This window comes from Clostridium sp. CM041, from assembly GCF_055081035.1.
Genome location: NZ_CM143648.1, coordinates 57,672 through 115,342 on the forward strand (window position 1 = coordinate 57,672; position 57,671 = coordinate 115,342).

Sequence of the window (57,671 nt, forward strand, 5' to 3'; positions counted from 1 at the left end):
TGGGACGCTTATTAAACCACCACCACCTGCTATGGAATCTACAAAGGATGCTAAAAAACCAGCTATGCATAGAAGAATAATTTTAGTAATCATATGGCACCTACCTAATTTTTATTATTTAAGAGTGAATACAAAGTCCTACTATTAATATATATGATTTCTAAGATGTTGTAAAGGAATACAGTGATGATTTAAGTCAAGTAATAATCAAAATAGACTAGCATACTAATTTGTAATTTATTGAATACTCCTTAATAGCCTATTGATTTATATGTAATATATACGTATTATATATAGATGGGATTAAAAAATTATAAATATTTCTCTAATGTGAAATTAACAAAATAAACTTTATGAAAATAATATTATATGGGGAGGATTTAAAATGGTAGAACAAAATGAAAAAACAATTGAAGCGGATAGTAACAAACAGGGTATTAGATGTGGAAATTCAAATGAGGTCAAAGCTATTAAACCTACTTTTGTAGATGCTTTTACAGCTAGCCTTATAGATTTGATAGTTATAGGGGCAATATCAACAGTAGGAGTATTTGTGATAGATGCGGTGATTAAATTAGCAGGATATGCTGTAGCTCAAAAGTTCCAAATGTCATTTATAATCTTTATGGTTGTTATGGTACTATACATGAGCATTATGGAAAGTGGAAAAACGTCTGCTACATTTGGTAACAAAGTATCTGGACTAATTATTACAAAAAGATAGGAGTTTGAGAAAACAATATGCAAAAAAGAAAAGAATATGAATTTTATATAGAAAACTTAGAATTTCCAGCACAGGGCATAGCATTTTACGAAGGTGAAAAAGTTTTGATAAAAAATACATTGCCAGGGCAAAAGGTAATTGCTAAAGTAGCAAAAAAGAAACACGATGTAGTAGAAGCAAAGCTTGTAAAAATACTTGAAGATGTAGACTACAAAATTGAGCCTCTTTGCAAGATTACAGATTTATGTGGAGGATGTAGCCATCAATTTCTTTCTTATGAAAAACAATTAGAATTTAAAAAGCAACAGGTATTAAAGTTGTTTGAACAAGCAGAAATAAAAGATTTTGAGTTTCTAGGTATAGAAAAGAGTCCTGAACAGTTCGAATATAGAAATAAGATGGAATTTACATTTGGTGACTTTCGAAAGGGTGAAGAATTAACTCTAGGAATGCATACCAAAGGAAGAAGCTTTAGTATAGTTACTGTTGATGATTGTAGAATAGTAGATGTGGATTTTAGAGAAATTCTGAAATTAGTATTAAATTATTTTAAAGAGTTAAAATTTACACACTATAATGTAATGGAGCGCGAGGGATATTTAAGAAACTTAGTTATTCGAAAGGCCCAAAATACTGGTGAAATATTAGTAAACATAGTAACTACATCTCAAGTAGATTTTGATTTTAGTGAAATAACTAATATGCTTAAGGACTTAAAATGTGAGGGAGTCATTACAGGAATAATACATACATTTAATGACTCATTATCAGATATAGTTCAAGCAGATAAAACTGAAACATTATATGGAAGAGAATATATTATGGAAGAATTATTAGATCTTAAGTTCAAAATTAATCCTTTTGCTTTTTTTCAAACAAATACAAAAGGAGCGGAAAAGCTTTATAGCATGGTTAGAGATTTTTTAGGCGAATCAGAATCAAAGGTAGTTTTTGATTTATATTGTGGAACGGGAACTATAGGACAAATTGTTGCAGCTAAAGCAAAAAAAGTTTTGGGAATTGAATTAATAGAAGAAGCAGTTGCTGCTGCAAATGAAAATGCAAAAATTAACAAATTAGACAATTGTGAGTTTATAGCAGGGGACATAGCGAAGGTTATTAAAGAGGTAAAAGATAAACCAGATAGCATTATTCTAGACCCTCCAAGAGCTGGAGTACATCCTACAGCATTAGATTATGTAATAAAATTTGATGCCAGGCACATAGTTTATGTTTCTTGTAACCCTAAAAGTCTAGTAGTTGATCTTAAGGAAATGATCAACAGAGGATATAAGGTGCAAAAGGTAATACTAATGGATATGTTCCCACACACTCCTCATATAGAGACTATTGTTGATATAGTAAAAGTTGTGTAGCCATATATATCAAAGGCTAAGATAGAACTATGGAGTGAATTTCCTTAGTTCTATTTTTTTTGTTTTTTTCAGGGGAGAAGCCAGATATAACGAGGAGAGAATTAAGTGAGTATAGTATGTATTGGAGATAGTTTAACCTTTGGCTATGGAGTTAATAAATCGGAAAATTGGGTTAGCCTTATAGCTAAAAGAATAAAAGAAAAAATTATTAATAAAGGGATACCGGGAGACACAACGTACGAAATGAAAGAAAGGTTCAGAAAAGATGTTGTTAATTACAATCCATCAAGGGTTTTAATTATGGGAGGAACAAATGATATATTTTCAGAAGTAGGTATTGATACTATTTTTAATAATATAAAAAGCATGGTAGAAATGTCTGAAACAAATAATATAGTTCCGATAATACTAATACCATTACCGGTTAAAAAAGATATTTTAATAAAATTAATGTTTGAGGATATGGATTATACAAAGGTTAATAAGCAGTTAGTTGAGCTGCGGAATTTATTAATTAAGTATGGGAATGAAAAAAGTATTATATCTATAGATTTAGGAAATATTATACCAAAGACCATAAATATAGAAGAATATTTTTTAGCTGATGGAATACATGTATCAAAAGAAATTCATAAAGAAATGGCTGAAACAATATATAAAAAATTTTACCAATTAAAGAGAGAAAAATAAAAACTATCACTATAAATAATTAGATTGCAAAATAATATATTTAATATGAGCACAATTATATCTGTAATTCAATTAAAACATGTACCCTTTTTTATTTGAATGGCATATTAAAGTAGTATAAACTCAAATAAGGAGGGTACATGATGGTAGAGATAATTACACAATATGTATTAATAGTACTTTTAGTAATGGGACTTGGGTATTTAGCTTATTTGTTAAAAGAAAAAGGTGTAAATATTAAGGATGACTATTTTGGTCTTGCTTATATAATACTTGATTCTTTAACACCAGAAGAATCTACACCTGAAAATGCTAAGAAAATTATTAGAATTGTTTCAAAAGCAGTGCAATATGTAGAAACTAACTATAGAAACAGCAAAAATACCCTTAAAGAAGAAGAAGCTCTTAAAATTGTAAAAGAAGGCACTAATTTATTGGATTTTCATAGTAATGTAGATGATGAAAGCGTAAAATATTTAATAAGATTAGCTGCGGCATTATTGCCACCAACTAATAAAAAAATAGATTGACCATATTGGTGACTAAAATTAGAGCGAATTACAGTATTGGCCAGTAGAAAAATCTTATTCTGCAGGTCAATATTTTTATATAAAATTGGGTAGAAATCATATAAAAGAATAAAAACCTCTCTGAAAACAGAAACTAATGTTCTGATTTTTTATATAAATCCCTTTACCTTTTGCTAATAAACATATAAAATAACAAATGTATGATAAAATTTTATTGGAGGATTTTTATGAGTTTTGATAAAGAAGAAATTCAAACATATGATGTAACAGACTTAACTTCTCTAGAAAAACTTGAGCCTGTGAGAATAAGACCTGGTATGTACATAGGGTCTACAGGGAGCAAAGGTCTACATCATTGTATATGGGAGATTTTGGATAATTCTATAGATGAGATAGCTAATGGCTACGGCGATAGAGCTGAAATTATATTAAATAAAGATAAAAGTGTCACTATTATTGATAATGGTAGGGGTATTCCAACAGGAATACATCCTATAAAAAATAAATCTGGTGTAGAAATGGTATTTACTGAGCTTCATACTGGCGGAAAGTTTAATAATAAAAATTATAAAACTTCTGGTGGACTTCATGGTGTTGGAGCAGCAGTTGTAAATGCATTATCAGAATGGTTACTAGTTGAAATAAAGCAAAAGGGGAAAATTTTCACTCAAAGATTTGAATATGCTTATGATGCTGAGTTAAAAAGACTTATGCCAGGTACACCGGTGGGTAAGCTTGAAATCATAGGAGAAACAAAAAAAACAGGCAGTAAGATTACTTTTATGCCGGATAAAAATATATTCACTACTTTGGAATTCAGTTATGATTTTATTGATGAAAGATTACAAGAATTGGCGTTCCAAAATAAAGGAATTACATTAGTGTTTAAAGATAAGAGAAAAGACGGAAACGTCATGAAGGAATATTACTCTGACAGGGGCCTTCTAGATTTTATTGATTATTTAAATGAAAGCAAAACGCTTCTTCACAAGGACCCTATATTCTTTCAAGGTGAAAAGGAGATAAATGGGATGCAATTATATGGAGAAATATGTATTCAATTTACCGATTCTACTACAGAATACATTGCGAGCTATGTCAATAACATACCAACTACAGAATCTGGAACTCATGAAACTGGATTTAAAACAGGGATGACAAGGGCTTTTAAAGAAGGAGCTAAAAAGCTTAATCTTTTAAAAGAGAAAGATAAGGAATTTGAAGGTGACGATTTAAGAGAAGGCATGACAGCAATAGTTAGAATTAAAATAAGTAACCCAATCTTTGAAGGTCAAACTAAAAGCAAGCTAGGAAATAATGAGGCATACAGCATGATGAATGAATTGTGTTATGTTAAAATTTTAGAATGGATAGAAGACAATAAAGATATGGCTACTAACATAATAAATAATGCACTTTCTGCCGCATCTAGACGGGATAAAATAAAAAAGATTAATGAAGCGGAAAGAAAAAAAGTAGGTAAGGGAGCAGCTCCTCTTGCAGGGAAGATTGCAGTATGTACAATAAAAGATTCAAATGTTACAGAATTTATAGTAGTTGAAGGAGATTCAGCTGGTGGAAGTGCTAAGCAAGCTAGAGATAGAAGGTTTCAATCTATAATGCCATCAAAAGGTAAAATTATGAATACAGAAAAGCAAAAGCTAGAAAATGTACTAGCTAGCGAAGAGTTAAAAATATTTAATACTGCCATTGGAACAGGAGTTTTAGATAATTACCATGAAAAAGATTTAAAATATGATAAAATAATTATTTTAAGTGATGCAGATGTTGATGGCTATCATATTAGAACATTATGGATGACGTTTATTTATAGGTATATGAGGCCACTAATTGCAAAAGGTCATCTTTATATGGGAATGCCTCCACTTTATAAGGTTTATAGGAATACGAAAAATGGTGAAGTGGCTAAGTATGCATATAGTGATGAGCAATTAGCTGAGACGAAAAAAGAAATTGGGAAAGGGGCTTTTATCCAAAGATATAAGGGGCTTGGAGAAATGAATCCAGATCAACTTTGGGAAACTACACTAAACCCAGCTACAAGGACGCTTCAACAGGTTACTATAGAGGATGCAGCAAAGGCTGAGAAGATGGTTTCACTTCTAATGGGCGATGTTGTTGCACCTAGAAAAAATTATATGTATAAATATGCTGAGTTCTAACGACGCTTTTGAAAGTCGTTAGCATCACATTGTGTGACGAACAGCACCGTAGGTGATGATTAATGGGGGGATTTGCTAAATGGCAAAAAAAATTGATGTACCTAAAGATAATAATATAGTAATGATTCCAATTGAAGAAGCTATGCCAGATAACTATCTACCATATGCCGTGGAAGTTGCAAGAGAAAGAGCACTGCCAGATGTACGCGATGGTTTAAAACCAGTGCATAGGAGGATTCTTTATGGAGCATATATGCTAAAGGCATTTCCAGATAAGCCTTATTATAAATCAGCAAGAATAGTTGGAGATATTCTTGGTAAATACCACCCGCATGGAGATAGCTCTGTTTATGGTGCCATGGTAATACTAGCGCAATCTTTTGCCACAAGAAAACCATTGATAGATGGTCATGGAAATTGGGGAAGTCAAGATGGGGATAATGCAGCTGCAATGCGTTATACAGAGGCAAGACTTTCTCCTATTGCTCTTGAGATGATAAGAGATATTGATAAAGGCGTTGTGGATATGGTAGATAATTATTCTGATACAGAGAAGGAACCATCGGTACTGCCATCAAGATATCCGAATCTATTAGTAAATGGAACTTTTGGTATAGCGGTAGGAATAGCAACAAATATACCACCTCACAATTTAGGAGAGGTAATTGATGGGTTACTGGCTTATGCGGATAATAAAGAGATTACAACAAAAGAGCTTATGCAGTATATTAAAGGACCTGACTTACCAACAGGAGGAGTAATAATTGGCAAAAATGCTATGGAATCTGCTTACGAGACTGGGGAAGGTAAGGTAACGTTACGTTCCAAAATGAAAATTGAAGCTTTAGAAAGTGGACGACTTGGCATAGTTATTACGGAGTTTCCATATAGAAAAAACAAGGCGAAATTACTTCAATCTATATCTGATATGACAGCAGATAAAAAGCATTTAAAATCTTTAGAGTCTATTGTAGACATTAGAGATGAATCTGATAGAAGCGGACTTAGATCAGTAATTGAATTTAAAAAGTCAACAAATAAGGAAACTGCCACCAAAGTACTTAAATATTTAATGATGAAAACAGAACTTCAGTGCAATATATCTTTTAACATGGTGGCTTTAGCCAATGGTAAACCCCAAACTATGGGGCTTAAAACCATATTAATGCATTACTTAAATCACCAAAAGGATGTTGTTACTAAAAGAACCCAAAGAGAACTAGAAGTTGCAGAAAGTAGATTCCATATTGTAGAAGGATTTATTAAGGCTGTAGATGTAATGGATGAAATAATTGCAACAATTAGAAGCTCAAAATCTAAAAAAGATGCTGGACAGAACCTGATAGTTAAGTTTAATTTTACTGCGATTCAAACCGAAGCAATACTTGAACTGATGTTATATAAGCTCACAGGACTTGAAATAAAGATATTTTTAAAGGAATATAAAAAATTAGAAATACTAATTAAGGGGTATAAAAAAATTCTTGAAAATGAGAATGAACTTCTTAAAGTAATAAAAGCAGAAATCTCAGAAATTAAAGAAAAATATAATGATCCGAGAAGAACGGAAATTATTGAGGATGATAGCCAGGCTAAAATAGAAGTAGAAGATATACTAGTAGTAGAGGATGTTATGATAACTTTATCTAACGAGGGTTATATAAAGCGAGTGCCTATGAAATCCTATAATAGATCAAATATTAATATAGAAGATATAGAGTATAGAGAGGGAGATTTTAATACATATTTACTACAGACCAATACTAAAGATACATTAATTATCTTTACTGATCTAGGCAATATGTATCAACTAAGAGGAGATTTAGTGCCGGAATATAAGTGGAAGGAAAAGGGCGAAAGAATTGATACTCTTATTCGCGGGATAGATTTAACAAAAGAAAAAATGGTTTCTTGTTTTTTATTGGAAAACTTATCAGCAAATAAGGAATTTATGTTCTTTACTAACAAAGGAAACATAAAGAAAACAGGGTTAGATAAATTCGTTACGAGTTATACTAAATTATCAGCTTTAAAACTAAGAGAAAATGAAAAGCTTCTTGAAGTTAAGTTAATCCCTGTGGAAAGACAGGAAAGGTTTATAAAGATAGTAACTAAAGAAGGCCTGGAATTTACTGTAGAAGAACCTATACTTGGAGATGTTCCTAGAAATATATTGGGCACTCAGTTATTTAATTTAACGCAAGGAGACGTTGTGATAAAATTAGAATTTACAGAGGGTTATGATTATAAAGAATTTAATTTTAGTATAAATGCAAAAGGTTCAATAAAAATATCTAGTAAAAAAACTAATACTCAATTAAGTACTTATACCAAATCATCGGCTACATTACTTATATTTACTCAAAAAGGATTAGTACATAAACTACCGAGTTATATGGTTCAGAATCTTAATAAGAAAGGCATATGTATTAATACTTTGCTGGATAATTTTAATATTGATGATAAAATAATAGGGATTATGTCTGTTGATGATTTCAACGAAGAAAGAAGTATATATCTTTTTACAAAGAAAGGATTTACAAAAAGAACTAAGATTTGTGAATTAGATGGGGAGTTCTTCTCTACTTTGGTGTGCAAACTTAAAACAGAAGAAGATAAATTAATCTTTGTAAAAATTAACTCAGATAATGTAGATAAAGATGTGTTAATGGTGACAAAAAAGGCAATGTGTATAAGATTTAACGTAAATAACATTAGTTTTATGGGGAAAGTTGCATCTGGGGTAACGGGCATAAGCTTAAAAGATGATGATGAAGTTATATTTGTAGATTTGGTAAATTCAGTAACGGAAAAGGTAGATGGCTGTAATGAAATAGTTGTGACGCTTGACGAGAATTTAAGTTTAACAGTTAATTCATTTAAAGGGGAAAAAAAGATTATAAGACTTGAGGATATAAATGTTCAAAATAGAGCAGGTAGAGGTAAAAATTTAACCAGTGCTCTCATAGACGATTATGTAGAGGAGGTTATCTTAGGTATCTGAAAAAATATAAAAAAGACATGCAATAAAAGTTAAATAAAACTTAATTTTAGCATGTCTTCTTTTTATTAAAAACAAAAAACTTGTTAATTAAAAAACCAAGTAGGCCTATAATTGTAGAATCTATTAGGATACATATGTTAAACCACAAGTGGTTTAAGCGGACTATATTTTTATGGTGATGCAGAATAGGAATTAAAGGATTCCTACTTGTTAATAGGACTAACATAAAGCTATTTAAAATCATACTAAAAAATAGTACAAATGCATATCGAAGGTAACCTTTTGGGGGGGGAGTTTCTTTAAAGGTGAACTTCTTGTTCAATTTATAACTAGAAATTGAATAAACTGAAAATGAAATTATGTTAAAAACAAATAACATTTTCCCATGAGTTATGCCTGTGGTAAATGAAAGAATATTTAGTATTATGATTTCTATTATAATGTTAGTAGCACCAACTAAAGAATAGTTAATAAATTGAGATAAGGACTGTAGTGTTTTATTTTTATCATTCATAGAACTTTATTCTTAAATAAAATATGTTTAAGAAAATAGTCACCACCCTTTTATGAAAAGAATATTATGATGCACTCATACACACTAGTGTACAACAAAAAAAAACAAAATAAAAGAAAAATATTTCAAAACAAATAAAACAAATAAAACAAAAATGAAGGTGATTGTATGGAAAAAATAATATTTGAAAATGGAATAAAGTTATTGTACAAGAAAGCGGAAAATAATTTAACTTCATTTACAATAGGATTTAATGCAGGTGCAAATCAAGAGAAAAGCGAACAGTTAGGAATTGCTCACGTGGTAGAGCATATGCTTTTTAAGGGGACGGCTTCTCGAACGGAATATGAAATAAATAAATTATGTGATGAAACCTTTGGGTTTTGTAATGCGATGACTAATTATCCCTATGCAGTATATTACGGAACCACATTAGATGAAGATTTTGAAAAGGGGTTTGAAGTTTACTCTGATATTCTTTTGAATCCTTCGTTCAAAGTGCATGGTTTCAAAGAAGAAATAGAAGTGATCAGCGCTGAACTAAAAGAATGGAAAGATGATTCGTACCAGTTTTGCGAAGATTCCATGCTCTATAATGGATTTGAAAAGCGAAGAATAAAGAATTTGATTATAGGCACAGAGGGAAGCATCCGTGATATAACCATTAAGCAAATCAAAGATTTTTATAAGAAGCATTACACCTCGGATAATTGCGTAGTAAGTGTAATATCTTCCATGAGCCTTGACAAGGTTTCAGAGATTGTGGAGAAGTATTTGGGTAATTTAAATCCTAAATTATCTAGTGAGAATGACCATTTGGAAAGAGAAAAAGGGTGTCTATATGAAATTAATAAGCCAGGCACCTATTTTCAATATAGAGATGACTTGCAAGGTGCAAAAATCCAGTATTGTTTTCCAATACATGATCTAAACCTAAGAGAAATTAGTGCTTTAAAGCTATTTAGCTTAGTTTTTGGAGAAGGTACAAGCAGTATTTTGTATGATGAAATTAGAACTAAAAGAGGGCTTGTATATGATATAAGTAGCAAAATAAAAAATGAAACAGGAATAAAACTTTTCACAATAACCCTTGGAACTTCATTTGAAAATGTTAAAAAGACCATAGGAATTATTAATGATGAAATTAATAAAGCTAAAGATCTTAGGAATTTTTTTGATAAGCAGTGTATTTTAAAACTATGCAAAAGTTACAAACTGAGAAGAATGATAGCCCTTGAAAAATCTATTCAAACTAGCGTAAATTTATGTGTATATGAAATTATGTATGGGGACAGTTCACAACTTTTCTCGGAATTTGATGGGATGAGAAACATTGTGGATGAAGAAATAATGAGAGTAATTAACAAAGTTTTAGTGAATGCTACTATACAGGTTTTAACGACATTTTAGAAAGAAAGTGGGAAAAAATATGGGAAAAAAGTGGTTGATAAGGAATACTTCTAAAGACATTAGTTCAATAGCTAAAAGTTCAGGTGTAAGTGAGGTTATAGCTAAAATTCTAATTAACAGGGGATTTAATAATGAAATAGATATAAAAAAATTTATGAGAGCAAGTATAGAGGATTTGTATGACCCATTTTTAATGAAAGATATGGGAAAAGCTACAGATTTAATTAAATTAGCAATTGAAAACAATGAAAAAATTGTAGTATATGGTGATTATGATGCGGATGGTGTTACTAGTACTGTTATAATGTATAAGGCATTAAAATATTGTGGCGCAAATGTAGAATACTATGTTCCAGATAGGGAACATGAAGGTTATGGAATAAATATTGATAGGATAAGAAAATTGAATGAGCAAGGTTTTGAATTGATTTTAACTTGCGATAATGGAATCGCAGCTACTGAGCAGGTTAAATTGGCAAAAGAACTAGGAATGATTGTCATAATAACTGATCACCATGAATTATCATTTGAAGAAGATGATAAAGGTATTCGAACTTTCAAGATTCCACCAGCAGATGCTATTATTAATCCAAAGCAAAAGGAATGTAATTACCCATTTAAACAATTGTGTGGAGCAGGTATTGCTTTTAAATTTGTACAAGCACTATATATAAAGCTTGGAATTAATAAGGAATTTTTAAATGAATTTATAGAAATGGCAGGAATAGGAACTATTTGTGATGTGGTAGATTTAATTTCTGAAAATAGAATAATTGCTAAAAATGCTTTAGTGATGTTAACAAATACAAAAAATCTTGGGCTAAAATGTTTAAAGGAAATTTTAAGCATTAACGATAAAGAAATAAAATGTTATCATGTTGGGTTTCAAATAGGACCATGTATAAATGCTACTGGGAGATTAGAATCGGCAGCGATTTCAGTAGAACTACTTCTATGCGAAGAAGAAACTAGGGCAAAAGAACTAGCTAAAACATTATTTGAACTTAATAAAAAAAGACAAGAGATGACAACCGAAAATGTGGAAGAGGTAATAGAACTTATACATAACTCCACTTTTAAAAATGATAAAGTGTTAGTAATTTATAAAGATACAATTCATGAGAGCATCGCAGGAATTGTAGCAGGACGTGTTAGGGAAACTTTCAATGTGCCAACAATAATATTAACTAAAGGAAAAGAGAGCCCAAAAGGTTCAGCAAGATCTATTGATGAATACAATTTATTTGAGGAATTAATAAAATGTGAAGGATTACTTGAAAAATTTGGGGGCCATCCAATGGCTGCGGGTTTATCTATAAAAGAAGAAAATATAGAAAAATTAAGGCGAAAATTAAATTCTCTTTGCAAGTTAACGGATGATGATATTGTGCCTAAGGTAAGAATTGATCAACGAATGCCATTAAACAAAATAAATTATGAGATGATTCATGAATTACAAATTTTAGAGCCTTTTGGTAAAGGTAATTCAACCCCATTACTTGCAGAAAAAAATATTCCTGTTTTAAGAATAGATATTCTAGGTAAAAATGCAAATACATTAAAAATAAAATGCGTAATGCCTGGTGTAAATAAAACAATTGATGGAATATGTTTCAATAGAGTGGAAGAATTTATAGAAATGCTAAAAGATAGATATGGAGAAGAACATATGAACTATCTTAATAGCCCAAGAGGAATGAAGCTAGATTTAATTTTTTCACCTCAAATTAATGAATATAACGGATATAAATCTATTCAATTAAAAATTTTAGAATTTAAACTTAGTTAAATCATCTCCTGCAGAGCTGTGATGCCGATAAATAAAAGTACATAGACCTCGGTCTATGTACCTTTATTACATTATTTTTTAATTATAAATTTTTCTCGTATTGTTCTACCATTTTTTTTACCATTTCTCCACCAACAGAACCGCATTCTCTTGAAGTTAAGTCTCCATTATAATCTGTAAAATTTACTCCTAATTCTTTTGCAGTTTCCATTTTAAATGAATTTAATCCAGCTTTAGCTTCAGGTACTAACTTTCTGTTTGACATTTGTTAATCACCCCTTCTATATTTTATTTTTGTTATGATAGTATCTTGTGCAGAAATTCATAAAATATAATAGAATACTTAAGGGAAATAAGGTAAGTACCATATTTTAAATTAAAACCTGTTAGCATATGAAATATTTTAATAAGATTCAAATAATTACATACAATTAAGTTGATTTACCACAATGAATAAAAAAAAGAGTACATATACATACACAATTTAGGTCAAAATAGCAAAGTTAAGAGGCATATGACTTGCATATACCTCTTAACAATTTAGAATTTTAAATTATAAGTTTTTTTCGTATTGTTCTACCATTTTTTTAACCATTTGTCCACCAACAGATCCATTTTGTCTAGAAGTAAGATCTCCATTATAACCCTCTGTTAAATTAACTCCAACTTCCTGAGCAGCTTCCATTTTAAATTTGTTTAAACCTGCTTTAGCTTGTGGTACTAATGTTTTGTTTGACATTTGTAAATCACTCCTTCTATATTTTATTTTTATATGATCTAAGGTTTCTAATTATAAATTCTTTTCGTATTGTTCTACCATCTTTTTAACCATTTGTCCTCCAACAGATCCATTTTGTCTAGAAGTAAGATCTCCGTTGTAACCTTCTGTTAGATTAACACCAACTTCCTGAGCAGCTTCCATTTTAAATTTGTTTAAACCTGCTTTTGCTTGTGGTACCAAATTTCTGTTTCTGTTTGCCATAATAAATTCCCTCCTTTTTTTTTGTAATTACTTTATGATAGTAGTTTATCCCTATATCCAATTTTTATATTAGTGAATTGAAGGGTGATTTTGAAAATTATAAACTGTTTAGGAAATTATGGGTAAAATCATTTTTAATAAATACTAAACTTTTTAGTCTAATTGGTATATAATGATTTAGTACATACTGCATAAGTATGTTTTTCAGAAGGGGTGTTAAAGTGGAAAAATACAAAATAATAATGACCGGTGGCGGTTCAGCAGGACATGTAACACCAAATCTTGCACTTATACCAAAACTTAAAATGTTAGGTTATGAAATTGAATATATTGGAACAAAAGAAGGTATTGAAAGAAATATAATCGAGAGTGAAAATATAAAGTATTATCCTATATCTAGTGGGAAACTCAGAAGATATTTTGATGTGAAAAACTTTACAGATCCTTTAAAAGTAATTAAAGGTATATTTGAAGCAAAAAAAATAATAAAAACACAAAAACCGAATATTGTTTTTTCTAAAGGTGGCTTTGTTTCCGTACCTGTAGTGCTTGCTGCATTTTTTAATAAAGTACCTGTAATTGCTCATGAATGTGATATTACACCAGGACTTGCTAATAAATTAGTAGCTCCTTACTGTACAAAAGTATGTGTAACTTTTCCAGAAGCATTAAATGAAATAAAAAATGGAAAAGGAGTAGTAACTGGTAATCCTATAAGACGTGAATTGTTTGAAGGAAGTAAAATAAAAGGAAACGAAATATGCGGATTTAAAAATAAAAAACCAGTATTAATGATTATTGGTGGTAGTTTAGGCTCTAAAGTTATAAATCAAGTGGTAAGATCAATGCTTGATAAATTAATATTAGAGTATAATATTATTCATATTTGTGGAAGTGGCAATTTTGAAAAATCGCTCCAAAGTAAAAATGGTTATAAGCAGTTTGAATACACGACGGATGAATTGCCTCATTTATTAGCTAGTGCAGATATTGTAATATCTAGAGCCGGAGCAAATGTCATTTTTGAACTCTTAGCACTTAGAAAACCTAATTTATTAATTCCATTATCAGCTAAGGCTAGCCGCGGTGATCAAATACTTAATGCAAAATCTTTTGAAAAAAGCGGTTATAGTATGGTTGTTCAAGACGAGGAGTTAACACCTAAAAATTTAGAAATGAAAATAAAAGAACTGTATAATGATAGATACAAATATATTGAAAAAATGAATTCTAGCAACACTGAAAAAAGCATTGATTTAATAATAGAATTAATAGAGAAATATAGGAAAAGATAAAGAAAGTAAAATTTCTTCATCTTTTTTTATTTAATAAATTAAAATTTTTTTAAAAGTAACATTTTTTATATAAAAAACAAAAAAAGAGTGCAAACTGTAATTATAAGAATAAATTTTTACTTATTATATAAATATAAAAATATTTTCACAATGAAAAATAAAGGAGAAAAAAGATGGAACTTCAATTTTTAGGCGCAGCAGAATGCGTTACAGGATCATGTCATTTGATAAAAGTGCGAAATAAAACTATTTTATTGGATTGTGGATTATACCAAGGAAGAGACGGAGACCACGATAAAAATGAAAAATTTCTATTTAACCCGAAAGATATAGATTTAGTTATATTATCGCATGCTCACATAGACCATAGTGGTAGAATTCCTTTACTATATAAGAAGGGGTTTAAAGGAGAAATAATTTGCACAAAAGCTACAATGGAATTATGTCAGGTAATGCTAACAGATAGTGGGCATATTCAGGAGATGGAAGTTGCGTGGAAAAATGGAAAACTCAAAGAAAAAGGGCTACAACCTAAAGAAGCCTTGTATTCTTGCAAAATTGCAGAAGAATGTTTAAAACTCTTTAAAAGTTATTCATATAACGCAGAAATAAAACCTTTTGATGGATTAACAGTTATCTTTAAGGATGCAGGACACCTATTGGGGTCAGCTATTATAGAGCTTCAAGTGGAAGAAAAAGAAGGCTCAAATATTAAACTTGTTTATAGTGGCGACTTAGGTAATTTTAACATTCCACTTATAAATGATCCTACATTTATTGGCGCTGCAGACTATGTAATTATGGAAACAACCTATGGAAATAAAGTGCATAATAATTTCGAAAATGTAATGAAAGAATTATCAAATATAGTAAAAAAAACTTTCGATAGAGGAGGAAATGTAATAATCCCATCTTTTGCAGTAGGTAGAACCCAAGAGGTTCTATACGCCTTGAACAAGTATTTTGAAGAAGGCCTGGTTAAAAATTGCTTTGTATATGTGGATAGTCCTCTTGCAGAAAAAGCGACAAAAATATTTGAAAATAACAGAGAAATTTTTGATGATGAGGCAAAGGAATTAGAAAAACATGATACTAACATACTGGATTTTGAGGGGTTAAAATTTACTCATTCCTCAGAAGAATCTATGGAATTAAATAAAATGCAAAGGGGGATAGTAATAATATCTACAAGTGGAATGTGTGATGCAGGTAGAATAAAACATCATTTAAAGCATAATTTATGGAGAAAAGAAAGCTCCATAGTATTTGTAGGATATCAAGCTGAGGGTACTCTGGGTCGTGAAATTTCAGATGGGAATAAAATGGTAAGTATTTTTGGGAAAGATATTCCGGTTGAAGCGTCAATATATAATTTGCAAAGCCTTTCTGGCCATGCAGATAGAAATGGTTTAATTAATTGGATAGAAAATATTGAGGGAAAACCTAAACAGGTTTTTCTTGTACATGGTGACGAAAATTCTCAAAAAAGCTTTAAGGAATTATTAGATTTAAAGGGATACAATTCTGTAATTGTTAAGAGTATAGAAAAATATAAGCTAGAATAACGAATAGGATCCTATAGTATTGATAAAAAAATAACAATGCATGGCTAAAATTGATGTATTCTAATATGTAAACGTACAGAAGGATGCTAGTGGAAGTTAGTTATTTTATTATTACAATGAAAAAAATAAAGAAGAATACACCAATTATGACAAAAAAACTTGAATATTTTTCATTTTGATGTATAATTAAGGAGTAATATAAACTATCTAATAATATGAAAGTATGGGGTGATAGTAATGAAAAGATTAACAATAATTTATTTGAGCAATGGTGGAAACGTTGAAGTTTTAGCTAATCACATTGCTAAAGGTGCAAAAGATGCAGGGGCAGAGGTTCTAGTTAAATTAGCTAGTGAAGCTACCGTGGAAGATGTAACTAGAGCAGATGCGGTTGCGTTTGGAAGTCCATCGATGGATAATAATAGAATTGATCAACTAGAGATGCAACCTTTTATTGATAAATTTAAATTAATCCCAATTAATAATAAAGTCACAGCTTTATTTGGATCTTATGGATGGGATAATGGAGAATTTATGAACAAATGGATAAGTCTAATGAAGGAATATGAATTTAATGTTATACAAAGCTTAACTGTTAATGAAGCTCCTACTAATGAACAATTAGTTAAAGCAGAAGAAATGGGTAGAATGTTAGTTAAGTAACCTTTTATTACAGAAATATGTAATAATGAGGTAGTTTGCAAATTATGTAGATTATAAAAGCCTATCATGTCTAGCTAATGCTTAGGAGTGTTAACTAGTTTTGCACAAAACCAATTAGAAAGTTATTATTTTTAAGTGTAGAGTTATTTTTAATACACTACTCTTATTTGTAATTCTGATAAAAGTTTTTAAACACATTTTTATAAAATTATTTAAGAAAGAAGGCCTATTAAATGAGAAAAATGAAAACTATGGACGGGAATACAGCAGCAGCACACGTTGCCTATGCATATACTGATGTGGCAGCAATTTACCCAATAACACCATCTTCAACAATGGCAGAGTATTGTGATGAGTTGGCAGCTAAAGGAACTAAGAATGTATTTGGTCAAAAAGTTAAAATGATGGAAATGCAATCAGAAGCGGGAGCTGCAGGAGCAGTTCATGGTTCACTTCAAACAGGAGCATTAACTTCAACTTTTACTTGTTCTCAAGGATTATTATTAATGATCCCAAATATGTATAAAATAGCAGGAGAACTTTTACCTGGAGTATTCCATGTAGCTGCTAGAGCATTAACTACTCACGCACTTAATATTTTTGGAGATCATCAAGACGTAATGGCTACAAGACAAACTGGATTTGCTTTACTTGCATCTAATAGTGTACAAGAAGTAATGGATCTTTCGCCAGTTGCTCATTTAACAGCTATTGAAGGAAAAATTCCTTTTGTAAGCTTCTTTGATGGATTTAGAACTTCTCATGAAATACAAAAAATTGAGGCATGGGATTATGAAACACTAGGAAGTATGTTAAACAAAGAATCACTAGAAGCGTTTAGAAATAGTGCAATGAATCCAGAACACCCTGTAACTCGTGGAACAGCACAAAATCCAGACGTTTATTTCCAAGGAAGAGAAGCTTCAAACACATTTTATGATCTTCTTCCAGAAAAAGTTGAAACATGTATGGGAAAAATAAATTCATTAATCGGAACTGACTACCATTTATTTAATTACTATGGTGCACCTGATGCAGATAGAATAATAATAGCAATGGGATCAGTTTGTGAAACAATTGAAGAAACTATAGATTATTTAAATGCTAAAGGAGAAAAGGTTGGAGTGCTTAAAGTACATCTTTTCAGACCATTCTCATTAGATCATTTCTTTAAATACATACCTAAAACAGTTAAGAAAATATCAGTACTTGATAGAACAAAAGAGCCAGGATCAATTGGAGAACCATTATTCCAAGATGTTAGAAGTGCTTATTTTGATAAAGAAAACAGACCAGTTATAGTTGGTGGAAGATATGGACTCGGTTCAAAAGATACTACTCCAGCTCAGATTGTTGCTGTATATGATGCTTTAAAAGCAGATTCTCCGGTAAATAACTTTACTATAGGAATAGTTGATGATGTTACTAACAAATCACTTACAATTGGAGAAGCTATAACAACAACACCTGAAGGAACTAAAGAATGTAAATTCTGGGGTCTTGGATCAGATGGTACTGTTGGAGCTAACAAAAGTGCAATAAAAATCATAGGAAACCATACAGATATGTTTGCTCAAGCATACTTTGCATATGATTCTAAAAAATCAGGCGGAGTAACAATATCTCACTTAAGATTTGGTAAGAAAGCTATAAAATCAACATATTTAATTAGTTCTGCAAACTATGTTGCTTGTGGTAACCAAGCTTATGTAACTAAATATGATGTTTTAAAAGGAATTAAAGATGGTGGAACATTCTTATTAAATTGCATATGGAATATGGAAGATTTAGAAATACATCTACCAGCTTCAATGAAGAGATATATTGCAAATCACAATATCAACTTCAATACTATTGATGCAGTTGGTATAGCTGGAGAGATAGGTCTTGGCGGAAGAGTTAACATGATAATGCAATCTGCTTTCTTTGAACTTGCAGACATTATCCCTGTAGAAGATGCAGTTAAGTATCTTAAAGCAGCTGTTATTACATCTTACGGTAAAAAAGGCGAAAAAGTTATTAACATGAATAATGCAGCAATTGATAAAGGTGTTCAATCAGTTGTTAAAATTAATGTTCCAGAGAGCTGGAAAACTGTTAAAGATAATAATGAAACAGAAGAAGCTAGACCGGATTTCGTTAAAAATATCGCTGATGTAATGAACAGACAAGAAGGAGACTCTTTACCTGTTAGTGCATTTGTTGGAATAGAAGATGGAACACTAATGCCAGGAACAGCTGCATTTGAAAAGAGAGGAATTGCTGTTAATGTACCAGAATGGCAAGTAGATAAATGTATACAATGTAATCAGTGTGCATATGTATGCCCACATGCTGTAATAAGACCTTTCTTAACTAATGATGAAGATCTTAAAAATGCTCCAAAGACTTACGAAAGTAAAAAAGGTGTAGGTAAGGGTTTTGAAGGTCTGCATTTTTCAATAGGTATAAGTAATGATGATTGTAGCGGCTGTGGTAATTGTGCAGAAGTATGTCCTGCAAAAGAAAAAGCACTAATCATGAAACCATATGCGTCTCAAGCAGATAAAATACCAAATTGGAAATTCAATATAAATTTACCTAAGAAAGAAAATCCAATGGGAACAGCAAATGTTAAGGGAAGCCAATTTGAGCAACCATTAATGGAATTCAGCGGAGCTTGTGCTGGATGTGGAGAAACACCATATGCTAAACTTATTACTCAATTATTTGGAGATAGAATGCTTATTGCGAACGCTACAGGATGTTCTTCAATTTGGGGAGGAAGTTCACCAGCTTCACCATATACAGTTAATGAATGTGGTAAGGGACCAGCTTGGGCTAACTCATTATTTGAAGATAATGCTGAATTTGGATTTGGAATGTTCCTTGGAACTAGCCAATTAAGAAATAAAGTTGAAATGTCAGCTAAAGAAGCATTAAAAATGAAAACAAGTGATGAATTAAAATCAGTTCTTAATGAATGGATTGAAAATAAGGAAGATGCTGAGGGTTCAAAAGCTGCAACATCTAAAATGTTACCATTATTAAACGCTGAAAAAGATAATAATGAAGCATTAAAAGAAATATTCAGCAAAAGAGATCATTTAGTTAAAAAATCTCAATGGATATTTGGTGGAGATGGCTGGGCTTATGATATAGGATTTGGTGGAGTTGATCATGTATTAGCATCTGGTGAAGATGTAAATATATTTGTATTTGATACAGAAGTATATTCAAATACAGGAGGTCAATCATCAAAATCTACTCCAACTGCTGCTGTTGCGAAGTTTGCAGCAACTGGTAAGAGAACTAAGAAAAAAGATTTAGGTATGATGGCAATGACTTACGGATACGTTTATGTTGCTCAAATAGCTATGGGTGCTGATAAAGCTCAAACACTAAAAGCTATAAAAGAAGCAGAAGCTTATAAAGGACCATCACTTATAATTGCTTATGCTCCATGTATCAATCACGGTCTTAAAGTTGGAATGGGTTGTACACAACTTGAAACTAAGAGAGCTGTTGAATCTGGATACTGGGCTATGTATAGATTTAATCCAACTTTAAAAGAAGCAGGAAAAAATCCATTTATATTAGACTCTAAAGAACCAACTACTTCATTTAGAGAATACTTAATGGGTGAAGTAAGATATTCTTCACTTGCAAAAACATTCCCAGAAGTAGCAGAAGAATTATTTGTTAAAACAGAAAATGATGCTAAGGAAAGATTAGCGGGATACAAAAAACTTGCTAGTGAAAAATAGTATTTAAAATTATAAAGTAAAAGGAAGATGGATTAAATTTCATCTTCCTTTTACTTTATAATAAAATAATAAAAAGAATTCAAAAAAACCTTTTATTATTTTATCATTTAGGGTAGAATTAAACTATACTCAAAGTAGGAGGTACTACATTATGAATGAAGATAAAAAAACATCATGCGGATGCGGATGCGGTGATCACGAACAGGACCAAGAAAATAAAGGTTGTGGATGTGGTGGTCATGAACATGACGAGAATGAAGGCTGTGGATGCGGTAGTCACGAACATGACGAGAATGAAGGCTGTGGATGTGGTTGTGGCGAGGGCGAAGCTTTAACAGTAGATCTAGAAGACGAAAATGGGAACATAGTTCCTTGTGAAATAGTAGATGGATTTACTTATAAAGATAATGAATTTGCGCTAGTTCAAAATCCTGAGGATGATTCAATATATCTTTTCAAAGTAATTGGAGATGAAGAAACAGGCGAGTTAGTTATCCCTGAAGATGAAGAATTCGCAGAAGTTACTGCATATTATGAAGAATTAATTAAAAGCGAAAAGTAATTCTGTAAAAGAGTCGTTGCAAATGCATCGGCTCTTTTTAGGTTTTTTTTTAAAATTAATAGCGATCTTATGGTAACGATACTAATATTGTTACTTTAAAAGTAATATTGTAGCGGCCCAGGAGATGATTAAAGGAGGATAAATAATGAAAGAAAAATTAGCTATTTTTGATGTGGATTACACTTTAACAAAACGCGAGACTTTAGTAGAATTCTATTTTTTTATGATAAAAAAGAATCCTAAATTCATAAAATATCTGCCTAAAAGTATATTTTCATCTATATTTTACGTTTTTAAGATATATGACGCTTCAAAAGCTAAAAAAACCTTTATAAGATTTATCGATGGTATAGAAGAAAATGAAATGAAGAAAATAGTCAAAGAATTTTATGAAACACGTTTAAGTAAAATATTATATAAAGATGCTATAGATACCATAAAAAAAATGAAGATACAGGGATACAAAATTTATTTAATTTCTGCCTCTGCTGAATTCTATTTAAATGAATTCTATAATATAAAAGAAGTGGATAAAGTAATAGGGACACGATTCATTAAGGAGAATGGCTTACATAGAAATAAAATTTCGGGAGAAAATTGCAAAGGAGAAGAAAAAGTAAAAAGACTAAAAGAAGTCTTGAAGATAGAAAATATCGAAATTGATTTTGAAAACTCCTATATGTTTTCTGATTCTTTATCAGATTTACCACTTTTTAATTTAGTGGGACATCCTTATTTAATAAATTTTAAAAAAACACATGATAAGATTGAAATTTTAAAATGGAAGTAGTAGGCTATTTATAGAGGGTAACTTTAAATCAGTATTACATGTGATGGTTTGATATTAAGTATTATCATATACAATTAGTTAACTCTATTTTTAAAAAACAAGGAGGGGTTTATATGGATAAGTGTATAAATGCATATTTTTTAATCGGAGGGGAAATTAAAAAATGTGAAGAATTTGAAAATTACAATATCAGTACAGGGAAATCATTATATGAAGTTATAAGGATAAGTGATGGAATACCCATTTTTCTTATGGAACACTTAGATCGTCTTTGCGATTCTGCAAAAATTATGAAATACAATTTAACTATTACTAGGGATGAAATTATAAATGAAATTCTTAAACTAATATGTAAAAACAAAGCGCAGGTTGGAAATATAAAATTAGTTATAAATTATAGCCCAAGCGACGAGAAATGCAATAATAAAAATGACTTTAATGAAAAGGTTTTATTATATTTTTTGCCACATGCTTACCCTTCAAAAGAGCAGTACGTGGAAGGCGTAAAAACTATTACTTATCATGGAGAGAGAAGTAATCCAAATGCTAAAGTTGTAAATAGTGATTTTAGAGACAGGGTAAATGAGCAAATAAATAGTAAAGACGTATATGAAGCAATTTTAGTGGATGATGAGGGATTTATTACTGAAGGCAGTAAATCAAATATTTTTATGGTCGAAGGAACAACAGTTGTAACATCAAAGGTTGCAAATGTATTACCTGGAATCACAAGACAATTTGTTATAAAAACCTGCGAAAAGTTAAATATAAAATTTGAAGAAAAAAACATCCATGAAAGGGACCTTGAATCATTAACGGGTTTGTTTATTTCTGGAACCTCACCTAATGTACTTCCAATAAAAAATGTGGATGAGTTTTCTTATGATTCACCCAAAAATCCAATAATAAATTCAATAATTAAAAAATTTAATGATGAATTAACCGAAGATAAACAGAAATTTGTAAAGTTTATTCGCAATAGAACGATAAATAAATAAAACGTTTAAAATATTTAGCAAAGCTTAACAAAAGATGTAGAAGTTATATTATGATTTCTTTATAGAAAGAGGTGTTATAAGTAATAGGCAAGGTAGATTACCCAAAATTCCAAGGTCTTAACGTTCAGAAATGTTTGCAAAGTGCAAGTGTTAGTTTAGGAGTGCCAGCAGAAAGGTTAAAATATACAATACTAGAGGAAGAAAGAGGTATGTTTAAGAGATATGCTGTAATTTCTATAGATGCTATAGAAGGGTTAGATGGTAAAGATATTGTTGAAAAAAATATTGATTATGAAACAAATGGAAGTGTAGAAATCCTAAATGGTATTTTTAAAATAAAAAATCCTAGAGGTACTGGAAAGCCTGCGTTAATTTCTACTCAAAATAATATCACACTAATTGTAAATGGAAAAAAAGTTAGCTCCCCTACCATCGTATATGAAGAAAGTACTATTGAAGTTATTTTCAAAGAAGAAGAAGAAGCTAAAAGACATATGAATTTAAGGATAACTCCAGATAAGATGGAGGCTTATATTAGCATTATATATAAACCGAGAACCACGTGCAAACTAAAAGATGCTGGGCCTTCAAACTCAGTCTTATTAGAAATAGTTGTAAAAGAAAAAATTATGCCACCAAAATTTACAGAATTAGAAATTAGAAATGAACTTCAAAATTATAATATTAGATATGGGATTTTGAAGATGACCATTATAAAATGTGAAAAGGCTAATGAGATTGCGGAAATGATTATTGCAAATGGGAAGAAAACTATAGATGCAGTAGATGACAGACTAGACATCCAATACAATGTAGGTAGGCCAAAGGATAAGAATAATGATAATGATGCTACTATAGACTACAAAGATATAGGGTTCGTACAAGGAATAGAAAAAGGACAAGTTTTAGCTATTCTTTATCCCGGAAAAAAAGGGGAAGATGGAATAGATATTACGGGTAAGACTATAATACCTAAAAATACAAAAGAAATAGTGTTAGGAGCAGGAGAAGGTTGCACGATTGTAGATGAATGTACTGTTGTGGCAACAAGTGAAGGTAGACCTTCTAGGCGGGGAAACACTTTTTTCGTTTCTGAAACTTATGAAGTAAATGGAGATGTGGAACTAAAGACAGGAAATATTCAATTTGTGGGAGATATAATTATAAGTGGCAGTGTACACGAAGGTATGAAAGTTGCAGCAGGCAATTCTATTTTAGTTAAAAAAAATGTAGCGGAGTCAGAAATCACTGCAAGTGGTGATGTTTTGGTAAGGGGTAATGTAATTAATTCTAAAATTGCAGCAGGAAAAGAAGACGTATTAACTTTAGAATATTTAAGTGACTTAAAGAGTATGAAAAACGACCTAACAAAATTAATAAATTGCGTAAAACAATTAAAAGAAATGAATCTTATGGGGAAAAATGTTACTGATGGAGAGCTTGTTAAAATTTTAATAGAAACTAAATTTAAAAAACTTCCGCAAACTTCCATTAATGTAGCTAAAAGAATACTACAGCAGCAAAATATCGATGACAAATTAGTATTTATCATTAGAAATAAAATACTTGATGTTGGTACCCTTAATATAAAAAAATATGAGGAATTAAATGATGCAGTAAGGATCATTGATGATAAAATCTCAGTCCTTACGATGAATTTAACTGTTCCTGTGGATGTTGTGATAGACTATTGTCAAGACACAACAATTAAGAGCTCAGGTAATATTATCCTTACTGGCAAAGGAGAATATGTATCACAATTGGTTGCAAGTGATAGCATAATATTTCAAAAAGATAAAAGCTTAGCTCGAGGTGGAGTTATGAAAGCTGGAAAGGAAATTAGATGTAAAATAGTTGGAGGAATGGGGGGAGTATCAACAGTACTTATGGTAGAAGACCATGGGCAAATATGGGCGGAAATTGCTTATACAAATACTAGATTTATTATAGGTGAGAGAGAGTACGTTCTGAATGCCCCTAGCAAAAATATTCATGCGTACTTAAATGATGCTAGAGAGTTAACTGTTGATAAGTTACAACTTTAGGGGGAGTTAATATGAAAGAAAAAGAAATTAAGGTATTAGTTTTTAGAATAAATGGTGAGTATTATGCTGTTAATATAATAGAAGTGGAAAGAATACTGCAATATCAAAAGTTGACTAAAATTCCAGATTCACCACGATTTATTGAAGGTGTGATAAATTATGAAGATAATATTTTGCCGGTTATATCACTATCAAAAAAATTCAAACTAACTTCCTCTGAAATACAAGGAGAATCTAAGATAATAGTTGCAAAGCAAAATAATGGTAAAATAGGTATAATAGTTGATTTTGTTTCGGAAGTTAAGGATGTGCGGTTAGATAACATAGAAGAGTCCCCAGAAATAATCTCTGGAATATCTAAAAGATATATCAAAGGACTTATTAAGAATGATGGTAGAATAATTATATATTTAAATATTTCAGCTATATTGACAGAAGAAGAAAAAATACAAATATTATAAAAAAAGGTGTGAATATGGAGCATAATGAAATAAGGGTAGGAATTTCAGATCTAAATTTAGCATACTCTCCAGATAAATTAATAACTGTAGGTCTAGGATCTTGTATAGGTATTGCAATTTATGATAAAGAGGTGGGACTTGGAGGATTGGCACACATAATGCTTCCCGATAGTAGCCAATTTAATAAAGTAACCAACGAAATAAAATTTGCAGATTTAGCCATACCTATATTAGTAAATAATATGATAAAAAAGGGTGCAAAACTTAAAAATATGAGGGCTAAAATAGCTGGTGGGGCATCAATGTTTAATTTCTCAGACAAAAGCATAATTATGGATATTGGTAAAAGAAATGGGATAGCGGTGAAAAACGCACTAAAGATTTTATCCATTCCAATAGTGGGAGAAGATATTGGTGGTAATAAAGGGAGAACCTTGATATTCGAAACCATCAATGGATTGCTACTTATTAGAACAGTAGGTATAGGAACAACAGAAATTTAGATTTTAGGAACAGTTAATGGAGGAAATACAATGTTAAAGAAAATTAAAGAGATTATAGTAGATGATTCAGCAATGAGAAGAATCATATCTGATATGATAAATGATGAGCAAGATTAAAACTAGAGTAGGAAATGTAGCTAACCATAACATAGAAGCTGTGGTTATTGGAGCATCTACTGGTGGACCTAAAGCATTGTATAAAGTAATAACAGCTTTACCGGGTAGTTTGGGAGTTGCAGTTTTAGTAGTTCAACATATGCCAATGGGTTTTACAAAAGCTTTTGCGCATCGACTTAATTTAAACAGCAAATTAAAGGTTATAGAAGCGCAAGATGGAGATTTAATAGAAAAAGACGTAGTTTATATTGCCCCTGGTGGATATCATATGGAAATAGAAATGGATAAGAAAATACACTTAAGTACAGGACCTACTATTTGGGGAGTGAGGCCTGCAGTAGATAAACTTTTTCTATCTGCGTCCAGCGTTTATGGTCCTAGGCTTCTAAGTGTTATACTTACTGGCATGGGACGTGATGGCGCACAAGGCACGAAAGCTATCAAAGACAATGGAGGTGTTACTATGTCTGAGCACCAATCTACTTGCATTATATATGGCATGCCAAAGGCTGCTTTTGAAACAGGTAAAGTAGATGAAGTTGTAATGCTAGAAGATGTTGCGCAGGAAATTATTAGAGTTGTAACGGGGAGGCGATTATAGAAAATGGACTTAATATATTTTCAACAATGGGTTTTAAAAGAATACAATATAGATTTATCGGCTTATAAATCAAATCAATTACATAGGCGGATTTTAAGTTTAATGTCCAGGGTTGAGGTTGATTCTGTAGAAGAGTATATTAAGTTATTAAAGAAAGATCCCGCTCAAAAACAAAAGTTTTTAGATTTTATTACAATAAACGTAACAGATTTTTTTAGAAATCCTGAAATATTCGATGAACTATCAAAAAAAATTAAATCAGAACTAGAGTATAATTCAGGGCTTAAAATTTGGAGCGCAGCATGTTCTATTGGAGCTGAGCCTTATTCACTAGCTATGATTATGGATAATTTAAATCCAAGAGTTAATCATAAGATTATAGCTACAGACATAGATAGCACAATACTTCAAAAAGCTAAAAATGGTAAATATGTTTATTCAGAAGTTAAAAATGTTTCCAAAAAATATCTAGATAAATATTTCGTGATTAATAGTGATAAATACTATATTAATTCTCAAATTAAAAAGATGGTCCAATTTAAGAAACATGATCTTATTTTAGATAATTATGAAAGTAATTTTGATTTAATAGTCTGTCGAAATGTAGTTATTTATTTTAATGGAAATGCTAAGGATAAAATATATAAAAAATTTAGTGAGTCACTAAAAAAAGGTGGATTGCTTTTTGTTGGGGCAACTGAGAGTATATATAATTATAAAGATTACGGATTTGAAAAAACATCCACATTTATCTACAAAAAAATCTAAGGCGAATAACCATTAAGGATTAGGTATTAGTGATTAATAAGGAGGATAATAATGGATACATCGCAATATATGTCAATGTTTTTAGAGGAGTCCATGGAAAATTTGCAAACATTGAATGAATCTCTTCTTGAACTTGAACAGAATCCAGAAGATATAGACAAGCTAAATGAAATATTTAGGGTAGCCCACACAATAAAGGGCATGGCGGCAACTATGGGATATGGTGAAATGGCTGAATTAACACACAACATGGAAGACGTTCTATCTAAATTTCGTGAAGGAAAGCTTAAAGTTACAGAAAAGGTGGTAACTGTTTTATTCACATGTTTAGATACTTTAGAAAAAATGGTAAATAATATTTCAGAAGGAATTACTGAAGAAACTCCTATTGACGAGATAATACATGATTTGCATTCCATAGCAGAAGGAAATGGTGCCCCTGAAAATTATGAAAAAGAAAATATAAAAGAAAGTAAAGCTGATACTAATGATGGAATTAATCTTAATGAATATGATATTAATATTATTAAGCAAGCAAGAGAAAAATTGTATAATGCATTTGAAATAAGGATTCTATTAAGTGAAAGTACACTGCTTAAGGCAGCAAGAGCATTTCTCATTTTTAAGAGCTTAGAAGAATATGGTGATATTATAAAATCCATACCGTCGGCAGAGGATTTAGAAAACGAAAATTTCGAATTCAAAATAAATTTAGTTTATATTACAAATAAAGATAAAGCAGAAGTTATTGATATTTTGCTGAATATTTCTGAAGTGGAAAATGTAAGGGTAGAAAATGTTGATGCTACAATTAATAAGGATAATTTGTCTGATAAATTAGGGGAAATTAAAGAAATAGAAAAATCTCCTGAAATTAAAATAGAAACAGTGAAAAATAACCAGATGGTAGATGATAAAGACAATAAGAAAGTAGTTCACAAAAAGGCTCATCAATCTGTGAGAGTTGAACTAGACAGATTAGATAAATTTATGAATATGGTATCTGAACTTGTAATTCATAGAACAAGACTTGAACAAATTAGTAGCAATCATAAATTAACTGATTTAAATGAAACTTTAGAACAAGTAGCTAGGGCCACGTCAGAGCTACAAGATTTAGTAATGAAAATAAGAATGTTACCACTGGAGACAGTATTCAATAGGTTTCCAAGAATGATAAGAGATTTATCGAAAGAGCTTGGAAAAGAAATGGAACTTAAAATACAAGGACAAGAGACAGAAATTGATAGAACGGTTATTGATGAAATTGGTGAACCGCTACTTCATTTACTTCGTAATGCGGCGGATCATGGGATAGAATCTAATGAAGAGCGAATTTCCAAAGGTAAAAATCCTATTGGCACAATTAAGCTTATAGCTTATTCTGAAGGTACAAAAGCTATAATAAAGGTAGAAGACGATGGTAAAGGCTTAGATGTCAATAAAATAAAGGAAAAAGCTAATAAAGTTGGTATAAATACCGAAGGGATGTCAGATGTAGATGTAAGAAATTTAATTTTTGCACAAGGATTTAGCACAAATGAGAAAGTAACAGATATTTCTGGACGTGGAGTTGGCATGGATGTTGTTAAAACAAAAATTGCTGCACTTGGTGGAACAGTAGATGCTATAAGCGAGATTGACAAAGGTACTTCATTTATTATAAGATTACCATTGACACTACAAATTATTCAAGCATTACTCGTAAAAGTTGGTGATGAAACTATGGCTATTTCTCTTGGTTATATTGATAGAGTAATAGACTACAAGGATGAATTAATTAAGAAAACTAATAATCGCGAAGTTATTGTTTATAATGATAGTGTAATTTCACTAGTAAGGGTAAATGAAAAGATGAAAATAGAAGCTAGCGATAAAAATAAGCAATACATTGTTATTGTGAAAGTGGGAGAGAAAACAGTAGGGCTTTTAGTAGATTCGCTTTTAGGGCAACAAGAAATTGTAATAAAGCCATTAGGAAAAACATTGCAAGGATTAAAAGAATATATAGGAGCAACTATTTTAGGGGATGGGCTAGTTACTTTGATACTGGATGTTGCGGCCCTAGTGTAAGGAGAGTATAATATGGATTATTTAGGTCTTAGTCCTATTCAATTAGATGTTTTGCAAGAAGTGGGAAATATTGGTGCAGGAAATGCAGCTACTTCCTTATCACAATTATTGAATGAAAAAATAGATATGACCGTGCCAGCAGTAAATATTATTAACTTTGATGATACTTTTTCTAAAATAGGAGTTGAAGAAGTAGTAAGTGGTGTAATTGTAAGAGTACTTGGGGATATACCGGGAAATATACTGTTTACTTTAGAAAAGGAAACGGCCTTAAATATTATTTCCAAATTATTAGGTGAAGAGCAGGAAGATATATCGGAGATTGGGAGCTCAGTATTGTGTGAAATAGGTAATATTATTTCAAGTTCTTTCATGAATGCAATAGCAAAACTCACAAATCTGACGCTTATGCCATCGGTGCCAGCTGTTGCGGTAGACATGATGGGCGCAATATTATCAACTACTTTTATTGAATCAGGTCAATTTGATGAGTATGTACTTAATTTAGAAACGCAGTTCTTACGAAAAAATGAGAAAATAAGGGGGCATTTCTACTATATACCAATGCCCGGATCGCTAGAGAAAATATTAAATTCATTAGGTGTAAATTAATTGGAGGTATTATAAAATGGCTAAAGTATTAATTGTTGATGACGCGGCATTTATGAGAATGATGATAAAAGATATATTAGAGAAAAACGGATTTGAAGTTGTAGGGGAAGCAAGCAACGGAATAAAAGCAGTGGAGCTGTACAAAGTAGAAAAACCGGATGTTGTAACTATGGATATTACCATGCCAGATATGGATGGAATTGAAGCTGTTAAAGCGATTAAAGCTATTGATCCTGCTGCAAAAATAATTATGTGTAGCGCTATGGGGCAACAGAGTATGGTTATGGATGCAATAAAGGCCGGTGCTAAAGATTTTATTGTCAAACCATTTCAAGCAGATAGGGTACTAGAAGCAATAAAAAAAGTTATAGGCTAGGAGGCAGATACTATGCAAGTAGTTGTATTTAAAGTTAATGAGGAACAGTTTGCAGTAGAAGCATCTATTGTACAAAGCATTAATGATATGATGGAAATAACAAAAGTACCTAAATCTGCTAAATACATAAAAGGTTTAATTAATTTAAGAGGTACTATAATCTCTCTCTTAGATATAAATCTCCTTTTAGATATTGAAAAAGGCCAGGGGAGTCAAGAAAATATTATTATATTAAATATTCAGGAAGAATCTGTTGGAGTAACAGTAGACCAAGTTGATGAAGTATTAGAAATTGAAGAAGATTTGATTGAAAAAATTGAAAATGACAAAAACAAACCCTATATAAAGGGGATTATAAATTTTAAAGATAGAATAGTTACATTAATTGATATTGGTAAGCTTATTGAAGAATAAAAACTTATTGAAAAATAAAAACTTATTGAAAAATAAAAACTTATTGAAAAATAAGACGGAAACAATAAGAACTGGAAAAATGATTCAAGATAACAATAATACTGCATACACAGAAATGAGGTGGAAATATGGCAGAAGTATTATCGCAAAGTGAGATAGATTCACTTTTATCTGCCCTATCGTCTGGGGAGATAGAAGCAGATCACCTCACAGATGACGAGGAAAAGCATAAAGTTAAATTATATGATTTTAGGAGTCCTCAAAAATTCTCAAAAGATCACTTACGAACACTTGAGCTCATTCACGATAATTTTGGAAGAATAATATCAAGTTATTTATCTGCACAGCTAAGAAGTAATGTAAAAATTAAAATTGAAAGTATTCAACAAATAACCTACGATGAATTTATTCATTCAATCCCTAACCCTACCATTTTATCTATATTTAAGATGCCACCTTTAAGTGGTTCTATATTATTTGAGACGAATCCCCAGTTTTCTTTTCAAATAATTGATATACTTCTAGGTGGTATGGGGAGTAGAAAGGTTAAGCTTAGAGAATTTTCTGATATAGATAAAAATATATTAAAAAATGTTAATACGGGACTTATAGCTAATTTGAAACTTGCTTGGGAAGATGTTTTGGACGTAGAACCAGAGATTGAGACACTAGAAACTAATCCTGCACTTAACCAAACTCTGGCTCCAAATGAACCAGTTGCCCTAATTACTTTCTCGGCAGAACTTAGTAATATTAATAGCTTTATAAATATTTGTATACCATATTTGAGCATTGAAAAAGTACTAGATAAACTAGTTGGTCAATATTGGTTTAGAGAAAATAATGAAGAAATTGTAAGCGAATCTAGAGAAAAATTAAAAAAACGATTAAATATAGTAAGTGTTCCAATAAAAGGAGTACTAGGTAGTACAAACATTACTGTAAATGAATTTCTTCAATTAACTGAAGGCGATGTAATTACATTAGATAATTCAAGTGATAGCCAAGTTAAAGTATTTGTGGAGGAACATTTATGTTATACTGGCAAGCCCGGTATTATAGGTAAAAATAAGGGGATTCAGATATTAGATATAATAGATAAGGATGTGGAAAATTATGAGTAATGGCTTTCTTTCGCAGGAAGAAATCGACGCACTCTTAAATGGAGGCGACGAAGTTTCTGACAAAAAAGTAAGCTCTGACCTTGGCATAGAATCTGACCAAGGAATGAGATCTGAACCACAGCAGGCATTTGAGCTCACTGATATTGAGAAAGATTTGCTTGGGGAAGTTGGAAATATTTCTATGGGCTCAGCATCAACAGCTCTTTCCACTATAGTAGGTCAACCAGTGAATATAGCAACGCCAATAGTTTCAATAAGCACACTTAAAGATTTAAGAGCTAATTTTGAAGTTCCAAGCGTTGCCTTAGACGTGAACTTTACAAGCGGAATAGCAGGCGGAAATCTTTTAGTAATAAAGACTACTGATGCAGCGGTTATAGCTAGTTTGATGATGGGCGGAGATGGCAAAGTAGGAGGAAATCCTCAGCTATCAGAAATTGAAATTAGTGCCGTTTCAGAAGCTATGAATCAAATGATTGGATCTGCTGCAACATCTATGGCAACTATGTTTGCTAGGGAAGTAAATATATCACCTCCTCAGTCTAAGATATGGGATGAGGATACTTCGCCTTTAAGTGAAACTATAGATAAAGACGAGGAAGTTGTTCAGGTAGCTTTTAGAATGACTGTTGGTGATTTGATTGATAGTGTTATAATGCAAGTGCTTCCTGTAGAAACTGCTAAAAAAATAGTGGATATTATGATGGGCACAGAACAAACCGAGGAAGAACCTAAAGTAGCTAGTAGTCAGAGTGAAATGGAAGAACCAAATGTGCAGCCAGTCAGTGTAAAGCAAGAGATACAATATGAACAGGGTTTTGCGCAGGAACAAGCGAAGCCGGAGTATAGTGCAAAACCAATTGAGAGGCCACAGCCGCAAGTAGAGGTTAGACAAGCAGCCTTTAAACCATTAACAAAGGCTCCCGTTTGTAATTCTCCCAGAAATATCGACTTAATATTAGATGTGCCACTCGAAATTTCCGTAGTACTTGGAAAAACTAAAAAGAATATTAGGGACATTTTAAATTTGGGAACAGGATCTTTAATAGAACTTGATAAGCTAGCAGAAGAGCCGGTAGATATATTAGTAAACGGTAAAAAAGTAGCATACGGCGAAGTTGTAGTTGTAGATGAGAATTTTGGAGTTAGAATTACTAGTATAATTAGTGGAGAAGAAAGAGTTAAAGCAATAGTTGAATAAGGGAACAGGTGTATTACATAGTATATGAATAAGGAATAAATGTTATTTATTCCTTATTCATTTTTTTATAGGTTTTATGATGGGCTATATAAAGCATACGAAAATAAATAAATTATAAATATTAGACTAATAAATAAATATTGTATAAACTTTGAAGGATTATATACGATAATAGAAATAGATAGAATAGAAACTAGGCTTGCAGATATAAAAAGCTAGGAGTGAATAACAATGAAAATAGATGGAGTGAAAAATAATGTAGTTAGTAGTTATAAAAAAAATATAGCTAAAACAGAATTAAAGGCAACTGCTTCAAAAAAAGATACCATAGAGTTATCATCAGCAGGGAAAAGTCTAAGTGCATTAGCATTGGAGGGTAAAACAGTTAATTCAAAAGAGAAGATAGAAGCTATTAAAAATAAAGTAATGCAGGGCACCTACAATGTGGATCCAAAACTAACAGCTAAAAAAATGATTGATATTATGAAGGGGAGAGATATTTAGTTATGGTGGAAAAACTAAATAAGATTATTGTGGAGGAAACTATTAATCTGAGGAGTCTTTTAACTGAACTTGAAGAGCAACACAAATGTATAGTTGTTAGTGATATTTTTGGAATGGAAGCTTGCGTAAATAAAATTAAAGAAGCTAATAAAAATATAGCATATATGGAAGTTGAGAGGCGAAAACTTACGCAAGATAAGGTTATGAGTTCTATAATTGAAGAAGCAAGAGATACGGAACTTGAAAGTAATTATAATAAAATTAAGAACCTATTACAAGAACTTGTATTGCAAAAGGATACAAATGAGCTTCTTATAAGACAGGGACTTAGTTTTACAAATAGGATACTAAAAGTACTAAATCCAGCAAGAGAAACAACAACTTATAATTCATATGGTAAAGTAAAAAATTGTGTGAGGTGAAAAAATGTCAGGATTATTTTCAACTTTTAATATAGCTAAAAGAGGTATGAGTGCTCAACAAATGGCGCTAGACATAACAAGTCACAACATAGCTAATGTTAATACAAATGGGTATTCAAGGCAAAGGGCTAATATGGAGACTACAAGTCCATTTGGAATGCCTACTATGAATAATGCTATGGGACCAGGACAATTGGGTACTGGTGTACAAGTTTCTTCTATAACAAGAATCAGAGATAGCTATTTAGATTACCGGGTAAGAGAGCAATATGCTAATATGGGGTTATACCAGGGAAGAGAAAAGTTTCTATCAGAAGTTGAAGGGGTTTTTAATGAACTGGATGATACAGGAATATCAAAATTAGTCGATAATGTTTTTAACTCTTGGCAGGACCTTTCAAAGAGTCCAGCAGTTGCAAATACAAGAAACATAGTAGCACAGCAATCAAAAGCACTGACTGACGAATTAAATAGTAGTTATAATCAGTTAGTCAAATTAAAAGAAAACAGTCAAGATGTTATTAAGCAAGATGTAGTGGATATAAACAATATGCTTGATCAAATAAATGAATTAAATAAACAGATTATGGGTGTAAAAAACGGTGGAAATGAACCTAATGATTTAATGGATACAAGAGATTTACTAGTAGATCAGCTAAGTGTGAAATTTGGTATAACTATAGATAAGAAAACACTTGGAGGAGAAGACTTAAAACCAACCGAAAGTGGAGAAATGGGAAATGCAAGCCTAATAAAATCTAATCCCAATGATGAAGTTAGAAGATTCTCTTATGTAAATAGCATTGTGCCATCAGGAGCTCAGAAACCAGGTGAAGATGGAACTTATGAAGTTACATATTATAAAAATGGTGATAGTACAACAGATGCAAATAAAGTAACAATGACAATGACGTTAAGTAGTGATGAATATAAAAAATTAGATCAAGGGAGAGTGGTTTGGGCAGATAAGGAAGGCTATGCTATAGATAAAGCTGGCAATAAAATTGCTGGAACTGACTCCAATGGCCCAATAGCAGGATTACAAGCGACTATGGCAAATATTGAACTTTTCCAGCCAAAAACGGGAGAGCTAAACGGTTACATGTCAGTACAAGCGGATATAGATGTATATATAGAACAATTAAATAGTTTAGCTAAGGGTATTGCACTTTCAGTAAATGCTGTCCATAGCGGAGAATGTGATGCAAGTAAAGATACACTTAAATTTTTTGTTAATGGTAATGGCGGTAGTGAAGAGGAAATAACAGCAGGAAACATATCAGTTAATCAAGAAATTATTGATGATGTTATGAAAATTAAGGTTGGAAAAGGCGACAATCCAGGAGCAACTGATGGGAATAGGGCATTAGCTATTGCGAATCTTAGAAATGTAAAATTAGATATTCAAAGTATAAATTCTAAAACTACAAGGGCTGGGCTTTTAGGGGATAATATGATTTTTGATGCCAAATTGGAAGTTAACACCATTAGTTCTTCTTCAAATGGAATGACAATCGGTGGTTTTTTTGCAAATACCGTGCTTACTTTAGCGGGTCAGAAACAAACGGCAACAAGAAATGTAACGAATAATATGGAGCAACTGGTTAGTTTAGAACAGTCAAGAAGCTCCGTATCTGGTGTATCATTAGATGAGGAAATGGCTAATATGATTCAATATCAACACGCTTATCAAGCTAATGCAAAGATTATTTCAACTGTTAACGAACTTCTAGACCTGATTATTAATGGATTAAAAAAATAAGTAATATGGTTTATATATATTAATTGAGGGGTGGTTTTATGAGAATAACCAATAAAATGCTTTCAAATAATTTTTTGAATGACATGAGACGAAATTTAAGTAATTTAAGCACTATTCAAGGTCAAATGGCTTCTGGTAAACAAGTCGGGAAAATTTCGGATGATCCTGCCAAAGCTTCTAAGATAATGCGAATAAATTCTGATATAAGTGCAAATAAACAATATAACACAAATATCACAGACGCAAGTAATTGGCTTGATATAACAGATACATCATTAGGGCAGGTAGGTGATTCAATTTCTAGGATTCAAGAACTTTTACAAAGCACTGGCAATCCTGGTTACACTAGTAATGAAAGGCAAGCTGTTAAAGATGAAATAAATCAAAAGATTGGAGAACTTTCTCAAAAACTTAACACTAGTTTTGATGGTAAATATATATTTGGAGGAACAAGTGGAACTACTAAACCTACGGATACAGTGGCCGGAGGGGAAAATACCGAACTTCTTTGTGATATGGCTTCGAACTTAAAATCTACCAAGTTATTAGTAGAAGTATCCGAAGGGGTAACTATGGAGTATAATATCACAGCAACTGATGTTATAAACTATGGAAAGGGTGATAATAATCTTACCAAATTACTTTTAAATATTACTAGCAATCTTGATTCTAAAGATCCAGACGATATTAAAAAGTTGATAAATGAAGACTTGACAGGAATTAAAGATGCCATGACTAATGTATTAAGTCTACGTTCAAAAGTTGGTGCTAAGCAAAATAGCATGGAAAGCGCTGCAGCAAGGAATGAAGATCAGAAATTAAATATGATAGAAATTCTATCTAAAACACAAGATATAGATATTACGGAAAAAGCAATGGAATTTGCTACGATGCAAACCATGTATATGGCATCTCTTCAAACTAGTGCTAAGATAATCCAGCCTTCTTTAATTGATTATCTTTAGTAGTTGAGAATTGAAAGTTGAATTATAAAAGGGGTGTGTTGTAGTATGGAGCTAGTTACTAAGTACCATGGAACTCGAGAATACAGTGATGAAGATGTTATAATATTCAAAAAAGGTCTGCCAGGATTTAAAGAATTAAAAAACTTTATAATTTCCCCATTAGAAAGTAACGAAGTTTTTAGTATATTACACTCAATTGAAAATACCCAGATTGGTTTAGTTTTGGTATCTCCATACGCAGTAATACAAGATTATGAATTTAAAATACCAGACACCAATGTATTAGAACTTAAAATCGTGAGTCCTGAAGAAGTATTAGTGTTAACTACAGTAACTTTAAGTTCAAATATTGAAAATATGACCACTAATTTAAAAGCTCCAATCATTATTAATATAAAAGAAAAATTGGGTGAACAATTAATATTAGATAATGATAAATACAAAATAAAGGAACCACTATTTAACGACATTTTAGTGGGGACAAATAAATGTTAGTAATAGGCAGAAAAAAAGGTGAATCACTACTTATAGGTGACGACGTTGAAATAACTATAGTTAAGATTGAAAATGGATCTGTAAAAATTGCTATAACTGCACCAAGAGAAATTTGTATTTTGAGGAAAGAACTTTATACAGAGGTCAAGGATGAAAATCAAAGAGCTATGGTTTTTGATGCATCAGCTTTAGAAAAATTAAAAAAATAAAATGGGAGGGAATATGGATATTGGGGGTATTGATCAAAGTGATTTTACAGATACAGGTATAGATTATAAAATTGCGAAAAATGTTGTTGGGCCAAAGCTAGCTCAAATCAATAATTCATTTAGTGAAAAACAAAATACTGAAAAAGAAATTAAGAATGCAGTAAATAAAATAAATAAATTTCTAGATGGTGAAGGTATACATGTACAATATGAAAAGCATGACGTACTTAACCAAATGATTATAAAAGTAATTGATAACAATACTAATCAAGTAATAAAAGAAATCCCCTCAAAAAAAATATTAGACATGGTAGCTAAAATGTGCGAAATGGCTGGTGTTTTAGTGGATAAAAAGGCATAACCCTTTAGAATAAATATTGGAGGGCTATTATGGAATTTAAATTAAATAAAATTGATGTTGAAATAAGGCAAAGAGTTAAGGATACTACAAAATCTGGTGTAGTTCATAGAAAAGAAACAATTTCAGTAAATAGAGATAGAAACCCTAGCGATAATTCAAATTCACAAGTCGACTTTAAGTATAAAATTTCAAAATATAAGAAGAAACATAAAATATCTGTAGGAGCATTTAAAAATACTCAATATGAGGTAGAGGTTTTTAAAGATACTTTAGAAAAAGAACAAAGGTGTATTGGAAATTTTATAGATACTAAAAAATAGAGGTGAAGGAATATGGCAATGAACGCTTATGGAAATGCATTCAATACTTATAAAAGCAATAGTGTAAATTTCGCATCAAAGGATCAATTGCTTTTGATGTTAGTAGATGGGGCTGCAAAATTTTCAAAAATAGGTAGACAGGCCATAATAGACAAAGATGTTAAAAAAGCTCATGAAAATATTATAAAAACTCAAAATATATTCTATGAATTAATGGCAACATTGGATGTGGAAAAAGGCGGAGAATGGGCAGAAAAATTAATGAAAGTTTATGAATTTATAGCAAGAAGACTTATGGAAGCCAATGTTAAAAAAGATGTACTCATAATGAACGAGGTTATTCCACTAATTGATGATGTTCGAGGTACTTGGAACCAGGCATATAAATCATCAAAAGGAAGCAAGTAGAATTAGGAGTTATTGATCAATTTTCAAATATAAAGGGGTGATTATGCATGGCAAGTATTTATCCAACCGGTACTAATAGTGGCGCTAATTCAAGTGCTAATTTATTAAGGATATCAGGTATGGCATCAGGTATTGATACAGATGCAGTAGTTAAGTCTATGCTTGCAAACTATCAAGCTAAGATAGATAAAGCAAATGGAGGAAAGCAGATATTGCAGTGGAAGCAAGAGGGGTATAGAGAAGTTATTAAAGGCTTAAAAGGATTGCAGGATTACTTTGATCCACTTTCAAGTAAGTATATTCTATCCGGAAATTCTTTTAATACAAATTCAGTTACTAATTCGGATAGCGCTATTGTTTCAGCATCAGCTAATTCAAATGCTAAGTCAGGAACATATAAGGTGAATGTGAAAGAATTGGCAGAGCAAGCTAAAATAGAGGGTACACCACAAAATTCAATGATAGAGGTAACTGATTCATCAAATTGGATTGGAAAGGATTTAGCGTTTGACGTTGATGGCAAGTCCTCGGTTAAATTAAGTAATTTAACTGGGGCTACCACTGTAGACTTAGTATCCGATATAAATAGTAAAATTTCAGCATCAGACTTAAATGGTAAAATGACTGCATCCTATGTTAAAGAAGGGGATAAGGAATATATTAAGTTTACAAAAACAGATTCTACGACTAATATTAATTTGAGTAAAAGTAGTTCTACTGTTTCTGAAATAACAAGTGATTTAACTATTAATAGTGGAATATCTTTAACTTCAAAATTATCAGATTTGGGAATCAAAGATGATATTAGTTTTTCTTTATCATATGATACTGCTACAGGCATAGATCCTGTAACTATTACAGCGGATGCTACCACAACTATTGAAGAACTAATGGAAAAAATCAAAAGTGCAACTAGTGGAGCCGTTACACTGAACATAGATGATACAACTGGAAAAATTTCATTTCAGTCAAAAGATTATGGCTCTTCTTCAGCTATTACAATTAAGGATGACGGTAGTGGTATAAGCAATCTTAGTAACCTTGGAATTGTTGGAACAACAAAAACAGGTAAGGATGCTATAGTAGAAATAACCGCACCAGGACAACCAACAGTGACCACAACTCAAAACTCAAATAGATTTACAACTAATGGGGTTGCTTATAATATAGGTAGCATAGGTAGCGCTAGTTTAACTATTACCAGTAATTCAGATACTGTTGTTAGTAATATGAAAAAATTCATTGAGGATTACAATACTATAGTATCAACAATCAATACAAAATTAACAGAAAAAACAAATAAGAATTATGCTCCATTAACTGATGAACAAAGATCAAGCATGAGTGATGATCAAATCAAAACATGGGAAAGTAAAGCAAAAGTTGGAATACTTAGCAATGATGATTATTTAAGTAGTTTAATGACCCAAGTTCGAGGAGTATTTTATGAACCGGTATATAGTAGTTACGACAAAACAGATCCTAACACTGGTAAAGGAACTTTGAATTTTGGTAGCTATGGTACTGCTGCTATAGGTATAGAGATATCATCAGATGTTACAGATGGTGGTAAACTTGTGATTAATGATGAAACAAAATTAAAAAATGCTATTGAGAATAACATGGATGACTTTAAAAAAATGTTTATTGGAACTTCTAGTAGTGATTTGGATTCAAAACAGGCTTATGTAGGTTCAAAACAATACCATGAAGAGGGTATATTTAAAAGAATAGATAATATAATGAGAAACTATGTGGCGTCACCTGGAATTGGGAAAGATGGTACTTATACTACAGCGGGATATATGAATATATTCGTAAATAAGCAATATGATCACAGTAGTTCAGGTACTTCTAGTGAAAATACACTACCTGATCAAGTTTATAATAAGACTTTAAGTGTTAGTAAATTTCAAGCGCAACTTGAGTCTGCTTCAGTCAGGTATTATGCTAAATTCACAGCACTAGAAAAAGCTATGAATATGTTAAATTCACAACAAAGTGCACTTGCATCTATGCTTGGTACGGGCGCATAAATAAAGTCGTTAATATGCAGCTACGCAGGAGATGATTTAATTAAAACAAAGTGGGTGATACATTGAACTTAGTTGAAAAATTTATTAAATACAAAGATATCACTTTGGATATTATTAAAACAGTTAAAGCAGAGGAATATGAGAGACTAGATGAAAGCTTTAAGCAAAGGCAATTAATCTTAGATGATATGAATAATATTGATTATTCAAAAGAAGAATTGAAGAAATTTTATTTGCAATATAAAATAGAAAATTTAGAAAAAGTATTAGCGCATGAAATGGAAGTTAGAAAAGATGACTTATTGAAAAAAATAAAACAAAATGGAAAAAAACAAGTGGGAATGGCAGGATATAATAATATATCAGCTAAAGCAGTTTTTTTGAGCAAAGAAGCTTAATAAAGAATTAATTATTTTAAAATATATTTAAAAAAGGGTATAAAGTTATTATTTCTTATACCGATATAAATAGTAGAAGCAGAAAATCAAGAAAGAAGCAACAATGACAAATTAGTTAGTAGGCTCAAATAGCTTAACTATAGATACAGTGGACAAGGATGTTCACTTTAAAAATCAAGGAGGAATTTATAATGATAATTAATCACAATTTAGGTGCAATGAACGCTAACAGAAACATGGGTATTAATTCAACAAATGCTGGTAAATCTATGGAAAAACTTTCTTCAGGTCTTAGAATTAATAAAGCTGGAGATGATGCAGCGGGTCTTGCAATCTCTGAAAAGATGAGAGGACAAATTAGAGGATTAGATCAAGCTTCATCAAATTCTCAAGATGGTATATCAATGATTCAAACTGCTGAAGGTGGACTTTCTGAAGTTCATGATATCCTTCAAAGAATGAGAGAATTAGCAGTTCAGGCATCAAATGATACTAATGTAACTGTTGATAGAGGAGCTATTAATGATGAATTTTCACAGTTAAAGGAAGAAATAGAAAGAATTGGTTCAAAATCACAGTTCAATAAGCAAGAACTTTTTACTGGTAAAGCAGGAGACAAGAATGATGGTAAGGTTAACCTACAGGTTGGTGCTAACGAAGGAGATAATATTACACTTGATCTTAAAAAAGACGGTATTGATATGACAAAAACGAACGCAGCTTTAACAGCAGTAGATGTTAAAGATTATGATAATGCACAATTAGCACTTGAAGCTGTTGAAGGACAAATTGCCAGCGTATCATCAGGAAGGTCATACCTAGGAGCTATGCAGAACAGATTAGAGCATACTGTTAAGAACCTTGACAGTGCTTCTGAAAACTTAACATCAGCTGAATCAAGAATCAGAGACGTAGACATGGCAAAAGAAATGTCTACATTCTCAAAGAACAACATTCTTAATCAAGCTGCTCAAGCAATGCTTGCACAAGCTAATCAACAACCACAACAAGTTCTTGCATTATTAAGATAATTCATGAACTTATAAAAGTAATATTAAGGAGTCAGGGTGAAAACTCTGGCTCTTTTCTATAATTTGAAAAGGGAGGGAATCTAATGGATATAGGGGAACTATCAATGGCTTTGAGTCAAGCAAAGGTAAAACAATCATCTGGCATAGCAGTAATGAAAATATTGAAATGAGCATCAGTGGCTACAAAAATAGCTACTGGTGCTCATTTCGCTGTCATGTGTATTTGCCCCAATAATGTAGTAGTTAATATGGGTAAAGGTTTTTCTTAATTCATCGATAAATATAATATATACAATTGGAGGAGCTTTATGAATATTAGTTTATGTATGATAGTGAAAGATGAAGAAAGTAATTTAAGAGAATGTTTGCAAAGTACAAATGGATTTGTATCTGAAATTATTATTATTGATACTGGCTCTAAGGATAAAACAAGAAATATTGCAATGGAATTTACTGATAAGGTATATGATTTTCCGTGGTGTAATGATTTTGCAAAAGCCAGAAACCTTTCTTTGGAGAAAGCAAGTAATGAGTGGGTGTTAATATTAGATGCGGATGAGATTATTACTGGTTTTAAACATGAAGGGTTTAAGAAAAAAATTATGAAAGATGACAAAATAGTAGGGAGAATTAAAAGAGTAAATATTTTAGAAGATGGACTGGGTACCAAAAGATACATAGAAAGGGTAAATAGATTCTTTAACAAAAAGTACTTTCACTATGAAGGGACGATTCACGAGCAGCTTGTTGCCCAAAATGGAGAAAACTACAATACTATTAATGTAGATATTAATGTAGATCATATAGGCTATACAAAGGAAATTATGAAAAAGACGGATAAAATACAAAGAAATTTAGAATTGTTACAAAAGAGCATTAAAAAAAATGATAAGGATCCATATTTATATTATCAATTAGGCAAAACATATTATCTTGATAAAAAATATGGAAAATCTGTTGAATGTTTTAATAAAGCCTTGACTTTTAAGGCTAATACTAAATATGAATATGTGCAAGATTTAATTGAAACTTATGGTTATTCTTTAATTAATACAGGCAGATATGCACAGGCTTTAGAACTGAAAAAATATGAAAAGGAATACAGTAGCTTATTAGATTATAAATTTTTAATGGCATTAATTTATATGAATAATGCGTTGTTTGAACAAGCTATTAAAGGCTTTTCAGATTGCATTGGAGAAAAAGAGGGAAAAATGGAAGGGGCAAATTCATATTTAGCTTGCTATAATATTGGAGTGATTTATGAATGTTCGGGGCTTAAGGAAAAAGCAATTTTTTATTATAAAAAGTGTGGAGATTATAAACCGGCTTTAGATGGATTAAATAGGGTATAAAATTTATGGAAATAGGTGATGAAGATGAAAACAAGTATAATTATAGTTGCTTTTAATAAATTAGAGTATACTACTCAATGTATAGAAAGTATAAGGAAGTATACTGAAAATGGGAAATATGAAATAATAGTAGTAGATAACAATTCAAAAGATGGAACTAGTGAGTGGTTAAAGAAGCAAAAGGATATAAAAGTTATAATAAATAATGAAAATTTAGGTTTTCCAAAAGGGTGTAACCAAGGTATAGTTGCCAGCGAGACGGATAATGATATATTACTTTTAAATAATGATACTGTAGTTACAAAAAACTGGTTAAGTAATTTAAATGAATGTCTTTATAGTGATGAGAATATAGGAGCAGTGGGTCCTATTACAAACTCTGCAGCTTATTATCAAAGTATTCAAGTTAATTATACAAATTTAGAAGGGTTGCATATATTTGCTTCAAAGTTTAATATTTCAAATAAAGAAAAATGGGAAGAAAGACAAAAACTAATAGGATTCTGCCTTTTGATAAAAAGAAAAGCCTTAAATAAGATTGGATTTTTAGACGAAGATTTTACTCCAGGAAACTTTGAAGATGATGATTACAATATTAGACTAATGAATAAAGGTTATAGATTATTTTTATGTAAGGATACGTTTATACATCATTATGGTGGGATATCTTTTAATAAAGATGATAAGTATAGCAAACTAATAGAAAGAAACAATAAAATATTTAAAAGTAAATGGGGATTTACATCTGGAGAACATATGAGTATATATAGGGGATATTCTGAATTTATTAAGGATAACACTGAAAACATATTAGAAATTTCATGTGGTACAGGTGCTACAGCATTATATTTAACACAACAAATTCAGTGTAATTACTATGGGTTTGAAGATACTTTTAAAGCGGAAAAAATAGCTAAAAATTATTTAACAACCTTAAACTTAATTGAGTTAAAATATAATAAGGTAAAATTTGATGTAGTATTCATAAGCAATGCTAAGAAGATTAGCAGTATCAATTTGACTAATATTTTAAATAACAGTAGACAAGTAGTCGTAAATATACCAACAGAAGTATCGATGGATGAAAAACTTAACGGAGAAATTGAAAATACAAACAAGTTTATGGAATCAAATGGTTTTATGTTTTCGGATGGAATTAAGGAGATAGATGAAGAAACAGGCAATTTAAGAAGAGTATACTTAGTCTATGACAATAAAATCCAAAAAGAATTAGAAAAGCATTTAAAAAATATAGATAAGGAATTAAATTTAGAGGAGTCTTTTGATTACATATTAAATATTTTAGATAATAATGATAAGAGTCTTAATAAAATTTTTTATATAATAGAGAAATATATAGAAAATAAAGTTGATATTTTAAATTCTATTGCAGCTTTGTGTTATGAAAATAAACTTATGATTAATGTAATACCTACATTTAACGAAGCACTAAAATATGAAGACGACAACTATATGATTTTAATGAATTATAGTGAGGTTTTATTTAATATAGGTGAGTATGAAATAGCACTTTCACATATAAGTAAGGTTAAAGAAAATGAAAAAGACGAAACATGGAAAACATTAAATGATCTAATAATAGAAAAAAGAAATTTTTTGAGAAATGTAAAATTTTTGATTAGAAGAATAGAATTTAAGGTTGAAGAGAATGAAGCAATTGAAGAATTAGTAGAACTTATAAAAAATAAACAAATAAGCGATGATAGTATAATTCAAATTGTTGATAAAGATATTATTGATAAATTGTATATATTAAATTTTGTAGCAATAAAGGCTTTTGAAAATGAAGAGTATGATATTGTCCTACCGTTATTAAATAAGGCATATGACATAAATCCACAAGATATAGATACTAATTATAATTTGGCTTATATATTAAATCTTATGGGAGAAAAAACTATGGCTTTGGAATATTTGTACAATTTAAAAGAAAAAAATCCTAATATCGAAGAATTACTAAAAAACATTAAAGGTAAAAAAACATGTTAAATGATAAAAAAATATGTTTTATAACTTGTGTTAATGATGAGATTTTATATGATGAATGTTTAAGATATATTAGGAAGCTAGATATACCTAAAGGATATGAAGTCGATACAATAGCAATAAAACAAGCTAAAAGTATAACTTCAGGTTACAATGAGGCAATGAAACAAAATAATGCGAAATATAAGGTGTATATACATCAAGATGCATTTATAGTTGATAAAGAATTTATATTAAAAATTTTAGAGACTTTTAAAGATGAATCTTTAGGCATTATAGGAGCAGCCGGTTGTGAAAAGCTACCTACAAATGCAGTATGGTGGGAAGCTAAAAGGTGTTATTTTAATTTATATGATAATGCCAATGGAGGCATGAAAGAGAAAAGAAATAGTAAAGGCATTGAACATTCGCAGGCAGAATGTATAGATGGTTTAGTTATGATAACACAGTATGACGTAACATGGAGAGAAGATATACTTAATGGTTGGCACTTTTATGATATATCACAAAGTATAGAGTTCAAAAGATATAGCTATAATGTAGTAATTTTAAATACAGACCTACCATGGGTACTTCATGATTGTGGACCTAAAGGGATAACAGATGATAGTGAATATGAAAAATATAGAACTATATTTTTAGATGAATATTCTAAAGATTTATTCCCTTTAGTTTCAATTATGATAACTGCATATAATAGGCCTCAATATTTTAGAATAGCATTAGAAAGTGCAATAAATCAAGATTATATAAATAAAGAAATTATCGTATGTGATAACAGTACGAATAATGAAGTTGAAGGGGTAGCCAAAAAGTATATAGATAGCCCTATAATCAGATATTGTAAAAATAAAAAGGAATTAAGAGTCATAGAAAACTTTAATAAGGCCATATCTTTATCAAAGGGAGAGCATATTTGTTTTTTAATGGATGATGATGTATATGCTAAAAATAAAATTACTAAAATGATGAAATATTTTCTAGAAGATAAGGATGTGTCATTGGTTACTTCGTATAGAAAAGTAATAGATGAATATGGCGATGAAAAATGTGATATTAGTGCAACAACAAAGATTTTTGATAATGTTACTTATTTAGATGAGAACATGGTTAAAGAATATGTTTTAAATTCTAGATTAAACTTTATAGGGGAAACTACAACTCCTCTTTTCAAAAAATCATTGATTAATAAAGATGGATTTGGTCAATATAAAGGACAAAAATTTGAAGTTATAAGTGATTTAGTTACATGGATTAGTATGGTTGAGCAGGGTAAGCTGGTTTATATACCAGAACCTTTAAGTTATTTTAGAATACACCAAGGGCAAGATCAAAGAAGACCTATAACAATGTCAAAAGGAATAATTGAATTTATCAAATTATCAGATTTTTTAATTGATAGTGGGAGAAAGATTTACGATGAAACTATGGAAATGTTTTTCAGAGATATTAGGTACTCTGTATTAGTCACAGAAAAAAATAACATATTGAATCTTGAAGAACTCATTAATACCATTTTAAATATTATAAGTAAATTTGATGAAGACACAATGAAAGAGTCATTTATAATATATGAGCTGCTGAAAATTATAGATAAGATAGTAAAAAAACATAAATATAATATGGATATAAGTAAATATTATGATAAATGTCAAACTGCCTGTGATATGGTAGATGATAAAAAATATACAGAATATATAAAGTCTTTATATGATTATAAATATGTATAGTATTTATAAATGCTTGGAATGAATGGGGAGAAGGTGCACATTTAGAGCCAGATAGAAGATTTGGAGATGCTTATCTTGAGGCTACATATGATGCGTTTAATGATGTCAATGATAAATGCAAAGAAAAATAATTTTAGATAGGTAGGATGAAGAATGTTAAAAAAAATATTTTTATTTATAGTTGGTGAAGATAATATGCTTATAAATGAATGCTTTTTATACGCAAAACAATTAGAAGTTCCGCAAAATTATAATATTAAAATTACAAAATTCAATATAAAAGAAAATGAGTTTAATTTCTTATTGAAAGAGATAAATAATGAAAAATGTGAACATATTATTATATTAAAAGAAACAACTCAAATTTTAAATAAAAATGTAATAGTTGATATTATAAATGAACTCAATTGTGATGAGCAATTACAAGCAATAGGAATTAGAGGTAATAAAGATCTTGCTAAATATATGAATAAAATAAATTATATTGAAAATGTCATATATGATTATTTGGAAGAAAAAGTGAAGAACATTAATAATATAATTAGTAATGAAAAAATAATAAATGTTCAATTGATTACTAATGACCTAATGTTTATAAAACTTGATAAAAAAGAAAATATAAATTTATGTTCAGAGTATCTTGATTTTAGTAATCTAAGTTTAGCGGTATGTTGTGAACTTTTGAGTAAAGGTAAGAAAATTGGTATATATAATTCGGAATTACCTAGTTTTATTGTAAATGAAGCTAAATTTGGTGACCTAATGGTAAATAGTATAGATAAAGAATTGTTATGTAAATATGAAAAGATTGTATACCCTAAAATTAGTATAATTCTTATTAATGTAGATAGAGATTCAATAGAAAGATTGAAATTAAAGGAAACCTATGTCAACTATGAATTAATATTATTAGGAAGAGATGAGAAATTTCAATTAAAAGATGTGAATGTTGTGTTATATAATAATGAACTTAGTTATTATATAAACATTATAAATGCAATATCTAAAAGCACTGGGCAATTCATAACTTTTCTTAATAAAGAGGATGAATGGGTTAAAGATAAATTAACCATTATGTTTGATGAGATTACAACAAATAATAATTTGGATATAGTTTTTTGTAAAAGAAATTATATAGATTTAGATGGAAATATAGTAAATAATATTAATAATAAATCTGAAGATGTATATTTAAATAAGATTATTAAGGGGGCTGAGTTTTTTGATTCTTGTGTAAAGAAATCTATAAGTTATATGGGGAATATTTCTACTGTTTTGTTTAGAAAAGATATATTAAATAAAAATAATATAGTTTCTATGGACGAATATAAATCTATATTTGATTTTGCATTCTTATATTATATATCATATAACAAAAATATTAAGATAATAGATAAGTGCTTAATAGATGAAAAATTGTCACCATTTAATGAATTTAAGGTCATTAGCGAGGTTGAAGAACTTTTTGAATTTATAGAGAGGACAAATGAGAATGGAAAATCACAAATAAGTTATAATATTTACAATGAAATTATTGAAAGTATACCATGGGCTTATTTAGAAAAAAATAAAGAAAAAATAATACAATTGTATAGAAATAAAATAGGTGAATATATCCTTATAAATAAGGAGTTATTATATAGGGTTCTGGAAGATTACAATTTTGATTTTGATAAAAAAGTATTTATAAATAAAGGATATGAAATTGTAGATTATAAAGATGGTAGTGAAGATTATATATACGATGTATTTTCAAAGCAAGAACAAATAAGCGGATATGATACGAATTTAAGAAAGTATGCAATAGATTGGGCAAGTGAATATCATTTAACTCATGTTAGAACTAACTTGTTACATTCAATTAGTGAAATAATTGATCCTAATTGGAGTGTATTAGAATTAGGTGCGGGAATGGGTGCATCTACTAACTGGTTAGCAGAGCATTGTAAAGAAGTACATTGCATAGAGGGCAGTGTAAGTAGAGCTAAAACATTAAAAGAAAGAAATAAAAACAATGAAAATGTAACTGTTTTTGTAGATGATTTAAATAGTTGTAATTTTCCTAAAGAAAAATATGACCTAGTAACATTACTTGGAGTTATGGAATATTTACCGTATTTTTCAAATGAAAATCCGAAAGTGGTATGTGAAAAATTTTTAAGTAAAATAAATAACTCCATGGATGAAGATGGAATTTTTATATTATCTATAGAAAATAAATTGGGTGAAAAGTATTTTGCAGGATGTACAGAGGATCATAATGGGAGAGTATTTTCAGGTATAAATGGATATCCTGATAAATCACCAATAACATTTAGTAAAAAAGAGTTAACATCAATGCTTAAAAATGCAGGCTTTGAAAATATGCAATTTTATTTTCCATTTCCAGATTATAAATTACCAACAACTATATTAAGAGAAGACGAAAAGGTTTTAGAGTTTGATATAGGAGCTATTATAAGGGGGAATACTAGGGAATATTCTAATAAAAGAGAATATCTAATGGTAGAACCCTTGTTATTAGAGTCTTTGAAAGAGGCGGGATTATTATTTGATATGGCGAACTCATTTTTGATAATTTGTTCTAAAAATAAAAAAGTAAATTTAAAAACTGATTATTTAATTAGAAAGTATTGGAATGGAAGTGCTGTAAAGGATAATTTTCATCATTACACTGATTTTACAGATAAAGATGGAGAGTATTTAGTAAGTAAAAAAACTTTATATAAAGGATTAACTAAGTATGAAAGTGAAGATTTAAAATTTGAATTAAAAAATAGCAAGAAAATAGAAGGGAAATGTATTCTTATAGATGTATATAAATCAATTATAAAAAAAGACTCATATGACACATTTGTCGGTTTATGCAAAAAAATGAGAAAGGAATTGATTTATCAATTTGGAAAAGGTACAAAGGATTCTGAAGGATATACTTTAGTGGATGGGATAGCGGTAGATTTTTGTTTTAATAATATAATAGAAAATAATAATACGTATATATTTATTGATAGAAAGTGGACTTATAAAGAATGTTTAGAAGAGGATTTTGTATTACTTAGAAGTATAGAAGGGATATTTTATGAAATGTATCCATTTATACAAGAGTTTACCCTTGAGGATTTTGTTAGAAAAATAATGTTGGAGATATATCCTACTTTTTCGGAGCCAAGATATAATTATTTAAAAGCTGAAGAGGAAAAAATGATGAAACAAATATATTATGATTGGAAATATAAGAATATGGTTACAGATGTATTTAAGAAGTCATTAGAGATTAAAAACAATATATTACAAGATATATTATTTGAAAAAGGTGATTTGAAATGATTTATTTAGAAATAAAACTCTCTTTTATACGGATAAAGAAGAATACTATAATTTAAAACCTATATATCATAAGGTTATTAAAAGGGGACATGAAGCAAAATCAAGGGGGATTTAAATTAAATAATGATTAAATGTGTTTATATAATTTGAAAAGATACTTATTATCTGGTGGTTTATTTTGAAAGGTAAAGATAAGAAAATGGTTGTCCAATGAAATATTTCATTGGACTTTTTTATGCATTAATCATAATTTTAACATTGTTATTGTAGCCATTTATTTAATATGTTATTGACATTTTCATTATTTAATCTCAAAGATAATAACATCTTATGGTTAGAGTCTTCTAAAATACCAAATTTAATCATTTTCATAGCAGAGGTGGCCATATTTATATCTTCAATTTGTGAAAGGGATGCATTAATAGTACAGTTTGTATTCGTTACATTATTCAAAGAGTGCTGAATAGAATTTAGGTCTGCACCTGTGCTAGTTCTATTCTTAATAACTTTTATTAAAGCTTCATCGATTTTTGATATAGCATCGCTAGAATCGGGTTGGCTACTCAGTGAAACAATATCTAATCCTAAAGCAGTAGTACTAGTATCGAATAGCTTTATAGAATAACTAGCATAAGGGTCGTCTCTAGTTTGAATATTTAGAGCTTTATCATCGGCTAAAAGTTTTATACCATTAAAATTAGTGCTTTTTGAAATTGCATCTATACCTGCTTTTATTTGCTTAAATTCATTATCTAAAGATGTCCTATCTTCAGTTGATAATGTTTCGTTAGAAGAGTAAATAGCAGCTTCTTTCAGTCTATGAAGAAGTGTTGAAATTTCGTCTAAAGCTCCATCGGTTACTTGAAGCAATGAGATGCCATCCTGCATACAATTTTCTGCTACGGATAATCCTCTTACTTGAGATTTAAAGCTTTCGCTAATACATAATCCAGCTGCATCATCAGAAGCTTTATTAATTCTCTTGCCAGAAGAAAGTTTTTCTAATACATTCTCGCTTTGAAGTTTGTTTTTATTTAGTTTATTATATGAATTTATTAAGGAAAAACTGTTATTTATTATCAATAAAATCACCTCCTTGTAAAAATAAGTCTCATACTATTTTCGTAAAAATTAATATAAACTTTAGGTATTCTTCAAAATGATTAAAAATCACAAAATTGGAAATATCAAAAATTAGATATTATAAGTAAGCTAGGGTGTAAATTTTCGGAATTTAGCAATAATGAATAATACGCAAACATAGTTGAGGTTTTGATTGTGAAAACAATGATATAAAATAATAAATTCATAGGATATAATAAATTTTAATGATATTATTTTCATGGAATAAGGCATGTGGATAAGATAATAAGGATATATAAGAAAAACTAAATTAAAGAATAATCCATATGAAGTTAAGTTATGAAAAAAATAATCGATAATTAAATGATTAGAATGAGCTATTCTTATTTTTCAGAGCAAAAAGGAGGAAAACTAATGGACATAGGTGCACTATCAATGATAATGAGTCAATCAAGAGTACAACAATCAGCTGGAATAGCAGTTATGAAAATGGCAATGGATACTGGCAAGGAAAATGCTATACAGATGACAGAAATGATGGGTAATGTTGCAGTAGATTCTAATGTAGGACAGCATTTGGATGTAAGGGCATAAGAGTATATGAATGAGAAGGAAGAACTAAAGCATGAATTAATCGTCTATGATTATTTATTATTAAATTTTAATGTTTTATTATAAAGTTTCCGAAATTAAAGGTGAAGTTAAGAGTATGAGAAAAGACATGAGTAGTGTGGAAATAAAAAAATTAAAATGAGCATCAGTGGCTAAACTAATAGCTAGTGCTGCTCATTTTTTTAGGGTTTATAAAAATTCATATAAAGGTATTGATACTTTAAACGAAGTAGTAAGTGAGGGATAATTAAAAAAACTTTAATGGAGTTGATTTTATGAGATTAAATAAGAATATAGCCTCTTTAAATATATATAAATCATATAGCAAGAATCTTACTAAGCAAAGTTCAGCATTAGGGCGAATATCATCCGGTGTTAAAGTAAATAGCTCAAAAGAAAACCCAAATGCAATTGCTCAAAGCGAGAGGTTTAGAATGCAGATAAGAGGGCTTCAAATGGCGGCAAGAAATACTCAAGATGGAATTAGCATGCTTCAAACCGCAGAGGGCGGTATGGAAGGTATTACTAATAACATACAAAGAGTTAGAGAATTATTAGTACAAGCTGGAGGAGCTACAAACCAAGAGGATAAAGATGTTATACAAAAGGAAATAAATCAAATGTTAGATGGAGCAGATGACATGGCAAATAGGACTGAGTTTAATGGAGTTAAGCTTTTAGTTGAAGGGGATGCTATAGAGGCTGTTATAGGAACTAATGTAGGCGAAAAAATTGAAATACCAAAGTCTGATTTAACTGCAGAAGGATTAGAACTCAAGAAGGATGGTATTTTTAAGGTAGATGTGAATAAGATAGATGAGTCTCTAGAGTGTGTAGATAAAGCCCTTGATGCAATCATCTGTGCTAGAGGTAAATATGGAGCCTTAGAGAATAGATTTGAGAGTAGCTATAATTCTATAATTGAGATATCAGATAAAGTAGAATTCGCTGAAAGTGGTATAAGTGATGCAGATATAGCTGAGGAAATGATGGAATATTCTAAGTATAGTATTCTTATAGAAGCTGGAACAGCTATGATGGCTCAATCAAACAAAATTCCACAGGATGCACTAAGAATATTAGAAAATGTTAGAAGTAGATAAATAAAGAAAAGTAAAGAATCAATAACTAAAGGAGGCTTGATGAAAATCAAGCCTCCTTTAGTTATAAGTAACATCAAAATAAACACGTTGCTATATTCGTCTTGTTTTTATTTCAGGTGACAATACAATCAACATATAGACAAATTAAAACAATAATGTATAATATAATTATAAAATGTAAATAAAAGATTAATATCACAATAGTTACTAGTAAACAAACATAAGCAGTGAGGTAGCATTTTAATTGTGAAATTAGATACTTTAAATTTTCAAGTAATTACTTAACATAGTTAATGAAAATTAGTGAAAAAAATACACATTAAGGTAAGAAAATAGTATATAATATACATGAATGGTGGTATATATTAGATTTGAAAACAAATTTAGCTATTAATAGTAAAATATTAGGTTTGAAGAATCAATTTAGCATTATATGTCTAATTGCTATATTAAGGGGGATAGAATAGTGAATATAAATGGAAGTTCTATAAGTGAAGATACTTATAATTTATTGAAAAAGAGTATGGATGCTTCAGCACTGAGAAGTAAAGTTAGTGCAAATAATATTGCAAATATTAATACAAAAGGGTATAAAAAGCTCTATGTTACATTTGAAGATACTTTAAATGGGAGTATGGGTGAAGATACAATGAAAACTAATAATAGTAAACATATGCAAACAGGCAGTAGCTACGGAGACATTACGGTGAAAAGAGAAGAGAATACCAGTATGAGACAAGATGGTAATAACGTGGATGTAGATCTAGAAATGACTAATCAGGCTGCAAATACATTAATGTATAATGCTCTGGTTAAACAAGTTAACAGTAAAATTTCACTTACAAGTTATGTTATAGGAGGAAAATAATAAATTATGAATAATGTTTTTAGGGGAATGGGAATAAGTTCTAGTGGACTAACGGCAGAAAGACTAAGGATGGATACAATAGCTTCTAATGTAGCGAATGCAACTACTACTAGGGGAGAAGATGGAAAACCTTACATAAGAAAAGTAGCTGTATTTCAGGAAAATTTGCAGCAAGAATTAGATAAAACTAGTGGATCATACAAAACAAGCTTTAAAGGTGTTAAAGCCGTTGGGATTGAAAATGATGATTCACCTTTAAGACGTGTATATGACCCATCACATCCAGATGCAGATAATGAAGGATATGTGACTATGCCTAACGTAAATATTACAAATGAAATGGCAGATATGATTTCTTCTACAAGAGCATATGAGGCAAATGTAAATTCTATAAATGCTCAAAAAAGTATATTTTCTAAAGCTTTAGAAATAGGTAAATAGGAGGATGATTTATGAATATAAATGGATATATTAACAACACAAAAATATCTAATGAACTTCAAAAAAACGAGTTAGAAGTTAATAATAAAAATAGTAGTTTTTTAGATACTTTAAAAGAAAAAATAAATGAGGTCAATGATAAACAAATAGATGCGGAAAATCTTACCCAAAAGTTTATAAAGGGTGAAGAAGAAGACGTACATAAGGTCATGTTATCCACAGAAGAAGCTAAACTGTCGTTAGAACTGGCAGTACAAATTAGAAATAAACTTGTAGATGCTTATGGAGAATTTAATAGAATGCAGATATAGTAAGGGGTGCTAAATATGAACAAGCTGCTTGAAATGAAGAATAAGCTTTCGCAAAGCTGGGGTAGTTTAAGTAAAAGTAAAAAAATAGCTTACAGTTTACTTGCGGGCGTAATAATAGTAGCTTTTAGCTCTTTTTTAATCATAGCATCTTCAACTAAATATGATGTGTTATTCTCAAATATGACACCAGAGGATTCAGGTGCAATTGTAGCAAAGTTAAAAGAGAAAAAAGCTCCATATAAAATAACGGGTAACTCCATACTAGTACCTAAGGCTGATGTTGACAGCCTTAGAATGGAGCTTATGTCTGAGGTTAAGATTACTGAGGGAAGTAGTGGATTTGAACTTTTTGATAATGGTAAAATGGCACCTACGGATACAGAAACTAAAATTATGTACCAAAGGGCTTTAGCTGGCGAAATTGAAAGAGCAATTAAGTCTTTTCCGGAAATTGAAGGAGCTAAGGTTAATTTGGTGTTACCAGAGAATACAGCTTTTGTTCGCGAAACACAGCCAGCTAGTGCATCTGTTGTATTAAAACTTAAAGCAGGTACTAAGCTTGATAATGCACAGGTAAAGGCAATAGTAGCGCTTCTAACTGGAGCTGTTGAGAACCTTCCAAAGGAAAATGTGAGTATAGTATCTGATAAATTTGAGCTTTTAACTGAAGGCTTATATGATGCGCAGCAAGCTACTGTAACTGGTTCTACCGATAAGCAACAACAGTTAAAAACACAAATCGAAAAGGATTTAGAAACAAAGATAATGAAAGTATTAGAACCTATATATAAAACTGGAATAAGGGTTTCTGTTAATACAGAGCTTGATTTTGATGCAATTGAAAGAAAAAGTATTACATATGATGAAAAAAAGAAAGCAGTAGCAAGTTCGCATGATACTGAGACCTGGAATGGAGACTCTAGCGATGCCTTGTCCACTAGCCCTGTAGATGAAGCTACAAAAAACACTTCACCTACAACTAAAAAAGATGGGAATATTGTGAATAAAGATAGTACGAAAAATTATGAAAACTCAAAAACAGAGGAAAACTTAGTGAAGGCACCAGGGGCAATTAAAAAAATTACTACATCAGTTGTACTAGATGGTAATTTGGATCAAACTACTAAAACTTCTGTAAATAATTTAGTTGCGCAAGCAACAGGATTCTCTGGAGCGAGAGGGGATACTATAAGCATAGAAGGTTTGTATTTTGATAGTGCAAGTAAAAAAGCAGCTCAACAAGCACTCCTTGATATAGCAAAAGCCGATAAAGCGGCAGCATCGAAAATACTTTACACTCGCATAGCATATGGAGCCCTAGGTCTTATATTACTTGGTATAGTAATATTTGCAATTCGTAGGTCTAGTAAGAAGAAAGAAACAATTTCAGATGGCATTGGGTTGGAAATTGAAGATAATATCACTCCAAAGCAGCAAGAAGTCTTTGAGCCTATTAAATTGGATTATGAAGCTAATAACAAAAAAATACATGTTGAAAAGCAAGTTAAAAAGTATGCAGAAGAGAAACCGGGGCAAGTTGCAGATATAATTAAGTCTTGGATTACAGAAGATGAGAGGGGATAAATAGTGGCTAAAAGTGAAAAACTTACGGGAATTCAAAAGGCAGCTATATTATTTATAACTTTAGGTCCGGACGCATCATCTGGTATAATAAAAAAATTACCAGAAAAGGATATTCAAAAGATAACTTATGAAATTGCTAATATAACTTCAGTTAAGTCTGACCAAAGACAGGCAATTTTAGAGGAATTTATGGAAATGAATAAAGCTAAGGATTTTCTTTTAGAAGGTGGAGTTGATTATGCAAGGAGTCTGCTTTCAAAAGCACTTGGTAGCCAGAGGGCCAAGGAGATATTAGATAAGGTCATGGAAGAAACACAACGATATAGGCCATTCTCCATTGCAAGGAAAGCAGAGGCACATCAACTTTTAAATGTTATAGCTAATGAACATCCACAAACAATAGCACTTATTATGTGTTACATGCAATCAGATAAGGCTGCTCAGATAATGGCGGAACTACCACTTGAACTACAAAGTGAAGTGGCTTTTAGAATTGCAACTATGAGTAGTATTTCACCTATGGTTATTAAAGAAATTGAAAATGTTTTAGATGGAAAATTATCATCTGTTATTAGAACAGATAGTACTGTGATTGGTGGAATTGAATCTCTAGTAGATATTTTAAATCAAGTAGATAGAACTACAGAAAAGAATATTACAGAGGGGCTTGAAAGAGAAGATGGCGAACTCGCAGAAAAGATTAAGGAATCTATGTTTGTATTTGAAGATATTATCACATTGGATGATGTTTCAATACAAAGGATTTTAAGAGAATTAGATGCTAAGGATTTATCTCTTGCATTAAAGGGATGTTCAGAAGAAGTTGCAAATTCTATATTCAAAAACCAATCTAAGAGGGCGGCGGTATCTTTAAAAGAAGATATGGAGTTCCTCGGACCAGTTAGACTTATGGATGTTGAAAAAGCACAACAAAAAATTGTTGGTATTTTGAGACGTTTAGATGAAGCAGGTGAAATTGTACTTTCAAGGGGTGGTGAAGATGCAATCATCAATTAATGTTATAAAAAATGCGAGGATCATAAATCAGGGAAATATGGAAATAAGTACTTACTTAAGTGAGTCATCCAAGGTAGCAATTGTGAATGAAAACCAGGGCATTAACAAATCTAACATGGAAAGTTATGAAAATGTTGCTAGGAATATGTTAGAAAGCGCAGGGAGAGAAAGTAAAAAAATTATTTCAAGAGCTTATGTAGATGCGC

Annotated in this window: 56 protein-coding genes and 1 pseudogene (2 of these 57 cut by a window edge); 51 read left to right on the plus strand and 6 right to left on the minus strand. The window is 30.5% G+C overall.

All coding sequences use genetic code 11. The annotated features are described in order from the left end of the window. A protein-coding gene (locus ACWJJT_RS00265) for a TSUP family transporter (protein ID WP_216303986.1) crosses the window boundary here: on the minus strand, nucleotides 1–93 show its beginning. Its footprint begins 660 nt before the window's first position; the window shows 93 of its 753 coding nt (coding positions 1–93); it begins with the start codon at nucleotides 91–93; the stop codon falls past the left edge of the window. Between the two features lie 292 nt (nucleotides 94–385). On the opposite strand from ACWJJT_RS00265, the gene ACWJJT_RS00270 reads away from it, so the two are divergent. The 6 genes from ACWJJT_RS00270 (at nucleotide 386) to ACWJJT_RS00295 (ending at nucleotide 8,507) form a co-directional block, all read left to right on the plus strand. Continuing rightward, nucleotides 386–724 carry an RDD family protein gene (locus tag ACWJJT_RS00270; protein ID WP_220285945.1) on the plus strand — a complete coding sequence of 113 codons (339 nt, stop codon included), beginning with the start codon at nucleotides 386–388 and terminating at the stop codon, nucleotides 722–724. A gap of 17 nt (nucleotides 725–741) precedes the next feature. Then, on the plus strand, nucleotides 742–2,100 hold the full coding sequence (gene rlmD / locus ACWJJT_RS00275; RefSeq protein ID WP_462955592.1) for a 23S rRNA (uracil(1939)-C(5))-methyltransferase RlmD: 1,359 nt from the start codon (nucleotides 742–744) through the stop codon (nucleotides 2,098–2,100). A gap of 105 nt (nucleotides 2,101–2,205) precedes the next feature. Next, nucleotides 2,206–2,790 (plus strand): GDSL-type esterase/lipase family protein, encoded by a 585-nt coding sequence (locus ACWJJT_RS00280; RefSeq protein WP_462955593.1) that lies wholly within the window; start codon nucleotides 2,206–2,208, stop codon nucleotides 2,788–2,790. Nucleotides 2,791–2,930: 140 nt separating this feature from the next. Continuing rightward, entirely contained in the window at nucleotides 2,931–3,320 is a 390-nt protein-coding gene (locus ACWJJT_RS00285) for a hypothetical protein (protein WP_462955594.1), read from the plus strand. Between the two features lie 227 nt (nucleotides 3,321–3,547). After that, the gene (locus ACWJJT_RS00290; protein WP_462955595.1) at nucleotides 3,548–5,503 is read left to right on the plus strand and encodes a DNA gyrase/topoisomerase IV subunit B; all 1,956 of its coding nucleotides are present in this window, start codon (nucleotides 3,548–3,550) and stop codon (nucleotides 5,501–5,503) included. A 79-nt stretch (nucleotides 5,504–5,582) separates the two neighbouring features. Then, the gene (locus ACWJJT_RS00295; RefSeq protein WP_462955596.1) at nucleotides 5,583–8,507 is read left to right on the plus strand and encodes a DNA topoisomerase IV subunit A; all 2,925 of its coding nucleotides are present in this window, start codon (nucleotides 5,583–5,585) and stop codon (nucleotides 8,505–8,507) included. A gap of 46 nt (nucleotides 8,508–8,553) precedes the next feature. On the opposite strand, the gene ACWJJT_RS00300 is transcribed toward ACWJJT_RS00295, so the two are convergent. Continuing rightward, complete coding sequence (locus ACWJJT_RS00300; protein ID WP_462955597.1) at nucleotides 8,554–9,021, minus strand: GtrA family protein; 468 nt, start codon at nucleotides 9,019–9,021, stop codon at nucleotides 8,554–8,556. Between the two features lie 168 nt (nucleotides 9,022–9,189). Between ACWJJT_RS00300 and ACWJJT_RS00305 the strand changes: the two genes are divergently transcribed. Both ACWJJT_RS00305 and recJ read left to right on the plus strand, forming a co-directional pair. Continuing rightward, nucleotides 9,190–10,431: a M16 family metallopeptidase gene (locus ACWJJT_RS00305; protein ID WP_462955598.1), complete on the plus strand. Its 1,242-nt coding sequence runs from the start codon at nucleotides 9,190–9,192 to the stop codon at nucleotides 10,429–10,431. A gap of 19 nt (nucleotides 10,432–10,450) precedes the next feature. After that, a complete protein-coding gene (recJ, locus tag ACWJJT_RS00310; protein ID WP_462955599.1) occupies nucleotides 10,451–12,220 on the plus strand; it encodes a single-stranded-DNA-specific exonuclease RecJ in 1,770 nt (589 codons plus the stop codon). 82 nt (nucleotides 12,221–12,302) lie between these two features. On the opposite strand, the gene ACWJJT_RS00315 is transcribed toward recJ, so the two are convergent. From ACWJJT_RS00315 to ACWJJT_RS00325, 3 genes are all read right to left on the minus strand, one after another. After that, nucleotides 12,303–12,485, minus strand: a complete 183-nt coding sequence (locus ACWJJT_RS00315) for a small, acid-soluble spore protein, alpha/beta type (RefSeq protein ID WP_462955600.1) — start codon at nucleotides 12,483–12,485, stop codon at nucleotides 12,303–12,305. A gap of 288 nt (nucleotides 12,486–12,773) precedes the next feature. Further along, nucleotides 12,774–12,959 (minus strand): alpha/beta-type small acid-soluble spore protein, encoded by a 186-nt coding sequence (locus ACWJJT_RS00320; protein WP_165412136.1) that lies wholly within the window; start codon nucleotides 12,957–12,959, stop codon nucleotides 12,774–12,776. A gap of 51 nt (nucleotides 12,960–13,010) precedes the next feature. Then, the gene (locus ACWJJT_RS00325) at nucleotides 13,011–13,202 is read right to left on the minus strand and encodes an alpha/beta-type small acid-soluble spore protein (protein WP_462955601.1); all 192 of its coding nucleotides are present in this window, start codon (nucleotides 13,200–13,202) and stop codon (nucleotides 13,011–13,013) included. A gap of 221 nt (nucleotides 13,203–13,423) precedes the next feature. Here ACWJJT_RS00325 and ACWJJT_RS00330 point away from each other — a divergent pair, with 221 nt between their 5' ends. From ACWJJT_RS00330 to ACWJJT_RS00500, 35 genes and pseudogenes are all read left to right on the plus strand, one after another. Continuing rightward, nucleotides 13,424–14,497: an undecaprenyldiphospho-muramoylpentapeptide beta-N-acetylglucosaminyltransferase gene (locus ACWJJT_RS00330; protein ID WP_462955602.1), complete on the plus strand. Its 1,074-nt coding sequence runs from the start codon at nucleotides 13,424–13,426 to the stop codon at nucleotides 14,495–14,497. A gap of 173 nt (nucleotides 14,498–14,670) precedes the next feature. After that, nucleotides 14,671–16,062, plus strand: a complete 1,392-nt coding sequence (locus ACWJJT_RS00335) for an MBL fold metallo-hydrolase RNA specificity domain-containing protein (protein WP_462955603.1) — start codon at nucleotides 14,671–14,673, stop codon at nucleotides 16,060–16,062. 237 nt (nucleotides 16,063–16,299) lie between these two features. After that, a complete protein-coding gene (locus ACWJJT_RS00340) occupies nucleotides 16,300–16,725 on the plus strand; it encodes a flavodoxin (RefSeq protein ID WP_462955604.1) in 426 nt (141 codons plus the stop codon). Between the two features lie 233 nt (nucleotides 16,726–16,958). Then, entirely contained in the window at nucleotides 16,959–20,471 is a 3,513-nt protein-coding gene (gene nifJ / locus ACWJJT_RS00345) for a pyruvate:ferredoxin (flavodoxin) oxidoreductase (protein ID WP_462955605.1), read from the plus strand. Nucleotides 20,472–20,622: 151 nt separating this feature from the next. Continuing rightward, nucleotides 20,623–21,033: a DUF1292 domain-containing protein gene (locus ACWJJT_RS00350; RefSeq protein ID WP_462955606.1), complete on the plus strand. Its 411-nt coding sequence runs from the start codon at nucleotides 20,623–20,625 to the stop codon at nucleotides 21,031–21,033. A 145-nt stretch (nucleotides 21,034–21,178) separates the two neighbouring features. Next, nucleotides 21,179–21,823, plus strand: a complete 645-nt coding sequence (locus tag ACWJJT_RS00355; RefSeq protein WP_462955607.1) for an HAD-IB family hydrolase — start codon at nucleotides 21,179–21,181, stop codon at nucleotides 21,821–21,823. 113 nt (nucleotides 21,824–21,936) lie between these two features. Continuing rightward, nucleotides 21,937–22,821 (plus strand): aminotransferase class IV, encoded by an 885-nt coding sequence (locus ACWJJT_RS00360; RefSeq protein WP_462955608.1) that lies wholly within the window; start codon nucleotides 21,937–21,939, stop codon nucleotides 22,819–22,821. A 209-nt stretch (nucleotides 22,822–23,030) separates the two neighbouring features. Beyond that, a complete protein-coding gene (locus ACWJJT_RS00365) occupies nucleotides 23,031–24,866 on the plus strand; it encodes a DUF342 domain-containing protein (RefSeq protein WP_462955609.1) in 1,836 nt (611 codons plus the stop codon). Nucleotides 24,867–24,877: 11 nt separating this feature from the next. Continuing rightward, nucleotides 24,878–25,327 (plus strand): chemotaxis protein CheW, encoded by a 450-nt coding sequence (locus ACWJJT_RS00370; RefSeq protein WP_462955610.1) that lies wholly within the window; start codon nucleotides 24,878–24,880, stop codon nucleotides 25,325–25,327. 14 nt (nucleotides 25,328–25,341) lie between these two features. Further along, nucleotides 25,342–25,830, plus strand: coding sequence for a chemotaxis protein CheD (locus ACWJJT_RS00375; RefSeq protein ID WP_462955611.1), 489 nt, complete (start codon nucleotides 25,342–25,344; stop codon nucleotides 25,828–25,830). A gap of 112 nt (nucleotides 25,831–25,942) precedes the next feature. Then, nucleotides 25,943–26,548 (plus strand): annotated as a pseudogene (locus tag ACWJJT_RS00380) (CheB methylesterase domain-containing protein); the annotation flags it as partial. Nucleotides 26,549–26,551: 3 nt separating this feature from the next. Continuing rightward, complete coding sequence (locus tag ACWJJT_RS00385; protein ID WP_462955612.1) at nucleotides 26,552–27,316, plus strand: CheR family methyltransferase; 765 nt, start codon at nucleotides 26,552–26,554, stop codon at nucleotides 27,314–27,316. Nucleotides 27,317–27,367: 51 nt separating this feature from the next. Next, the gene (locus ACWJJT_RS00390; protein ID WP_462955613.1) at nucleotides 27,368–29,389 is read left to right on the plus strand and encodes a chemotaxis protein CheW; all 2,022 of its coding nucleotides are present in this window, start codon (nucleotides 27,368–27,370) and stop codon (nucleotides 29,387–29,389) included. 12 nt (nucleotides 29,390–29,401) lie between these two features. Then, complete coding sequence (locus ACWJJT_RS00395; protein WP_462955614.1) at nucleotides 29,402–30,001, plus strand: chemotaxis protein CheC; 600 nt, start codon at nucleotides 29,402–29,404, stop codon at nucleotides 29,999–30,001. 16 nt (nucleotides 30,002–30,017) lie between these two features. Continuing rightward, nucleotides 30,018–30,377 (plus strand): response regulator, encoded by a 360-nt coding sequence (locus ACWJJT_RS00400; protein ID WP_462955615.1) that lies wholly within the window; start codon nucleotides 30,018–30,020, stop codon nucleotides 30,375–30,377. A gap of 12 nt (nucleotides 30,378–30,389) precedes the next feature. Beyond that, on the plus strand, nucleotides 30,390–30,791 hold the full coding sequence (locus ACWJJT_RS00405; protein WP_462955616.1) for a chemotaxis protein CheW: 402 nt from the start codon (nucleotides 30,390–30,392) through the stop codon (nucleotides 30,789–30,791). Nucleotides 30,792–30,919: 128 nt separating this feature from the next. Continuing rightward, complete coding sequence (gene fliM / locus ACWJJT_RS00410) at nucleotides 30,920–31,915, plus strand: flagellar motor switch protein FliM (RefSeq protein WP_462955617.1); 996 nt, start codon at nucleotides 30,920–30,922, stop codon at nucleotides 31,913–31,915. Beyond that, entirely contained in the window at nucleotides 31,908–33,116 is a 1,209-nt protein-coding gene (gene fliY, locus ACWJJT_RS00415) for a flagellar motor switch phosphatase FliY (RefSeq protein ID WP_462955618.1), read from the plus strand. The genes fliM and fliY overlap by 8 nt, the downstream gene beginning before the upstream one ends. Before the next feature lie 231 nt (nucleotides 33,117–33,347). Continuing rightward, nucleotides 33,348–33,620 carry a flagellar biosynthesis anti-sigma factor FlgM gene (flgM, locus tag ACWJJT_RS00420; RefSeq protein ID WP_462955619.1) on the plus strand — a complete coding sequence of 91 codons (273 nt, stop codon included), beginning with the start codon at nucleotides 33,348–33,350 and terminating at the stop codon, nucleotides 33,618–33,620. 2 nt (nucleotides 33,621–33,622) lie between these two features. Next, nucleotides 33,623–34,042 carry a flagellar protein FlgN gene (locus ACWJJT_RS00425; protein ID WP_462955620.1) on the plus strand — a complete coding sequence of 140 codons (420 nt, stop codon included), beginning with the start codon at nucleotides 33,623–33,625 and terminating at the stop codon, nucleotides 34,040–34,042. Nucleotides 34,043–34,046: 4 nt separating this feature from the next. Continuing rightward, a complete protein-coding gene (gene flgK, locus ACWJJT_RS00430; protein WP_462955621.1) occupies nucleotides 34,047–35,804 on the plus strand; it encodes a flagellar hook-associated protein FlgK in 1,758 nt (585 codons plus the stop codon). Between the two features lie 38 nt (nucleotides 35,805–35,842). Next, nucleotides 35,843–36,769: a flagellar hook-associated protein FlgL gene (flgL, locus tag ACWJJT_RS00435; RefSeq protein ID WP_462955622.1), complete on the plus strand. Its 927-nt coding sequence runs from the start codon at nucleotides 35,843–35,845 to the stop codon at nucleotides 36,767–36,769. A gap of 45 nt (nucleotides 36,770–36,814) precedes the next feature. Then, nucleotides 36,815–37,264, plus strand: a complete 450-nt coding sequence (gene fliW / locus ACWJJT_RS00440; RefSeq protein WP_462955623.1) for a flagellar assembly protein FliW — start codon at nucleotides 36,815–36,817, stop codon at nucleotides 37,262–37,264. Further along, nucleotides 37,258–37,473 carry a carbon storage regulator CsrA gene (gene csrA, locus ACWJJT_RS00445; RefSeq protein ID WP_462955624.1) on the plus strand — a complete coding sequence of 72 codons (216 nt, stop codon included), beginning with the start codon at nucleotides 37,258–37,260 and terminating at the stop codon, nucleotides 37,471–37,473. The genes fliW and csrA overlap by 7 nt, the downstream gene beginning before the upstream one ends. A 13-nt stretch (nucleotides 37,474–37,486) precedes the next feature. Next, nucleotides 37,487–37,834, plus strand: coding sequence for a flagellar protein FlaG (locus ACWJJT_RS00450; protein ID WP_462955625.1), 348 nt, complete (start codon nucleotides 37,487–37,489; stop codon nucleotides 37,832–37,834). Nucleotides 37,835–37,863: 29 nt separating this feature from the next. After that, on the plus strand, nucleotides 37,864–38,154 hold the full coding sequence (locus ACWJJT_RS00455) for a hypothetical protein (protein ID WP_462955626.1): 291 nt from the start codon (nucleotides 37,864–37,866) through the stop codon (nucleotides 38,152–38,154). 12 nt (nucleotides 38,155–38,166) lie between these two features. Further along, nucleotides 38,167–38,562, plus strand: coding sequence for a flagellar export chaperone FliS (fliS, locus tag ACWJJT_RS00460; protein ID WP_462955627.1), 396 nt, complete (start codon nucleotides 38,167–38,169; stop codon nucleotides 38,560–38,562). 47 nt (nucleotides 38,563–38,609) lie between these two features. Beyond that, complete coding sequence (fliD, locus tag ACWJJT_RS00465; RefSeq protein ID WP_462955628.1) at nucleotides 38,610–40,598, plus strand: flagellar filament capping protein FliD; 1,989 nt, start codon at nucleotides 38,610–38,612, stop codon at nucleotides 40,596–40,598. Nucleotides 40,599–40,660: 62 nt separating this feature from the next. Beyond that, entirely contained in the window at nucleotides 40,661–40,996 is a 336-nt protein-coding gene (locus ACWJJT_RS00470; RefSeq protein ID WP_462955629.1) for a hypothetical protein, read from the plus strand. 191 nt (nucleotides 40,997–41,187) lie between these two features. After that, nucleotides 41,188–42,027 (plus strand): flagellin N-terminal helical domain-containing protein, encoded by an 840-nt coding sequence (locus tag ACWJJT_RS00475; RefSeq protein WP_462955630.1) that lies wholly within the window; start codon nucleotides 41,188–41,190, stop codon nucleotides 42,025–42,027. A gap of 308 nt (nucleotides 42,028–42,335) precedes the next feature. Further along, nucleotides 42,336–43,382, plus strand: coding sequence for a tetratricopeptide repeat-containing glycosyltransferase family 2 protein (locus ACWJJT_RS00480; RefSeq protein WP_462955631.1), 1,047 nt, complete (start codon nucleotides 42,336–42,338; stop codon nucleotides 43,380–43,382). Nucleotides 43,383–43,406: 24 nt separating this feature from the next. Further along, complete coding sequence (locus tag ACWJJT_RS00485) at nucleotides 43,407–45,392, plus strand: glycosyltransferase (protein ID WP_462955632.1); 1,986 nt, start codon at nucleotides 43,407–43,409, stop codon at nucleotides 45,390–45,392. Continuing rightward, nucleotides 45,386–47,119 carry a glycosyltransferase gene (locus tag ACWJJT_RS00490; RefSeq protein WP_462955633.1) on the plus strand — a complete coding sequence of 578 codons (1,734 nt, stop codon included), beginning with the start codon at nucleotides 45,386–45,388 and terminating at the stop codon, nucleotides 47,117–47,119. Before ACWJJT_RS00485 ends, ACWJJT_RS00490 begins: the two co-directional genes overlap by 7 nt. A 5-nt stretch (nucleotides 47,120–47,124) precedes the next feature. Further along, entirely contained in the window at nucleotides 47,125–47,250 is a 126-nt protein-coding gene (locus ACWJJT_RS00495) for a glycoside hydrolase family 99-like domain-containing protein (RefSeq protein WP_462956712.1), read from the plus strand. 22 nt (nucleotides 47,251–47,272) lie between these two features. Continuing rightward, entirely contained in the window at nucleotides 47,273–50,446 is a 3,174-nt protein-coding gene (locus ACWJJT_RS00500) for a methyltransferase domain-containing protein (RefSeq protein WP_462955634.1), read from the plus strand. A gap of 261 nt (nucleotides 50,447–50,707) precedes the next feature. Here ACWJJT_RS00500 and ACWJJT_RS00505 read toward each other — a convergent pair whose 3' ends face one another. Then, nucleotides 50,708–51,529 carry a flagellin gene (locus tag ACWJJT_RS00505; protein ID WP_462955635.1) on the minus strand — a complete coding sequence of 274 codons (822 nt, stop codon included), beginning with the start codon at nucleotides 51,527–51,529 and terminating at the stop codon, nucleotides 50,708–50,710. Between the two features lie 414 nt (nucleotides 51,530–51,943). On the opposite strand from ACWJJT_RS00505, the gene ACWJJT_RS00510 reads away from it, so the two are divergent. The 8 genes from ACWJJT_RS00510 to ACWJJT_RS00545 form a co-directional block, all read left to right on the plus strand. Further along, nucleotides 51,944–52,123 (plus strand): YjfB family protein, encoded by a 180-nt coding sequence (locus ACWJJT_RS00510; protein WP_462955636.1) that lies wholly within the window; start codon nucleotides 51,944–51,946, stop codon nucleotides 52,121–52,123. Nucleotides 52,124–52,416: 293 nt separating this feature from the next. Then, nucleotides 52,417–53,244, plus strand: a complete 828-nt coding sequence (locus ACWJJT_RS00515) for a flagellin N-terminal helical domain-containing protein (protein ID WP_462955637.1) — start codon at nucleotides 52,417–52,419, stop codon at nucleotides 53,242–53,244. 466 nt (nucleotides 53,245–53,710) lie between these two features. Next, the gene (flgB, locus tag ACWJJT_RS00520) at nucleotides 53,711–54,112 is read left to right on the plus strand and encodes a flagellar basal body rod protein FlgB (RefSeq protein ID WP_462955638.1); all 402 of its coding nucleotides are present in this window, start codon (nucleotides 53,711–53,713) and stop codon (nucleotides 54,110–54,112) included. 6 nt (nucleotides 54,113–54,118) lie between these two features. Continuing rightward, nucleotides 54,119–54,553, plus strand: coding sequence for a flagellar basal body rod protein FlgC (flgC, locus tag ACWJJT_RS00525; protein ID WP_462955639.1), 435 nt, complete (start codon nucleotides 54,119–54,121; stop codon nucleotides 54,551–54,553). 11 nt (nucleotides 54,554–54,564) lie between these two features. Next, nucleotides 54,565–54,864, plus strand: a complete 300-nt coding sequence (fliE, locus tag ACWJJT_RS00530) for a flagellar hook-basal body complex protein FliE (RefSeq protein ID WP_462955640.1) — start codon at nucleotides 54,565–54,567, stop codon at nucleotides 54,862–54,864. 15 nt (nucleotides 54,865–54,879) lie between these two features. Beyond that, the gene (fliF, locus tag ACWJJT_RS00535) at nucleotides 54,880–56,448 is read left to right on the plus strand and encodes a flagellar basal-body MS-ring/collar protein FliF (RefSeq protein WP_462955641.1); all 1,569 of its coding nucleotides are present in this window, start codon (nucleotides 54,880–54,882) and stop codon (nucleotides 56,446–56,448) included. A gap of 3 nt (nucleotides 56,449–56,451) precedes the next feature. Further along, a complete protein-coding gene (gene fliG, locus ACWJJT_RS00540; protein WP_462955642.1) occupies nucleotides 56,452–57,465 on the plus strand; it encodes a flagellar motor switch protein FliG in 1,014 nt (337 codons plus the stop codon). Continuing rightward, a protein-coding gene (locus ACWJJT_RS00545; RefSeq protein ID WP_462955643.1) for a FliH/SctL family protein crosses the window boundary here: on the plus strand, nucleotides 57,449–57,671 show its beginning. It continues 530 nt past the right edge of the window; only the first 223 of its 753 coding nucleotides appear in the window; its start codon is at nucleotides 57,449–57,451; its stop codon lies off the right edge, out of view. The genes fliG and ACWJJT_RS00545 overlap by 17 nt, the downstream gene beginning before the upstream one ends.

What these genes read in the sequence shown, in the direction of transcription:
- ACWJJT_RS00270 (WP_220285945.1), top strand. Translation starts at nt 386, where the DNA reads ATGGTAGAACAAAATGAAAAAACAATTGAAGCGGATAGTAACAAACAG.
- rlmD (WP_462955592.1), top strand. Translation starts at nt 742, where the DNA reads ATGCAAAAAAGAAAAGAATATGAATTTTATATAGAAAACTTAGAATTT.
- ACWJJT_RS00285 (WP_462955594.1), top strand. Translation starts at nt 2,931, where the DNA reads ATGATGGTAGAGATAATTACACAATATGTATTAATAGTACTTTTAGTA.
- ACWJJT_RS00290 (WP_462955595.1), top strand. Translation starts at nt 3,548, where the DNA reads ATGAGTTTTGATAAAGAAGAAATTCAAACATATGATGTAACAGACTTA.
- ACWJJT_RS00295 (WP_462955596.1), top strand. Translation starts at nt 5,583, where the DNA reads ATGGCAAAAAAAATTGATGTACCTAAAGATAATAATATAGTAATGATT.
- ACWJJT_RS00300 (WP_462955597.1), bottom strand. Translation starts at nt 9,021, where the DNA reads ATGAATGATAAAAATAAAACACTACAGTCCTTATCTCAATTTATTAAC.
- ACWJJT_RS00305 (WP_462955598.1), top strand. Translation starts at nt 9,190, where the DNA reads ATGGAAAAAATAATATTTGAAAATGGAATAAAGTTATTGTACAAGAAA.
- recJ (WP_462955599.1), top strand. Translation starts at nt 10,451, where the DNA reads ATGGGAAAAAAGTGGTTGATAAGGAATACTTCTAAAGACATTAGTTCA.
- ACWJJT_RS00315 (WP_462955600.1), bottom strand. Translation starts at nt 12,485, where the DNA reads ATGTCAAACAGAAAGTTAGTACCTGAAGCTAAAGCTGGATTAAATTCA.
- ACWJJT_RS00320 (WP_165412136.1), bottom strand. Translation starts at nt 12,959, where the DNA reads ATGTCAAACAAAACATTAGTACCACAAGCTAAAGCAGGTTTAAACAAA.
- ACWJJT_RS00325 (WP_462955601.1), bottom strand. Translation starts at nt 13,202, where the DNA reads ATGGCAAACAGAAACAGAAATTTGGTACCACAAGCAAAAGCAGGTTTA.
- ACWJJT_RS00335 (WP_462955603.1), top strand. Translation starts at nt 14,671, where the DNA reads ATGGAACTTCAATTTTTAGGCGCAGCAGAATGCGTTACAGGATCATGT.
- ACWJJT_RS00340 (WP_462955604.1), top strand. Translation starts at nt 16,300, where the DNA reads ATGAAAAGATTAACAATAATTTATTTGAGCAATGGTGGAAACGTTGAA.
- nifJ (WP_462955605.1), top strand. Translation starts at nt 16,959, where the DNA reads ATGAGAAAAATGAAAACTATGGACGGGAATACAGCAGCAGCACACGTT.
- ACWJJT_RS00350 (WP_462955606.1), top strand. Translation starts at nt 20,623, where the DNA reads ATGAATGAAGATAAAAAAACATCATGCGGATGCGGATGCGGTGATCAC.
- ACWJJT_RS00355 (WP_462955607.1), top strand. Translation starts at nt 21,179, where the DNA reads ATGAAAGAAAAATTAGCTATTTTTGATGTGGATTACACTTTAACAAAA.
- ACWJJT_RS00360 (WP_462955608.1), top strand. Translation starts at nt 21,937, where the DNA reads ATGGATAAGTGTATAAATGCATATTTTTTAATCGGAGGGGAAATTAAA.
- ACWJJT_RS00365 (WP_462955609.1), top strand. Translation starts at nt 23,031, where the DNA reads ATGTTTAAGAGATATGCTGTAATTTCTATAGATGCTATAGAAGGGTTA.
- ACWJJT_RS00370 (WP_462955610.1), top strand. Translation starts at nt 24,878, where the DNA reads ATGAAAGAAAAAGAAATTAAGGTATTAGTTTTTAGAATAAATGGTGAG.
- ACWJJT_RS00375 (WP_462955611.1), top strand. Translation starts at nt 25,342, where the DNA reads ATGGAGCATAATGAAATAAGGGTAGGAATTTCAGATCTAAATTTAGCA.
- ACWJJT_RS00385 (WP_462955612.1), top strand. Translation starts at nt 26,552, where the DNA reads ATGGACTTAATATATTTTCAACAATGGGTTTTAAAAGAATACAATATA.
- ACWJJT_RS00390 (WP_462955613.1), top strand. Translation starts at nt 27,368, where the DNA reads ATGGATACATCGCAATATATGTCAATGTTTTTAGAGGAGTCCATGGAA.
- ACWJJT_RS00395 (WP_462955614.1), top strand. Translation starts at nt 29,402, where the DNA reads ATGGATTATTTAGGTCTTAGTCCTATTCAATTAGATGTTTTGCAAGAA.
- ACWJJT_RS00400 (WP_462955615.1), top strand. Translation starts at nt 30,018, where the DNA reads ATGGCTAAAGTATTAATTGTTGATGACGCGGCATTTATGAGAATGATG.
- ACWJJT_RS00405 (WP_462955616.1), top strand. Translation starts at nt 30,390, where the DNA reads ATGCAAGTAGTTGTATTTAAAGTTAATGAGGAACAGTTTGCAGTAGAA.
- fliM (WP_462955617.1), top strand. Translation starts at nt 30,920, where the DNA reads ATGGCAGAAGTATTATCGCAAAGTGAGATAGATTCACTTTTATCTGCC.
- fliY (WP_462955618.1), top strand. Translation starts at nt 31,908, where the DNA reads ATGAGTAATGGCTTTCTTTCGCAGGAAGAAATCGACGCACTCTTAAAT.
- flgM (WP_462955619.1), top strand. Translation starts at nt 33,348, where the DNA reads ATGAAAATAGATGGAGTGAAAAATAATGTAGTTAGTAGTTATAAAAAA.
- ACWJJT_RS00425 (WP_462955620.1), top strand. Translation starts at nt 33,623, where the DNA reads ATGGTGGAAAAACTAAATAAGATTATTGTGGAGGAAACTATTAATCTG.
- flgK (WP_462955621.1), top strand. Translation starts at nt 34,047, where the DNA reads ATGTCAGGATTATTTTCAACTTTTAATATAGCTAAAAGAGGTATGAGT.
- flgL (WP_462955622.1), top strand. Translation starts at nt 35,843, where the DNA reads ATGAGAATAACCAATAAAATGCTTTCAAATAATTTTTTGAATGACATG.
- fliW (WP_462955623.1), top strand. Translation starts at nt 36,815, where the DNA reads ATGGAGCTAGTTACTAAGTACCATGGAACTCGAGAATACAGTGATGAA.
- csrA (WP_462955624.1), top strand. Translation starts at nt 37,258, where the DNA reads ATGTTAGTAATAGGCAGAAAAAAAGGTGAATCACTACTTATAGGTGAC.
- ACWJJT_RS00450 (WP_462955625.1), top strand. Translation starts at nt 37,487, where the DNA reads ATGGATATTGGGGGTATTGATCAAAGTGATTTTACAGATACAGGTATA.
- ACWJJT_RS00455 (WP_462955626.1), top strand. Translation starts at nt 37,864, where the DNA reads ATGGAATTTAAATTAAATAAAATTGATGTTGAAATAAGGCAAAGAGTT.
- fliS (WP_462955627.1), top strand. Translation starts at nt 38,167, where the DNA reads ATGGCAATGAACGCTTATGGAAATGCATTCAATACTTATAAAAGCAAT.
- fliD (WP_462955628.1), top strand. Translation starts at nt 38,610, where the DNA reads ATGGCAAGTATTTATCCAACCGGTACTAATAGTGGCGCTAATTCAAGT.
- ACWJJT_RS00475 (WP_462955630.1), top strand. Translation starts at nt 41,188, where the DNA reads ATGATAATTAATCACAATTTAGGTGCAATGAACGCTAACAGAAACATG.
- ACWJJT_RS00480 (WP_462955631.1), top strand. Translation starts at nt 42,336, where the DNA reads ATGAATATTAGTTTATGTATGATAGTGAAAGATGAAGAAAGTAATTTA.
- ACWJJT_RS00485 (WP_462955632.1), top strand. Translation starts at nt 43,407, where the DNA reads ATGAAAACAAGTATAATTATAGTTGCTTTTAATAAATTAGAGTATACT.
- ACWJJT_RS00490 (WP_462955633.1), top strand. Translation starts at nt 45,386, where the DNA reads ATGTTAAATGATAAAAAAATATGTTTTATAACTTGTGTTAATGATGAG.
- ACWJJT_RS00500 (WP_462955634.1), top strand. Translation starts at nt 47,273, where the DNA reads ATGTTAAAAAAAATATTTTTATTTATAGTTGGTGAAGATAATATGCTT.
- ACWJJT_RS00510 (WP_462955636.1), top strand. Translation starts at nt 51,944, where the DNA reads ATGGACATAGGTGCACTATCAATGATAATGAGTCAATCAAGAGTACAA.
- ACWJJT_RS00515 (WP_462955637.1), top strand. Translation starts at nt 52,417, where the DNA reads ATGAGATTAAATAAGAATATAGCCTCTTTAAATATATATAAATCATAT.
- flgC (WP_462955639.1), top strand. Translation starts at nt 54,119, where the DNA reads ATGAATAATGTTTTTAGGGGAATGGGAATAAGTTCTAGTGGACTAACG.
- fliE (WP_462955640.1), top strand. Translation starts at nt 54,565, where the DNA reads ATGAATATAAATGGATATATTAACAACACAAAAATATCTAATGAACTT.
- fliF (WP_462955641.1), top strand. Translation starts at nt 54,880, where the DNA reads ATGAACAAGCTGCTTGAAATGAAGAATAAGCTTTCGCAAAGCTGGGGT.